Source organism: Acinetobacter sp. YH12117 (assembly GCF_013418865.1).
Lineage (GTDB): Bacteria > Pseudomonadota > Gammaproteobacteria > Pseudomonadales > Moraxellaceae > Acinetobacter > Acinetobacter indicus.
On the sequence record NZ_VPBF01000023.1, the window covers coordinates 1 to 54,333 of the forward strand.

Sequence of the window (54,333 nt, forward strand, 5' to 3'; positions counted from 1 at the left end):
TCTATGGCATTTATCTCATCGTATCACTCGAAAAATTCTTTCACATACAATTTCAGTCGTTTTAAATTCTCAATTAGGTAATCCTCCTTTACAGTTGGAAAAATTAATTAAAAGTTGAGATTCGCGTTTATTAACAAAAAATCAATGGTCTAAGCACTTTATTTCATCCAAACTTTCCCATATACGAAAAACACAAGTAAGGAGGCATGCGATGCGTGCACTAGCAATTTCAGCAGTAGTCGGGGCAATGGTATTAACAGGTTGTCAAACCACTGGTAATAACCTGGGCGGCGTAGAATATGACAAAACCGCATTAGGAACCATTATTGGTGCGGCAGCAGGTTATGGTGTTTCTAAAGGGAATGCCAATACCAGCGCACAAAACAACCGTGCAGCAGCAATTGGTGCGGTACTCGGTGGGGCTGCAGGTATCTACTTGGACAATAAAGAGAAAAAATTACGTCAACAAATGGCTGGTACCGGTGTAGATGTTAACCGTAACCCAGATGGTTCTGTTGGCCTGATCATGCCAGGTAACATTACTTTTGATACCAACAAGTCAAACATCAAGCCAAACTTCTATGCAACTCTAGATAAAGTGGCGCAAGTTCTGACTGAAGATAACAAGAGCGGTATCTTGGTGACAGGTTATACTGACAGCACTGGTAATGACTCTATCAACATCCCGTTATCTCAGGCGCGTGCGCAATCTGTAGCGAGCTACCTGGCATCTCGTGGTGTATCAACTGCACGTATTAATGCCCAAGGTCACGGTTCATCAAACCCGATCGCGTCTAACGCAACTGCAGAAGGCCGTGAACAAAACCGTCGTGTTGAGATCAGCATTTACGCGATCCAGTAATTCGGTCCAGAATTCAAAAAACCACCTTCGGGTGGTTTTTTTTATGACCAGAAAAGCAGCATTTTAGATTAGGCAACTGTGGTGGAGATGACTATAATCGAGCTCGAACCGAAATAGAGGAAACACTATGTCACTGGCAAGTCAACTCAATGACAAGCAACTTGAAGCCATGAAATATACTCAAGGACCCTTGTTAGTGCTTGCAGGTGCAGGTTCAGGTAAAACCTCGGTGATTACCCGGAAAATTGCCTATCTGGTGCAGCAATGCCGTATTCCGGCGCACCGGATTACCGCCATGACCTTTACCAACAAGGCTGCGCGTGAAATGAAAGAGCGGGTTGGTAAGTTGCTGTCGCGTGAAGAAGCCAAAGGTCTTTCGGTCTCGACCTTCCATACGTTCGGTTTAAATTTACTGCGTTTAGAGCTGAAACATACCCCGCTTAAAGCCAACTTTTCGATTCTGGATGCCGACGACTGCAAACGCATTCTGATGGATCTGATGCATCGCGACAATTTATCGGGTGCAGAAAGCAAAGAGCTGATTGCGCGGGCCATGAAAATGATTTCGGACTGGAAAAATGACCTGATTCCACCGGAGCAGGCACATACCACCTGTGAAACGCCAGAAGATATCCAGATGGCGCATTTATATCAGCTGTATGAGCGTAATTTACGTGCCTATAACGCAGTCGATTTTGATGACCTGATTGTGATGCCAACCCGGTTATTGCAGGAAAATGCTGAAGTCCGCGATAAATGGCAAAACCGGGTGCGTTATTTGCTCGTCGATGAGTATCAGGACACCAACACCGCGCAGTATATTCTGGTCAAACTTCTGGTCGGGGTAATGGGACAGTTCACCGCCGTAGGGGATGATGACCAGTCCATTTACGCCTGGCGCGGCGCCAAACCGGAAAATATGGCGCTCTTAAAAGAAGATTTCCCAAATTTAAAAGTGATCAAGCTGGAGCAGAACTACCGCTCCACCAGCCGGATTCTAAAAGCGGCCAATACTGTAATTGGCAATAACCCGCATATTTTTGACAAAAAACTCTGGTCGGACAAAGGCCATGGTGAAGTCATCCGGGTGATTACCTGCCGCAATGATGATGATGAAGCAGAGCGCGTGGTCAAAGACCTGATCACGCATAAACTGATGAACGGTAAAAACTGGAAAGATTATGCGATTTTGTATCGCGGTAACTTCCAGGCGCGTATTCTGGAAACCCAGCTGCGCCAGATGCAGATTCCGTACAAGCTGTCAGGAGGTCAGTCTTTCTTCGCCCGGGCAGAAATTAAAGATGTGATGAGCTATTTACGGCTGATTATTAACCCGGAAGATGACAGTGCTTTCCTGCGCATTATCAACACGCCAAAACGTGCCATCGGCCCGGTGACCTTGGAAAAACTGGGCTTATTTGCACAGGAAAACCATCTGTCCTTGCTGGCGGCAGCAGGTGATCAGCGTTTGACCATGGCCATTCCGAAAAAAGCCACGACTCAGCTGGCCGAGTTTGCCGACTTTATCCAGAACTTTACCCGTGAATTGCTGGAAGATGATGAACCGGTGCCAATCATCCGCCAGATGATGAACGAAGCTGGTTATATCGACTACGTCAAAGAAAGCGCCGCCACGCCTGCGCAGGAAAAAACCAAGCTGGACAATATTGAAGTGCTGTACAGCAGTATTCAAAGCCTGATTAACCGCGCTGAAGATGTGGACGAAAAAAATATTGAAAGCGTGATCCGTAAAATGGTGCTGCTGGATATGCTGGAGCAGCAACAGGAGGAAGAAGACACTGACAAGGTCAACTTATTAACCTTGCATGCCTCCAAAGGTCTGGAATTTCCGTATGTCTATTTAATTGGACTGGAAGAGGAAATTCTGCCGCATAAAAACTCGATTGTGGCTGAGACGGTCGAAGAAGAACGCCGTTTGATGTACGTGGGCATTACCCGTGCGCGTCAAGGCCTCACCATTACCCTGGCCGAGCAGCGTAAGGCTGGCGGGCAGATGAAACAGATGACCCCAAGCCGCTTCCTAGATGAAATGCCACAAGATGAGCTGGAATGGCTGGGTCGCAAGAAAAAGCTGGCTGGCGATATCGATCCGAAACTGCAGGCCCAGCATTATCTGGAAAATTTACGTGCGTTAATTAAACGCTAAACCATTCATTGATATAAACAGGAATTACTGATGAAAGTTCAGGTAAAAGTGCTTGATGCACGTTTGGGCCAAGAATGGCCAATGCCAACCTATGCCACCTCTGGTTCGGCAGGTTTGGATTTGCGTGCCTGCGTGCATGAGACCACTGTCATTGAGCCGGGTCAAACCGTATTGGTGAAAACCGGTCTGGCGATTTATATTGAAGATCCGCATTTTGCCGGTTTAATTCTGCCGCGTTCGGGTCTGGGCCATAAACACGGTATTGTGCTCGGCAACCTGGTTGGCCTGATTGATTCTGACTATCAGGGTGAGCTGATGGTGTCGGTATGGAACCGTGGTCAGACTGCATTTAGCCTGGAACCAGGTGAGCGTCTGGCGCAATATGTGCTGGTGCCGGTGGTACAAGCCCAGTTTGATCTGGTTGAGGAATTTGAAGCCACCGAACGTGGTGCTGGCGGTTTTGGCCATACCGGTAAAGCTTAAAATCTGCTTGAATGATAAAGCCTAAACATTAGGCTTTATCACAACACGCTAGAAAGTAACGCAACAAACACTTAAAATTACATTTTGTAGCGTGAATTCTGTTTTCGGCCGCATAGAATCAGTTCTTATATTAACTTATATTAAAAAGCCTAAAACAATCATTCTCCCTATTCATATATAAAGTAGTTCTGCCATGGATATTCAACAGTCCAGTTTCCCTTTTCAGGTTTTCCGTGCTTACGACATTCGTGGCAAGGTGACTTTGCTGACGCCTGAACTGGTGCAAGCGGTGGCGTTGGGTTTGGCCGTACAAATTAAAAACACGGGCAGCACACGCGTGGTGATTGGTTATGATGCTCGACTCAGCAGTCCGGCCTATGCCGATCTGATCATGCAGGTGCTCCAGCAGCAGGGCTTAAGCCCGACCTTAATGGGCTGTTGTTCCAGTCCGATGCTGTATTACATTGCCCGCCAGTTTGATGGCAATGGCATTATGGTTACGGCCAGTCACAATACCAAATCTGACAATGGTATTAAATGGATTCTGGGCGGTGAACCCCCGACGCCAGACAAGATCCAGCAGGTGGCGGCCCATGCCAGCAACTATTTTCTGGCACATCGACAGCAGCCTGTGGCTGAACAGCCGCATCAGATTTATCCGGAATTTTGCCTGCAGTATCAGCAGGCGCTACTCGATGATATTCAATTACAGCGCCGTTTTAAGGTGGTACTCGATGGTCTGCATGGTTCAGCGGGTCGCTGCGCTGCGCTGGTCTTGCAAAAACTGGGCTGCGAGCTGATCACAATCCGCTGTGAGGCCAATGGGCATTTCCCCGATCATGCCCCAGATCCCTCTCAGGAAAAACATTTAAGCAAGCTGAAACAGGCGGTACAGCAGCATCAGGCAGATTTAGGCATTGCACTGGATGGCGATGGCGACCGTCTGGTTCTGGTCGATGAACAGGCCAAAGTGATTGGTGCAGACCGTTTGCTGGCATTGTTTGCCGAAATGTGTTTACAGCAACATCCACAGCATGAAGTGGTGTTTGATGTGAAGTGTTCGACCATGGTGCGTAACACGGTACGCGCGCTGGGTGGCCATCCGGTAATGATTCGTACCGGCAGCACCTTCCTGCGTCAGTATCTGGCGCAATCAAAGGGACACGCAGTGTTTGGTGGTGAATATGCCGGGCATTATGTCTTTAATGACGGGCGCGGCTTTGGCTATGATGATGGCCTGTATGCTGCGCTGCGGGTAATGGAATATTTAAGCCAGCGCCCGGAGCGAAGCCTGTCTGAACTGCTGGCCAAATATCCTGAACGCTGCTGTACTGAAGATACTTATATCAGCACCCACAACATTGCTTCAGCGCATGTTTTACATGAGCTTGAAACCTTAAGTCAGCCATTGGCCGCACAATTAAGTAAAATTGATGGCGTTCGACTTGATTTTGAAGATGGTTTTGGCATTATTCGAGCATCGAATACGGGCGAATATTTTACAGTACGTTTTGATGCCGATAATCCGGCACGATTAGCGGATATTCGTCATACCTTTGTTTCCATGCTGAGCAACCGTTATCCGCAGATTGCTCAAGACATTTTAGATGCTCAATAAGGAGAGGCGCATGCCACAGCAACAGACTGGCATCGACAAAGCACAGATTCTGACAGAAGCTTTGCCGTATATTCAACGTTTTATGGGTAAAACGCTGGTCGTGAAATATGGTGGCAATGCCATGACCGATCCTGAGCTGGAAAGTTCATTTGCACGTGACATTGTGCTGCTTAAAACGGTCGGTTTAAACCCGATTGTGGTGCATGGCGGTGGTCCACAGGTCGATTCCTTCCTGAAACAGCTGGGCCGCGAATCTGACCGTATTGATGGCATGCGCGTGACTGATCCGGCGACCATGGAAGTGGTAGAAATGGTGCTTGGCGGTAGCGTGAATAAATCTATCGTCAATTTAATTAACCAGCATGGCGGCCGTGCCATTGGTTTGACCGGTAAAGATGGCAACCTGATTCGGGCCAAAAAACTGCTGATGGAAAAAACCGCAGAAGATGGTTCAGTACAGAAAATTGACTTAGGCTTGGTCGGCGAAGTGGTCGGCGTGAAAACCGACGTACTGGAAATGTTTACCCAAAGCGATTTTATTCCGGTGATTGCGCCGTTAGGCGTCGACGAAGACGGTAATACCTATAATATTAATGCCGATCTGGTCGCTGGTAAGGTGGCTGAAGCTTTGGGCGCAGAAAAACTGATTCTGTTGACCAACATTACGGGTGTACTGGATGCCAACAAGAATCTGCTGACCGGTTTAACCACTCAGGAAGTCGATCAGTTAATTGAAACCGGCGTAATTTATGGCGGTATGATTCCGAAAGTAGGCTGTGCGCTGGATGCCGTCAAAAATGGCGTGGTCAGTGCGCATATTGTCGATGGCCGTGTGCCACATGCCTCTTTGCTGGAAGTCTTTACTGACCATGGAGTGGGCACTTTAATTACCAACCGTGCCGCCAAACACTAAGAGTTAAAACAACTCAAGGTCTCTAAGGAGGCCTTTTTTTATGGCTGATTTTTGGTCATTGAATTGTCATCTGCATCGCCTAGTGTATAGGCAGAACATTAGGAGTGCTGATCGATGTTAGCCAAACTCAATCAATATCGACAAAATTTGAGTTTTCCTTTAAGCAAAAAAAATCATACCAAATATGATTTTAAAACCACAACAAAAACAGAATACAGCTTTGAATGGGTTGAAAATTTAAAACAGTTAAAAGAAGTACAGCAATTTCGTGCCGAGCAGTTTGCCAACCAGTTCGGTTTGCAGTTTGAGCATGGACTGGATCAGGATGTTTACGATTTTGGCTGCGAACATGCCGTATTAAGGGATAAGGCCAGTGGGGAAATTGTGGCCTATACCCGATTAAAACTGTTTCAGGGGTATGAACTGGCGCAAAGTTATAGTGCCAGCGAATTTGCCATTGAAGAGCAATTAAAGCATCTCAACAATATTGTGGAAATTGGCCGTACCTGCGTGCATCCACGGCATCGGGCCGGTAAAGCTCTATCCATTTTATGGCTGAATCTGATGCCGAAAGTACTCTGGAGCATGAAAGCCCGCTATTTGATTGGCTGTGTTAGTGTGCGTTTAGAAGGCAATGAAGCGCGTGCCTATCATACCCATCAGTATATCCAGCAGTTAAGCGAACAGCAGCGCTGTAACATTGCCTCGAAACAGGTGTATATTCCGCAGGCCTCTGAAATGACTTCGCTGAAACAGGGCCGGATTCCCAAGCTGTTTGATATTTACCTGAAAATGCAGGGCAAGCTGTCCACCGAAGCCTATTATGATCAGGAGTTTAACTGTCTGGATTATTTTGTCTTTGTCGAAATGAACCAGGTGCTAAAAAAGATGGTACTCAAGAAAAATACCCGCCACATTGTGGAATAAATAAAACTTTGCAGCGATTGTGATTTGCATGGCCTGACAGAGTCATGCACAATAAATGCAGTTTTAATCAGATGTTGAAGTCCTGTATGTGCCAGTTACTCGGAATGAATTGTGCAACACCTACTGATATTACCTTTTCATTTCGTGGTTTTTCACAACGTGCTGGCATAACTTCCGACCATAGTGATGGCTTTGGCATCGCCTTTTTTGAAGACAAGGCCTGCCGCTTATTTGTCGATAACCAGTCGGCAGTGGAATCGCCCATTGCCGAGCTGGTACGCAACTATCCAATTAAATCACGCAATGTGATTGCGCATATTCGCAAAGCCACGCAAGGCAAAATTACCCTGGAAAATTCCCATCCCTTTATTCGGGAGCTGTGGGGACGCCACTGGATTTTTGCCCATAATGGCGATTTACACCATTTTGATCCAGCCTTAAGCGGTCATTTTACCCCGGTGGGCAATACCGATAGCGAGCGGGCATTCTGTTATTTGCTCGATCAGATGGTACTGAAATTCGGTTTTGTGGAACCGTCTTTAGAGCAGCTCTTTGAACTGCTGACCGAAATTTCCCCGAAAATTGCCGAGCATGGCACCTTTAACTTCTGTCTGTCTAATGGTCAGGCGCTGTTTAGCTATGCCACCACCAAACTGCACTGGCTGGTGCGTGAATACCCGTTTAAACCGGCACAATTAATTGATATTGATGTCGAGGTCGATTTTAGCCAGGTTACCACACCGGAAGATCGGGTGGCGGTGATTACCACTGAACCGTTGACTCAAAATGAAACCTGGCAGGCTTTTAGCCCCGGCGAAATGATTTTATTCCAGCAGGGACAGCCAATCAGAAAACAGCTGACTTATATTGAACGTTTGGAAAAAGAACGTCTGAATCCGGAATTAAAACGGATTACCCGCGCCGATCAATATTAATCTACTGTTGTATATTTTATTTTAAATAGTGCCGTATTTTATTTAAGTCTAAAAATACGGCAGAAAATAATAAAACGGTTAAATAATAACTGACTCTTTTGCTCGGGTTAAAATAATATAAACATTATAAAACAAGGGTTTGTGTGAATTTGTTGGCAGAAACAGGAATCCCAAGTAAATCACTTCATTTTTATTTTAAATTAAATATGGCTACTATGCTCAAAGCTTATAAATCATTTGATTCAGGGGTGGTCGTATGAAAATGAAGTGGATTCCAGAATATAATACTGGCATCGATGTGATTGATGACCAACATAAACGTATTCTTGATTATATTAACGAAATTGTCGAGATTGGTGAAAATACCGATCGTGCCCGTATTAAACAGATTCTCGATAATATTATTGACTATACCCAGTCTCATTTTACCTTTGAAGAATCTTTACAAGAAGAAGCCGGTTATAAATACCGCGTACCACATAAACGCGTACATGACTTATTTATTAAAAAAATCGAGTCGTATCGTGAACGCTTTGAAATGGGGCATTCCATTGAAGGAGAACTGCACGAAGTGTTGTCAAAATGGTTAATTAACCATATTCAGCATGATGATGCAGATTATGTTGGCGCTGTAAAAGAAAATATGATGGGTATTATTCAGGAAAAAGAAAAGAAAAAAGGTAAAAACTGGTTTGCCCGTTTCTTCTCATAAACAGAATAAATTACTGCACAATTAATAAAACCAGAGAACAACAATATTGGACTAAAAACTAGCGCAGCAAACCATTGATGGCAATGGTTTGCTTTTTCTTTTTTAGTTTTTGATTTTCCCGGGTGACAAGGGCAAAATAGCGATAGATTTTTATTAGGAAAGCATCATGCAGGACAATGCTATGTCACGATGGTTATCGCCGCTGATGGCATTTTGTTTATCATTTATTCTGATTGCCACACTGGCACCGGTCACTGGCATTCAGCTGGAACGTCAACTGGACTTCTGGCTGCTGTGGTTAGGTACCATGCTGGTGCTGGCCTTGCCATTGACCTATATGGAAATTGCGCTGGCCAAGCGTTCAAAAACTACAGCCTTGCAGGCTCTATCCAGTTTGACCCGTGATGCCGATGCCTCTGCACAGTGGCGTCTGGTGGGCTGGCTGGCCGCGGTGTTTATTCCATTTTTAGCAGGCGCGATGCTGTTTAATGTCAGCCAAATGCTGACCCAGCTAGCACTGCCAACGATTCTACCGTTGTGGATTTTTATTGGCTTGGCACTGGTTGCCCTGGCATTGTCTTTTATTTCGCGTCTGCTGCTGCTTGGCCTGACTGCGGTCGGTGTGATTGCTGCCTTTATTCTGGCGCAAGTGATGGGTGCTCCGGTTGCTGAATGGCAAATGACCGCGCTTGAGTTTGGCGAGTGGGGCAATGCCACAGTACTGGCGTTGGTGGCTAGTGGCCTAGGTCTGGGTCTGTACTGGCAAACCAGTTTGCCGGCGGTACAACAGCAACAGGTGGCGACCAAAACCGTGTTCCCGATCTGGCTGGCGCAATTACTGGCCGTGATTGCCTTTGCTTTCTTTGCCGCGACTGCTCAGCTACCCGCTTTTGCGCTGGCTTTTGCTGTGGTGATGGCTGCTGCGCTCATCCTGCAACTGGCACGTGAACAGTTGGCACAGCGTCAGATTGCAGTGGCAATTCAATGGATCATTCTGCTGGCAGCCACGTTGATCTGGGCCATTCCAGGTCTGGCCAGTGTGTTAAATCCGCTGCTGATGATCTGGGGCCTGGTGATTTGTCTGATTTATGCGATTTTCGCCGGTTGGATCATGAAAATCAGTCATTTGCGTAAATCCATGAACTTCAGCAGTGAAGCCTTTTATAACCTGTGGCGTATTGCCATCCGTATTGTCTTGCCACTGGCAATTATTGCTGCGCTGCTGGCCGTGATTGGACAAATGTTCTGATGACTGCGCAGTATGTCTGGGTGGCTTTTGCCTCAGCCGAACAGCAGTTTCATCTGGCAGTGCCGTATCAAAATGGCATGACTGCGCTGGATGCGATTCAGCAGAGCGGGATTAGCGAACAGGTCAGTTTGCCTGAACCGCTGCAACTGGGAATTTTTGGTAGCCGTTTAACCGATGCGCAGCAGCCACTGCAACCGGGTGACCGGGTCGAGATTTACCGGCCGCTGACCATTAATCCGAAAGATATCCGCCGCAAACGAGCAGCGAAAAACCCGGTGGGCCGCTATGCCAAAGGCAATCGCTTTAAGCAATTGAGTTCATAAGAAAAACCCCTCACTGAGGGGTTTCTTTTTATCTGAAAGGGGCTATAGTGGGGGCGCGGTTAAAATTGCTTCTTTTGAACCCGGTAAGCCTGGTTGCTGTTCAGGAATGGTTTCTAAACCTTCAATTTTCTGCACAATACCGGTTTGATCGAAGTAGATTTTTAAGTGTTGACCTTGTGCAGCGGGAATCTTGGCTTTTTTAGCATAGGTTCCTGGGATATAATGGTAAATATAGTCCCAACGTAAAGGATTCATTGGATCTGAAATGGTTGGGCTACCCAGCAAAAAGCGGACCTGTTGGTGGCTCATGCCGACCTGAATTTTTGCAGCTTGTGCTTGGGTTAAGGGGGTGCCTTGAGGAATATCTACTTTATAAACGCCCAAGGTCGAACAACCCATGAGCAATGAAGTGACGAATAACGTCAACATGACTTTTTGCATTTTGCTACACTATCCCAATTAATTATTGATGCATTCGATCCAAGCATAGATCATACTGCATCTTAACTTTGTTGCATATTCCAACTTTAATTTTGTTGAGAGACCTTTTTTCATGCCTATTTCAAATCAAGATCTACGCAAAGCTGGCCTTAAAGTTACACTTCCACGAATTAAAATATTGGAATTATTAGAAAATTCAAGACAACATCACTTAAGCGCGGAAGATATTTACAAGACTTTACTCGAACAGGGTGAAGATGTGGGTTTAGCAACTGTGTATCGCGTGTTAACACAGTTTGAAGCCGCGGGGATTATCGAGCGTCATAATTTTGAAAATAATCATTCGGTTTTTGAAATTATGCAGGAAGATCACCACGACCACCTGGTATGCCAGAACTGTAATAAAGTGGTGGAATTTACCAACGACGTGATTGAACACGAACAGCATGAAGTGGCGAAAAAGTTTGGTTTTGAACTGACCGGTCACTCACTGAATTTATATGGCTACTGCGATGCGCCGGAATGCCGCGAAGCGTTCCGTAAAAAATAAGCGCAAAACTGCCCATCAATAAATCAACCCATAAAAACAGGCTGAAGATCAGCCTGTTTTTTTTGCCTAAAATTATTGCCCGTCGAAGGTAATATTCGAAGTGGCATGCATTAAACGCTCGCCGCCTTCTTCCGACAGCTTGATTTGCAGACGCAAATCGTTTGGCGAGTCGGCATGTTTCAGGGCATCTTTGTAGCTGATCTGCTTGGCTTTATACAGGTCATACAGGGCCTGGTCAAAGGTTTGCATACCCAACTCACGTGAACGCTTCATCAGGTCTTTAATTTCGTGCACATCGCCTTTACGGATTAAATCGGACACCAGTGGCGAGTTAATCAGCAGTTCAATCGCGGCACGACGTGAGTTGCCATCAATAGTAGGAATCAGCTGCTGTGCCACAATGGCTTTCAGGTTCAGTGATAAATCCATAAACAGCTGGCCATGACGGTCAGCCTCAAAGAAGTGGATAATCCGGTCAATGGCTTGGTTGGCGTTGTTGGCGTGCAGGGTGGCAAATACCAGGTGACCGGTTTCGGCAAAGGCAATTGCATAATCCATGGTTTCACGTGAACGGATCTCACCAATCAGGATCACATCTGGGGCCTGACGCAAGGTGTTTTTCAGTGCCACTTCAAACGAATCGGTATCAATGCCTACTTCACGCTGGGTAATAATACAGCCGGCGTGTTCGTGCACAAATTCAATCGGGTCTTCAATGGTGATGATATGACCTTTGGAATTCTGGTTACGATAACCAATAATTGACGCCAAAGAGGTCGATTTACCGGTACCGGTTGCCCCGACAAAGATGATGATGCCACGTTTGGTCATGGCCAGATCTTTTAAAATTGGCGGCAGTTTCAGTTCTTCCATGGTCGGAATTTTGGTTTCAATCCGACGCAGCACCATGCCCGGTTCATCACGCTGCTGAAAAGCGCTGACACGGAAACGTGCGCTTTTATCACGGTTGGTGATGGCAAAGTTACATTCACGGGTATCGGCAAATTCCTTGCGCTGCTTGTCGGTCATAATCGAGTTGAGCAGCTGGCCGACAATTTCCCCGGTCAGTTTGGATTTGGCCACTGGCACAATCTGGCCGTTAATTTTCATGGAAGGCTCAACATCGGCCGTAATAAACAGGTCCGATGCTTTTTGCTGAATCATTAAATTCAATAAATCATTAAAGTCCATAGCGCTGTCCTGGCTTCCTGCACACGATTAGAGGAACGATTCTGGCTGTTTCGCCACAGTACGCGCGGTCTGTGGACTGATCACGCCACGGCTGACCAGGGCTTTCAGGCTCTGGTCCAGCGTACTCATACCGTAGTTGGCACCGGTTTGAATGGCTGAGTACATCTGCGCAACCTTGTTTTCACGAATCAGGTTACGGATGGCCGGAATCCCGATCATGATTTCATGCGCCGCCACACGGCCACCGCCATTTTTCTTGAGCAGAGTTTGGGAAATGACCGCCTGTAACGATTCAGACAGCATGGCACGTACCATATCTTTTTCTTCGGCCGGGAAGACGTCAATCACACGGTCAATGGTTTTTGCCGCCGAGGTGGTGTGCAGGGTACCAAAGACCAGGTGACCGGTTTCTGCCGCGGTAAGTGCCAGACGGATGGTTTCCAGGTCACGCATCTCACCGACCAGAATAATATCCGGGTCTTCACGCAGCGCCGAACGTAGCGCTTCGTTAAAGCCGTGGGTATCACGATGCACTTCACGCTGGTTGACCAGACATTTTTTAGACTGATGCACAAATTCAATCGGGTCTTCCACGGTCAAAATGTGGTCATAGCGGTTGTCATTGATATAGTCAATCATCGCCGCCAGGGTGGTGGATTTACCCGAACCCGTCGGCCCCGTGACCAGCACTAGACCACGTGGATAGTCACAGATATCTCTAAAGATTTGACCCATTCCCAAATCTTCAATGGTCAGCACTTTAGAGGGAATGGTACGAAACACCGCGCCTGCACCGCGGTTCTGGTTAAATGCGTTAACACGGAAACGCGCCACGCCCGGGACTTCAAACGAGAAGTCGGTTTCCAGGTTATCTTCATAATCACGGCGCTGTTTGTCGTTCATGATGTCATAGACCAGCTTGTGGACTTCTTTATGTTCCAAGGCGGGCAAATTGATGCGGCGTACTTCACCATCCACACGAATCAGTGGCGGCATGCCTGCCGACAGGTGTAAATCCGATGCCCCATTTTTTGCCGAAAAGGCCAATAGTTCTGTAATATCCATAAGTTCCCCGAGATCATATAAATCTTAATTATTTTGTTAGAATAATACGGCTTTCCCTCAGCTTAACCAACACCTAGCACGAGGGCAAAGTAAAAAAGATGAATGAAAATGAGAACCGCATCAATGAATAGCCTGCAAAAATCGCGTCAACATGTGTTAGAACAAATTCAGCATGCCTGTCAGCAGGCGCAGCGTGACCCGGCAGAGGTCCAGCTGCTGGCGGTTTCCAAAACCCATCCGAGTGCTGTGTTGCAGGAAATGTACCAGACCGGACAGCGAGCCTTTGGCGAAAACTATTTACAGGAAGCGCTGGAAAAAATTGAGGCGCTGCAGGATTTAGAGATTGAGTGGCATTTTATTGGCCATGTGCAGCGCAACAAAACCAAACATCTGGCTGAAAAATTTGCCTGGGTGCATGGGGTAGACCGGCTGATTATTGCTGAGCGCTTGTCCAATCAGCGCAGCGATCAGCAGGCGCCACTGAATATCTGCCTGCAGGTCAATATTGATGGACAGGATAGCAAAGATGGCTGTAGCCCTGGCGAAGTACCGGCGCTGGTCGAGCAGATCAGTCGGTTGCCGAATTTACGTTTACGTGGCCTGATGGTGATTCCGGCACCAAATAACACTGCCGCCTTTCAGGATGCCAAACAACTGTTTGATACGGTCAAGGCGCAACATGCACAGCCTGCAGATTGGGATACGTTAAGTATGGGCATGTCCGGTGATTTAAATGCAGCAATTGCCGCAGGTTCGACCATGGTGCGGATTGGTACGGCATTATTTGGTGCGCGTGATTATTCGCAATAACGCTGCATTACAATATTCAGCTTATTGTTTGACATCACAGTCCGCTTAGGATAAGTGCCGTTCAATCCGGCGTGGTGGCTCCAGTTTTTGCGCCACCAGCCAGGCAAAACCAATCAGCACCGCCATTGTGATAATCAGGCTGAGCAGAGCTACTCCTAAACCGTGCTGCAGCGTAAACGGAAAACAGCCCAGGATAAAAATCAGCAATGGGAAATGGGTGATATACAGGGTATAGGAAAACTGCGCGGAAGCCGGCCAGATCACCTGAATCTGCCGTTCACCACGCGCCAGTTGTAGCAGCCAGCAGGCCGCTGCAATCCCGATACACAGGTTAAACAGCCTGAAATTTTCGCCAGTATAGTACTGCGCCAGATAAATGGAGTGAAACTGGTAGGCATCAAACAGGGCAATCAGCACCGCCAAGAGCAGAAAACCGGATTTAAAATAGTGCAGTTGGGCGGCTGGAATCTGTTTGCTCCATGCCGGACTGGCAAAAGCAAAAGCCAACAACCAGACCAGAAAATAAATCAGGAACTGGATATTGAGCAGGCTTAAGCCAAGCAGCAGGGTTAAAAACAGCAGGATGCTCCCAGGTCTGAATGTCACCAGACAACCGGCCAGAACATAAAACCAGACTTCATAACTCAGGCTCCAGAGGGCAGCATTGGCCGATACGGTCGGCGTTACAAAACCATTGACGAAAAACAATGAACCGAGAAAATCGGCTGCACTAATGTCATAGCTGTGCCGGATCATAAAGCTTTGGCTCGCCTCAATGTTATGGGAGCCGGATGCAAAGAAATAGGGCGCCAGTGCATACAATAACAAGGTCAGCAACATGGCAAATAAAAATGGTCCCAGAATACGCTGGCAGCGTTGCCGGCTATAGGCCAAGCCTGAAAACTGTCGATGGCGATGGATATTGTGACGGATGGAATGTCCAATCAGATAGCCGCTTAGAACAAAGAACATCATCACTGCGGCTTGTCCGAGCAGACGCACACCCGAATACAAGGTCTGATCCAGCGGGCCAATAAAGGCCTGAAAACAGTGGCTGAACAGCACCAGAATGGCACTCCATCCGCGCAGGCTTTCCAGCTGCAGGCTGAGCTGCGGCGAGAGCGGACGATAGTGCCAGAACATGGTCTAGCCTACGATCTGCAGGGTACTGGCCCCAGCACCAATTGGTTTGACCTGAATCTGGACCGGAATCCGTTCGTGAATTTCCTGAATATGGGAAATCAGCACCACTTTACGGCCCTGGCTTTGCAGCCGGTCGAGCGCATTCATGACCATATGTAGCGAGGCCGGATCGAGCGTCCCAAAGCCTTCATCAATAAACAGCGATTCCAGTTTCATGGAGCCGGAGGCCATATTGGCAATGGCCAGTGCCAGCGCCAGTGATACCAGGAAGGTTTCACCCCCCGATAAAGACAGTACCGGCCGGATTTCGCCATTCATGTCATGATCCAGAATCGCGAGGCCCAGACTGTTGGGAATACGTTGTAGCTGATAACGCGGCGCCAGTGGCTGCAGTTGCTGGTTGGCATGTTCCACCAGAATATCCAGATGATGTTCCTGGGCAATTTTCTGGAATTTGGTGCCTTCCTTGCTGCCAATTAAATCGGCAATCCGGCCCCAGCGATATTCTTCAGCCTGAATTTTTTCAATCTGGCTCTGGAATTTGGACAGTTGTGCCTGCGCCTGTTGCTGCATGCGTAACTGGGTTTCCAGCTGGTTAAACTGCTCCTGCAAGCTGTTTTTTTCTTGTTCCAGCTGTTCCAGTTGGGTGGTCACCTCATCATAGCTGGCAGTTGGTTGCTGGGCCTGATGCTGCTGGAATTGCTCCTGCAATACATCCAGCGCACTTTGTGCACTGAGCATGGCTTGCTGCTGTTGCTGGATGGCCTGACGCATGGCCTGCCAGCTGGCCAGATCAATACCCAGACACTGCTCAATCTTCTCGGCAGTGAACTGTGGATGCTGGCTTTGCCACTGCTGAATGTTGTGCTGTAGCTGCTGTACACTTTCCAGAAGCTGCTGCTGGCGTGTATGCAGGTCTTGCTGTTTCAGCTGCGCCTGCTGGAATTGCTGTTCCAGCTGACGGCAGTGCAGGTGTTGCTGTTCTACCTGCTGCTGGAGTTGTTGCTGCTGCTCTCGTAACAGCTGCTGCCAGGCTTTGCCTGTATCCAGCACCTGTCCAGCATGTTGCTGGCTGAGATCACGTACCTGCTGGCGCAACTGGCTGCCTTGAGTTTGTGCATGGGTAAGGTCATTGCTCAGCTGTTGCTGTTGCTGCTGATAGAACTGTAATTGCTGTTCGCCGTCTTTGATCTGGCGCTGTAATTCCTGCTGCTGTTGCAGGCACTGTTCGCGCTGTTGTAGATATTGAGTCCGGCTACTCAGCAGGGCAATAAGAGTCTGACACATCTCGGCCTGGTTCGCCCATTGCGCTTGCTGGGCCGGTTCCAGTGCCTGGGTAACCGGTTCAATCAGTTGTGCCAGCTGCTGGAATTGCTGACAGAGTAACTGCAGGGACTGAATCTGTTGCTGCAAATGTTGCAGCTGCTGGGTCTGGCTTTTCAGCTGTTGCTGGCGAGTTTTTAGCTGCTGTAACTGCTGTTGCTGCTGATTTAGCTTGTGTTGCAGTGTGGTCTGCAAGGCGGTCAGATCGTGTGCTGTATCATCCAGCTGTGTGCTTGGGCTGAGCTTTTGAACCTGCTGCAGTTTCTGTTGCACACTGTCTTGAAGCTGGCTAGAGCGTAGCTGTTTCTGTTCCAGCAGGGTTTGCTGTTTGGAATGTTGCAATTGTAATTGCTGGAGCTGCTGCTGGCACTGCTGTTCCTGCTGCTGGGCCTGTTGTAACTGGGTGTCCTGCACCGACTGCAGTGCAGATTCCAGCAAATCCTGATGACTGACAAATGGATGCTCAGTGCTACCGCAGACCATACACGGCTGTTCTGCTTGCAGCTGCTGACGCAACTCCTGCACACTTTGTGCCTGCAATAAACGCTGCTGGGCAAAAATCTGTTCCAGCTGTTCACGTGCCGTCTGGGCATTCTGGTAGTGCTGCTGTGCTTCAGTTTGCGCCTGTTGCAAGCTGCTTAGCTCGGCCTGAAGCTGGGTCATGTGCTGCTGTAATTGCTGCTGTTCCTGCTGCTCGTTCAGCATGTGTTGTAACAGGAACAGGGCTTGTTCCAGCTGCTGGCTGTGTTGCTGGTGCTGTACCTGCTGCTGTTCCAGTTCTGTTGCTTGCTGTTCCAGTTCAGCCATTGAGCCGGCCTGCTGGAGCGCATCGGCCTGTTGCTGTTTTACATCATCTAGCTGCTGTTGCAACTGGGCCAGTGAACTGTGCGCATGTGCCGGTGCCTGCTGCTGTAGCTGTTGCTGCAGTTTCTGAAATTGCTGCAAGCGTTGCAAAATACTGTGCGGCTCACGGTCAAATACTGCCAGAAAGGCATGCTGGACCGATTGCTGTTCCAGATGTTCTAAATGCGTATGCAACTGCTGTAAGTGCTGTTGCTGGCCGTGCTGCTGGGTGGTTAGTGGCGTAATTTTTTCATGTTGAATCTGTTTCAGCTGGGCATCGGCTTCTTTATAGCGCTGAATCAGATGCTCAATCTGGCCATCCAGCTGTAGTGCCTGTTCTAACACGGGTTGTAACTGTAGCTGTTCTTTCTGCTGTTGTTGCGCGCTGTGCTGCAATTGTTCCAGCTGCTGCTGTGCCTGCTGATGCTGCTGTTCACAGTGTTGAAATTCCGGCTGGAATTGCTCAAGTTGCTGCGCCAGCTGTTGCTGTTGCAACTGTTGCTGGCGCTGCTGCAGATACTGTTCACGGATTTCCTGAAACTGGTCCAGCTGCGCCAGCAGGTCACGCTGCGGCTGCATTTTCTGGTTGGCATCGACCTGCACCAGATAAAATTCTTTTTTGGCCTGAATTTCACTGTGCAGACGATGTTGCTGCTTGTACCAGCTTAAATCATTCAACAGCAGTTTTTCGCTTTGCAGTTTTTCATGCAGACTCAGTTTGCTCTGGGCATGCTGCTGTTGCAGGGCTTGTAGCTGCTCATCACTAAGCAACTCAATATGCCCCATCAGTTGTTGTAACTGTTCTTTTTCGCTGCGAATCTGGCGGATTTTTTCAAAGGCTTTCTGACTGACCAGACTGAAAATATGGGAATTGGTCAGATATTCCAGCAAGTCGGCGCGGTCCTGATCTTTGGCCTTTAAAAACGCACCCACTTCAGACTGGGCCAGCAAGACGGCGCGGGTAAACTGCTCAAAACTCAGCCCAATCAGCTTTTCAACAGTCGGGGTACATTCCGAAATTTTCTGGGTCAGCACGCGCTGATCTTCCACAGCGGTAATCGCGCGTTCGACTTTTAAATTGCCATCGACCTTGTTACGGGCGCGGCGCACTTCCCAGCGTGCCAGATAACGCTTTTGATCCAGCGCAATAAATTCCAGTTCGGCAAAGCCTTGGGTACAGCCGCGGCGCAGAATATTTTTAGAATCTTTAATCGAGATGCCCTGACCGCTGGCATCTTTAAGCGCCCCGGCAGCGCCGTTTAAGCGCGGAATCTGGTCATACAGCGCCAGACACATGGCATCGAGCAGGGTCGATTTACCGGCCCCAGTTTTTCCGGTAATCGCAATCAGGCCGGCATGAGCCAGCGGTGCGCTTTCAAAGTTGATGTCCTGGGTGCCGGCAATAGAAGCCAGATTATTCAGACTTAAACGTAAAATTTTCATGTCTGATCCTTATGGCTGTTCTTGTTCAAGGCTATGCTGCGCTTCAATCAGCAGCTGCATAAAATCTCGCTCGACCGAGGCATCCGGCTGATAGCCCATTTTGCTCCACAACTGTTTGAATAAGCTGTCCGGTGTGGGCGGGGCCAGATCAATTTTGGACTGATCTGCGGCCTGATCTTCCTGTGGGGTGTAGACCCGGCAAATGCGTAACAGGCGATAGCGCTGTTCCGGTAAGGTCTGTTCAATCTGCTGGCGTAAATCGACCGGTGGTGGTACATCGGTGCTGTATTCAATTTCCAGATAATCACGCTGGCAGATGCGTTCCACCGTACCTTGCGGGAGGGCTTTCAGTTGCTGAAACACTTCATCCAGACTGCCGCGAATACGGTGCAGCTGTACACTGCGCGGAATCAGCAGTGAGCCCAGTTGCAGGCGCTGTTCGGGCGCAGCCTGCGGGTCAATCTTGACCTCGAGCACCTGATGCTTGTACTGGATTTCACTAAAAGACAGCGGAATTGGAGAGCCGCTATAGCGGATATGTGGATGCTGGACTTTTTGCGGTTTATGCAGATGCCCCAGCGCGACATAGTCAATCACATCATCAAATAGGGCAGTGGAAAGTGCTTCTTCATGACCAATAATGATCGGCCGTTCTGAATCTGAGGTTTCGCCACCTTGCATATGCGCATGTGACATCAGGATTAGTGCCTGATCTTCCGTTTTACGGCGTTTGGCTTCGGCAATCAACTGCTGATGCAAATAGGCAATCGCATTCTGGGCGTTCTGGGTCTGCTCATTCAGTCCGGTAATTTCTGCGGTGCGCAAAAACGGCAGGGTCAGACACCAGGCAATAACTTTGTTTTCGGCATCATAAATGGGCACCAGTAAACGGTCGAGATCCAGCTGGTTGTCGGTATTGCGCTGAATCACCCCAACCGCCTTGGCCTTAAACTTGGCCAGCAACGGTTCCACCTGTTCAATGCGGTAGCCGGAGTCATGGTTACCGGCAATCATCAGGGTTTGCATGTGCGGTGCAATGGCATGAGCATCGGCCAGAAACTGGTACAGCTGGCGCTGCGCGCTGGAGGCCGGGTTAATCACATCAAAAATATCCCCGGCAATAAACAGGGCATTTGGCTGTTTTTCCTGGATTTGTTCTAATAACCAGTCTAAAAACTGTGCATGTTCATATTCACGATCGTGGTTATGGAAAAATTGCCCCAAATGCCAATCTGACGTATGAAAAAAATGCACTGCCATGTCATCAACCTGTTTTGCTTTAGGCAAGCATACTATAGCTGAGGGCGAAATTTAAAATTCTGTACCGATAGAAAACGCTGACGTTTAATCTTTATTGTCCTGAAGATGAGTGCTGCTCACCAGCAAAGGCCAGACAAATAAAAGCCGACGATTCGAGTGATGATAAATCGTCGGCCAAATAAAAAGTGCGATGAACAAAGCATTTGGCTGCTATACAAAAACTTGATTCACATTCGCTTATTGCTTTAGCAAAGCTTCCCGAAAAATTTGTGGATGCCGTTACAAATTCGCCGGAGATGAAGCTTGTGCCCTATATAACGCCTGTTCGGGCACAACGGTTGACAGGATCATGCAAAAAAAATTAATTTTTTTTATACTAGTTGCTTATGGCTCAGGTAGACAGTTTAATGATTTCTCTAACACGTTATTTTTTCTGGTTTTTATTTTTCTGTCTGATCTTTACCTGTATCTGCGGGGTACTGGCTGCATTGTTACCGGCAGGTGTGGGCGGCATTTTAACCGCAGTGCCTTACTTGGTTGCCATGATCTGGGTGCTGTTTAAATTTTTAAAACAGCAGCAGCGCGCACCGTCTCAGGCCGAGCGTAAAAAGCTGACCTTGGGTTTTAGCCTGATTTTCTGGGGCTATAATCTGGCCTTTTTATTACTCGGCATCTGGATTTTTTCCCGTCAGAGCCCAACCATCTGGCAGGATTTTCTGCTGTATTTACAGCAGCCGCAATTTTTAAGCGTGGTGGTGATTATGTGGTTATTAATTGCCATTCCGCTGTATCTGCTGACGTACTGGTTTTATGGCAAACAGGCGCAGCGGATGGCGGCGAAAATGTTTGGTTCATAGCATCAGGGCTAAATCATCTGACGTATTTTCCCTTCGCCTCATCTCGGGTAGGGGAATTGTTCCAATCTTAACTGGCCAGTGCAGCATGCTGTAAACGGGCGGGACTATAAGCCTCCGGAGATACATCTGGGGTCTGGCCCAATAGCAGTTGACGCAGCAAACGCGCAGAGGCTGGTGCCATACATAAGCCATTGCGGAAATGGCCAAAATTGGCCCACAGATTGTCAAGCGCTGGCATCAAGCCAATATAGGGAATACCGCCGTCTGGTGAGCCCGGGCGTAAACCGGCCCATTGCTTGATAATAGGCAGGTCTTTTAAGGCCGGCACCATGGCATAACTGGCCTCCAGAATATGGGCCGTGGTATCGGCATTCAAACGGGTATCAAAGCCCTGTTCTGCCATACTGGAACCACAGACAATATGGCCGTCCTGACGCGGAATCAGATACATGACTTGATTCATGCACATGGTGGGCAGCCAGTTTTCTGGAGTTTTGAATAGCACCATCTGTCCATGCACCGGACGTACCGGAATCTGTACATCAAGCTGCTCGGCCCAGCGCGCTGACCAGGCCCCGGTGGTCAAGACATAGTCATCGGCCTGATAACGCTGTCCGGCCTGATCGACAATAGCGCATACCTGCTGACCGTGCAGTTCTAGGCGTTCAATCGGGCAGTGTTCAAACAGCTGCACCCGTGGATGCTGCTTTAAATAGCACAGAATTGACTGTAATAAACGCGGATTACGCACATTGGCCAGCTGCGGGAAATAGATGGCCTGCTGGAACTGGGCGGAAATATGTGGATTCAGTTGATGCAGTTTGGTGCTGTGCAGATGCTCTGCCTGCTGCATCGGTTGCTGAAACTGCTCGGCAAAATTCAGGCCAATGTCAAAATCGCTTTCATCAAAAATCAGCATACCGGTTTCATGGATCTGAAAATCAATACCGGTGTCAGGCTGAAGTTTGGCATTCCAGCGCAGATATTCAGTCTTGGCTGATTGCGCCAGCACATTTACCGCAGCCGGATAACGCCACGGATACATTGGAGAGAGAATACCACCACCGGCCCAGGAGGCTGCCTGACCGGATTGCTGCTGATCAAAAATACTGACCGAGCAGCCCTGTTCCAATAGCTCCAGCGCCGACATCAGTCCACTAATGCCGGCGCCAATCATGGCAATGTGCTTCATTGCAGTGGCAATATCCTTATTTCATGTCTTTGAGTTTGAGTGCGGCTTCTTCTGCAAAGTAGGTCCAGATGCCATCGGCACCGGCACGGCGGCAGCTCATCAGCGATTCAATGATCACGCTGTCGGATAACCAGCCATTTTGAATGGCAGCAGCCAGCATCGCGTATTCGCCACTGACCTGATAGACAAAAGTCGGCACAGCGAAGGTATCTTTGACTTCACGGACAATATCCAGATACGGCATACCCGGTTTGACAATCACCATGTCGGCGCCTTCCTGAATATCCAGCGCGATTTCATGCAGCGCTTCTGCACGGTTGCCAATATCCATCTGGTAATTGTATTTATTGCCGCCTTTTAAATTGCTGGCCGAGCCGACGGCATCCCGGAACGGGCCATAAAAGCTGGAAGCATATTTGGCCGAGTAAGCCATGATGTTGGTATAGATATGACCTTGTGCTTCCAGTGCCTGACGGATAGCACCAATACGGCCATCCATCATGTCACTTGGTGCCACCACATCGGCACCGGCTTCGGCATGGCTTAAGCATTGCTTGATTAAGGCTGCTACGGTTTCATCATTCAGCACATAACCGCTGTCATCAATAATGCCGTCCTGACCATGAGTGGTGTACGGATCGAGGGCGCCGTCGGTAATCAGCACCATCTCCGGGAGTTCTTTTTTCAGTAAACGGACCGTGCTTTGTACCAGGCCATCTTCGCGCCAGGCGGCTTCGGCGGTCAGGCTTTTATCTTCTTGTGGGGTGACCGGAAACAGCGCCAGTTTAGACACACCCAGTTCCAGCAGGCGCTCGGCTTTTTTCAGCAGCAGATCGGCCGACAGGCGCTGAATGTTGGGCATGCTTGGAATATCTTGGGTCTGGTTCTGACCGGGTAAAACAAATACTGGATAAATGAGATGATCAACCGTGAGCTGGGTTTCTCGCACCATGGCACGTAGCTGGTCATTTTTACGGATACGACGCATACGAGTGGCAGGAAATGCGGGACGATTGAACGTATAAGTCATAACAATCTCACTGATCAGTATTAAACTAGGCAATATTGTAGACCCATAAACAGGATTGTGGGGCAAAATACATGCGTTTTTTCTCAATTTAAGGTAATTGGCCAATTTATGAGCGATATGGCAAAAAAGTGGACCGGAGGCATTCATTTGGGTTCGAAAGTAGATATTGATGTCGTCTTACAGCAATTGTGTCAGGCCTTTAACAGTTCACCATTTTTCAAGCATAACGGCATGCAGATGCGGGTGGTGGATCAGCAGATTGAAGCCTATATCGAGATGCAGCCGCAGCTGATTGGCAATGTGGCTTTTCAGATTTTACATGGCGGGGTTGCTGCGACAATTCTGGACAGTGTGGGTGGGATTGTGGCGATGGGCGAGCTGTATAAGCGCACCGAGCCGGAGCAGTTGCCTGATACCATCAAGAAAGTGACCCGATTGGCCACGGTGGATATGCGGGTGGATTATCTGGCGCCGGGGCGAGGCAAATATTTTACGGCCCGTGCTGAAACCCTGCGTTTGGGCCGTAAAGGCTGTACCATGCGCATGACTCTGGTCAATGATGAACATAAAGCCATTGCCACCGCAATTGCGTCTTATGCTTATTAATCCAAATGGATTGATTGGCAGATAAAAAAACAGGCTCAATCGGGCCTGTTTTTTTATTTGGATCAGTCGCGGTGAATAGCGTAAAAATCAAGCTTGAGCGATTTCGCAGGGCGTGTGCCGTTTAAAGATCGGAACGGGCACGTTTTAGCGCCTGTTGCCATTTTTGCAAATGTGCCTGACGCTGATCTTCTCCCATGCCGGGTTCAAACGCGCGTTCCAGCTGCCAGTTATCGGCAATATCACTTAAGCTATTAAATACCCCGGATTTAAGCCCGGCCATTGCCGCTGCGCCCCAGGCGGTGGATTCTCGCATTTGCGGCCTTAACACTGGCACATTGAGCAGATTGGCCTGAAACTGCATTAGCATATCATTACAGCTGGCGCCGCCATCGACCCGTAATTCTTTGAGCGGTTGCTGAATATCTGACTGCATCGCGCTGAGAACATCGGCCACCTGAAAGGCAATTGCTTCAAGCGCTGCCCGGGCGATATGGGCTTTGTGAGTGCCACGCGACATACCGCAGAGCAGGGCACGTGCATCACTGTCCCAATGCGGCGCACCTAGACCGGTAAAAGCCGGCACCAGCACCACGCCATCGGTATCGCGGACCTGACTGGCCAGCTGTTCGACCTCGGCACTCTGTTGAATGATGCCCAAACCATCGCGTAGCCATTGCACAATCGCACCAGCCATAAACACACTGCCTTCAAGCGCATAATGGGTCTGGTTCTGGCATTGCCAGGCCAAGGTGCTGAGCAGTTTATTCTGGCTGTATTGCAGTGTCGAACCGGTATTAAACAGCATAAAGCAGCCGGTGCCATAGGTGTTTTTGGCCATGCCCGGCTCAAAGCAGGACTGGCCGAACAGGGCAGCTTGCTGATCGCCCAGAATGCCGCTGATTGGAAGTCGGGCGCCGAGTAAGCCGGCAGCGGTATCGGCCACATAATGGTCGGAACTGATGATTTTTGGTAAGACCGAAGCGGGAATCTGAAAAAGTTGCAGCAGCTCTTCATCCCAGCTTTGGGTCTGTAAATTCATGAGCATGGTGCGTGAGGCATTGCTGACTTCAATTACATGCTCGGCGCCTTGGGTCAGGTTCCAGATTAGCCAGCTATCGACGGTACCAAAGGCAACATGACCTTGCGCTGCCAGTTCGGCCAGACCGGGAATATGCTTAAGCAACCAGACCAGCTTGCCGGCACTAAAATAAGGGTCAATTAATAATCCGGTGGTCTGCTGTATTTTTTGTTGCAGTCCCTGTTGCAGCAGCTGATTACACCAGTCGGCTGCGCGCCGGTCTTGCCAGATGATGGCCGGCGCCAAGGGCTGGCCATTGCGTTTGTCCCAGACGATGGTGGTTTCCCGCTGGTTGGTGAGGCCAATGGCCTGAATATCTTTGGCCAGAATCCGTGCAGATGCTAGCGCCTGTTGCACCACAGCCATCTGGCTGCTCCAGATTTCCTGGGCATCCTGTTCCACCCAGCCGGATTGCGGGGTGTTGATTTGGGTTTCGCGTTGCGCGCTGGCCTGAACCTGCCCATGTTCATTAAAAATAATCGCGCGACTTGAGGTCGTGCCCTGATCCAGGGCGAGTAAATAAGTCATAATTTATACTGTTATCTGACTTGAAATTTAAAATATTAGCGCAATTATGTTATTAAGCGCAGATCTTGCGGTGAATAGTTGTGAAATGATCTCGTAATTTTCAACTTTTATGCTATGATGGCGCTGTAGTCTGGGGGTGTTATTGGCTTCGACGCTGATGATGAAACTCATAGATGCATGCCGAGAGCGCATTTTCTCTCGTAAATCAAATTTGCATTTAAATAGTCGCAAACGACGAAACTTACGCTCTAGCTGCCTAAGGGCCGCTTGTCCGCTTCACTGAATACTTGTGGTCAGTGAACCCGACCGAAGCGAACGCACACAAGTCCGTATAGAGCCAAGCCTCGGGGCTTTATACCAAATTTAGAGGATCGCACTTTGAACCCTGTTCGTCGGGTCTTAAAGTGTTAAAACAATAGACGATATCTAAGCATGTAGTATTCTCGAGCGTAGTGTTGGCGGACGCGGGTTCAACTCCCGCCACCTCCACCAAAATTCTTTCCGAAGTAATCCATCGGAATCTAAAAAAGCCTTTAAACTCAATGTTTAAAGGCTTTTTTTTATGCCTGTTTGTCCGATATTGTCTGATCCTATTTGACCCCATATTTGCTCTTTGCGGGTAAATATTGGGAAAATTTACCCAGAAATTAATACATCAATTATGGGTAATCGACATGCCACTTACAGATACTAAATGCAGAAAAGCACAGCCGAAAGATAAACAGTATCGTCTTTCGGATTTACATGGTTTATCCCTCATCATTACCACCAAAGGTCAAAAATATTGGAATGTACGCGTCACTGTCCATGGTGAACGTAAGTCTGAGTCGCTTGGCCCATATCCAGATTTAAGCTTAAAAAAGGCAAGGGAGCTTGCATATGAGCTTAAGCATCGATACTCACGTTCAGTATTGCATGAAGACTTAAAGCCCTATTTCAAAGAAGTTGCAGAAGATTGGTTTAATAATCAAAAAGAAACCTGGTCATCCAAACACATCAGTAATGTTCGAGCTTCATTGGATGAGCTTTATATTGTTCTTGCTAATAAGCGTATTAATCAGATTCAGGCACCTGAGATTCTGCAGATCATTAAGAAAATTGAGGCAAGAGGCTCGCTTGAAATTGCAAAACGTACTTTGTCTCGTTGTGGCATGGTCATGAAATACGCTATTGCGCATGGATACCGCTATGACAATCCGGCAGGTGATTTAGTTTATGCCCTCAAGAATAAACGGGTCAAAAACCTGGCTTCGCTTTCGGCCTCTGAAATGCCTGAATTTTTAAGAAAGGTAAGAGCTTACCCAAGTGATGCTCAAACGCATCATGCCATTATTCTGATTATGCTGACAGGGGTTCGGGTTAGTGAATTGCTGCAAGCACGTTGGGAAGAATTTGATTTAGAAGGACGTAAGTGGGATATCCCTGAAGAGCGGATGAAGAACCGTCTTCCGCATCGTGTACCGTTGACGGACATGATGATTGCTGAGCTAAAGGCTTTGAGGCTTACCCATAATCAAGAACTGCTATTTCCACATCGTTTAAATAACAAAGAACCTATGCGTAGCGAGTCTATTTTGGCTGTGATCAAACGTTCAGGCTATGCGGGACGAATGACCACACATGGTTTTAGATCGCTATTCAGTACAGTTATAAACGAATCGAATCTGTTTAATCCAGATGCCATTGAACGCCAGCTTGCACATGTGCCCCAGAATAGAATTCGCTCGGCATATAACCGAGCGCAATATTGGGATGAGCGGGTGAGATTGATGGAGTGGTATGGAGAGCAGGTTAAAATATGGATAGAATATTGATATTAATTTATACAAGACTAAATAAACTGAAATCCCCCTTGAAGCATATTGGTTCAAGGGGGATTTTTTATGTCTGATAGAAATATTGGTTGGTGGAAATACTTGTCTAGCATGTTGTAATTGAGTGCAATGATTATTGTAAGTTATAAAATTTGCTGTTGTATCTGTAAAAAATTGCTGCGATAAAAACCTGAGTTTGCTGTAGTAAAAAAAGAGTAAATGATTCATTATAGAATAATAAAACAATAACTTAGGGTATTTCAGCGTGTCTAATACTACTTATTTGAGCAATTCTTCCTTCGTGCGGAGCAGTGATTTATTTAAGATTATGGAACTCCGCTATTCACATTCTATTTTTGATAAGGATGGTTGTTTTAATATCATCTCATCACCAGTTTCAAATTCCTTAGAGTTGATTCGATGGTATCGTAATTGTGAAGATTATTTTTACCAATTGTCCGTCGAAGCTACGCCTCCTTCTGTAAATGATTTTGCGTCCTTTCAAACAGAATCAGATAAGTTAATAGTCAAAGATGAAGTGCTTGGAAATTTTGGAATAACAGAATACTCACAAGATTGTAGGAAGCTATACTCTGATTTGAGGTTACGTGAATATCGAAATTTGGTACTAAAAAAATATGGTGACAATGAACTGACCCATTGGTTAAAGGAAGTGTACCCCGTACGAGAACAGCTAAAATTATTAGCCAAAAATGAAGCGCGATTTGATGTAGATTTAGAATATCAATATCAATTTGAAGACGTACAGCTATTTTTAAAAAATACCCAGAGTGCATACTTTTTAGCATTTGATATTGAAATTGAAGCGGATCAGTTCAAAGGGGATGCGATTGAAAATTGGCGAGAAAATGCTGTTTTGTTAAAACCTCTATTAGAGAATGCGCTGAATGATATTCTGAAACAACAGTCGGATACTTTACGATTTTATGTGAAGTTTGAAGATGATGGGATATATGGCTTTCGATTCCATGTAGTCATTTTTTTGCAATCTTTGACTTTGACTGAATCATCGTGGCTAGCAGAATTTAATGAAAAATTGCAACATAGATTGTCTGATAAAGTGTTGTTAAATGAGTGGTTGAATCCACTTTACACAAAAAAAATAAACGAATGGCGTAATCATAGGGATTTAAATGAATTATGTTATTCCAAAGAAGATTTGGATAAGATTGAGCAAAGTATCCATTCCACTTTTCAAGACTATCAGCACGATATTATTTTTAAAATTATCAATTGGAATGAGCAATTAAGAAAGCTTCAACCTGAATTAAAGTTTGGAATAGATGATTCTTTTAGTAATGAAGACAGGCAAAAATTAGAGTATTGGGGGATTAAATACTTATTTATTTCTAGTAAGTATCTATATTTCCAGAAACATCATGAGGATTTACATCCATCTATAGTAAGCTTTGTTTATCGATCATCAACCTACCCTAAAAAAATTCAGACTAAATTAGCAACACCTGAAAAACAGGAAAAATATAGTCGCTGTAGGGGTGAACAGAAGACAGAAAATTCAAATCAGTCAGGAAGAAAAAAATCTCAAGTGAATGAAGGGCCTGTAACATATCAAAGAAGGACTGAGGTTAACCAAACTTCTTTCTACAGTGAAAAATTTGATATTACCAATAATTTACCTTTGGCTGACATTGTTGAATCAAAACCTAGACCAAAATTTCAAAGTAAACCTATTTTCAAAATAGAAAAGCTTCATGTTGGTGCACCTAAAGATGAAGATCTAATAAATCCATCAAAAATCCCCATTTTGAAAGACTTTATTGATTACGTCTTGGATGAGAAAAATGGCATATGGAAAACTGAAATTAAAAATAAGCAACGTGTCACTTGGGCTGAAATATTATTTAAAAATGAGATTCTTGATGCAGAACTTCTAAGTTTTCTGGTCAGGTTTGAACATTTTATCGATAATTTACTAAGTGCTTCAAATCCCTATTTTGCAGTAGTACCAAAACGAGAATGTAATCCTGAAGAAATGTCTGTTGTTGGGGGGCAGTATCTTTCTTTACTTTATGACTTTCATACACAAGATATTGAAAATAAGTTAAATGAGCTGAGTATTCAATCAGGTTATTGGATTTTGGTTACTAAGATGTTTGAATCTCGTCCTAATGAAGAATATCAGTCCGATCTTTCACAATTGAAGATGCATCACCAGCAAGTTCAAAAGCTTAATGACTTGATGAAAAAGGCGCGAGTATTGGTCGCAGAGTATCAAAAGAAAATGAAGCAACCTTTAACATATCTAAAGTATGCAAATGCAAAGTTGTGGCAAAAGGCTTTTGATCAAGAACGCATTCTTATGCGTTGGCAATTTAATCTGCCAAGTGACTCCAATGTAAAAAAAGGATTAATGTCACTTTTTAATAAATTTAAAACGAGGTTATCAGGTAAAGAACGTCACTTTAAGGATGTTCAACATATTCTATTGGAATGTAAGAAGCATCAAAGTGTTTCTTTGGATGTTGTATTGATTTTTGATAGTGCTGAATTAGCGGAAAATCAAAATAAGCTCAGTGAGCATGTTGTAGAATTATGGACAAAAACTGTAGAAGCTGAAATGAAAAAGCGAGGAAACCAAATGAATTTTGGTCAGCTTGAAGATTTAGCACATAGTATTAGCTTGATTCCAAAACATGAACAATTGGCAGTGAAATATCTATTTATCAAAAATAGTAAGATGGCTAATGACAAATTAGTCATTTCTGATCTTATTCCATTTTTTATTTCGCAGGCTATTTTTTTACAGGATGTCTCGTCCAATCAAAGATACAAACTCAGCATGAGTCAATATTTAACAAACTTGTTTGTTAAAAAAGAGTCTGTGAGTAAGAAAGCTTTAAGATCCACAGTTAAAAAAATGCCATTGAAACTGGAAGAACATACAACAAAACTAAGCTTAACAATTGACGAATCAGTGACTTAACTTTAGCTTAACTCAACCACCCCCATATAGCCCGTAATATGGGGGTATTTAAGAAACACCGCCCTTGCCACTAGGAACTATTGAGGTGTCTTTCTAGTATGTCTTATTCGGTAGTTTATAATATAAACAAATAAAGCTTAGGATTATCAATAACTCACAGAAAGAATAAAACACATTTATCTGATGATACCGTGATTTCAATAAACTATACGATTTCAATTGCATCAACTAATGATAGTGAACACATATTCATCTATACGTAATCGGAGCAATCATAGATTTATTCAAGCCTTCAACCCAAACTCATAAAAGTAAGTGAATTCAATACCTGACTGAATATTGGTACAACAAGATAAGATAGCTTTCAAAATAAAAAAATACATAAGTGACTGATGAGATGAACCAACTAAAGGAAATACACACTATGACATCTCAACGACAAAATCAACCACTTTCAGAAAGCCAAATTCTATTGGATATTGAAAAATTCACACAAGAAATTATTAGTTGTGGACTTTATTCTGAACAATTGACGTACTTCAAATACCTTTTGGAGCAATTTGATCTTATCTATGATATAGATTTGTTTTACTGCGATTACCTACAAGCATTCATCAAGCTGAAATTAATACTAGATGGGATACGCTATAGTCCTTTTCAACCTATAGGATCAGATGATCAAACAGCTGATAACTATGACTTTGTACTTTCACTGACACCTGAACAATTACAGGAACTACTGCAACAGGCTCAGCTTTGTAAGAGCAGTATCTATACAGATATTCAGCAGTTTCATTTACAGGAAGTTGATAATGCAAAAAGTCTTGCGGAATATCTCACGAAGCTTTTTAAGCATTATTCACGGATACTAGTGGTACGGGTGGATTTGAAATATACAAAAGAAGCTCAGACAGACATCAATATTAAACAGTTTTATCAGCATTTTGAGAAGATGCGAAATCGCATATCAAATCAAGATACCTGTTTTGAAAATCTACATGGTTACGCTTGGGCAATGGAGCAAGGAACAGAAAATGGTGGTTATCACGTACATTTGCTATTGATCTATAGTGCGGATAAACATCGTAAAGGTTCATATCTGGCACAGCAAGTTGGTGAGAAGTGGATTGAACTGACTAACCAACAAGGGACTTATTACAATCTGCATAATAGAGCATATATCAACCAATTGATAATGCAGGGTAATGAGATAGGCATTGGCACACTGTCACGGGAGGTGGAAGGCGATTTGGAGAAATTACTCACAGTTGGCTTGTATCTCACAAAGGAAACCAAAGAAAGCCAAAGGTTGAGGGTAAAGACTACTAAGGGTATGCAAACTTTTGGGCATGGAAAATTTGAAATAGACAGCAGACGAGGGATCAAAAAAGGCTGAACACAGCACTTTTGATTTATACATTATTACTCAAAAAAGCCATCTTGAATAAACCGCAAAAGTGGTTTTAAACGCATCATGCGACTACCGCGAGATGAAAGCTATGCTACTAGCATCATAAGATCTAAGTTTCCTAAGACTGATTGAAACATATTTCAGTTATATAACATCAATATGAATCAATCAGGAATTGGATTTATCAAGTGATAAGTCCGTTCTAATTACATCGATCAAATAGAAGACTGCTCGATTTCATTCCTGATAAAGGGAGTGAGATTGAGCAGTCTTTTTTGTTTATAAGGACTAAAACTATGGCACATCAAATTGAACAAATGGCTTATGTCGGTGATACCCCTTGGCATGGCTTGGGTAATCAACTGACCCCTAATCAACCGATTGAAATCTGGGCACAACAGGCAGGGATGGACTGGCGCATTGAATCCTCTAATGTCAGCTACATGGCACAGAATGAACGTGGACAGAGCATCATCCTGCCTTATGAAGAACAACGGGTACTCTACCGTTCTGATACCCATGCCCCCTTATCAGTCGTTAGCCAGCGTTATCAGGAAGTACAACCTAGAGAGATTCTGGAGTTCTACCGGGATCTGACTGAGCAATCGGGCTTTGAGCTTGAAACTGCGGGTGTACTCAAGGGGGGTAAGAAATTCTGGGCATTGGCACGTACAGGGCAATCTACTGCACTCAAAGGTAAGGATGTCAGCAATGGCTACATCCTGTTGGCAACCGCTTGTGATGGCACCTTGGCAACCACGGCACAGTTCACTTCGATTCGTGTGGTGTGTAACAACACTTTGGCAATTGCCTTACGTGGGCAGAGTAGCAGTGCTGGTGTAGTCAAAGTTCCACATAGCACCAAGTTCGATGCCGAGAAAGTCAAACAGCAATTGGGTATTTCCGTGCGTGCCTGGGATGAGCACATGTATGAAATGAAACAGCTCAGTCAGCGTAAAGTCACTCAGGGTGAAGCCGCTGCCTTCTTTGATGCTGTGTTCAATAACACAACCATGAGCGTACAAGACCAGGAGGATAACATTATCCAGTTCTACCGGAATGTGGCAGCACAAGCCAGTAACTCCACAAGTAATAAAACTGAGCCAAATGGACGGGCCATGAGTAAAGTCATGGAGATGTTTAACGGACAGGGACGAGGGGCAGAACTTTCCTCTGCCAAAGATACCGCCTATGGTTTGCTGTGTTCGATCACTGAATTTGCAGACCATGAGCGTCGAGCCATGAGTACCGATCACCGACTTGATTCCGCATGGTTTGGTGCAGGCGCAGCACTCAAACAGCGTGGACTGGAACAGGCCTTGAGATTGGTTGCTTAATACAGTTTTATTTACTGGCTTAAGTTTTATTTAAGATCGAGAACTTAATCTACTATCAAGGTTAAATTCTCCATGAACCTCAAAACTACCCTTTGGCCACATCTCCCCGGATGTGGCTTTTTTTATGCCGCAAATTTGTAGATTCAATGATCAGGAGATAAATCATGAACAACGTCGCTCAATTATCAAATCTATCTCACCCATCCCTGTTGCCATTACAACCATTGGCACAGCAGCCAGCAGCATCAAATAAAAACAACCGTAGTATGGCAGCCAAACGATTAGCCAACACCAAAGATCTCAATCATCAACAGTGGTTAGAAGTACGTAAACAGGGTATTGGCAGTAGTGATGCAGCCACTGCATGCGGACTCAATCCGCATATGTCGATGCTGGAACTGTGGATGATCAAGACGGGTCGGGTACAGCAAAACATTCAAGATGAAAGCTCAGGCCATGCACCGCTATATTGGGGCAAGCAGCTTGAACCTTTAGTCGCCGAATACTACAGCATGCAGACCAACAATAAGGTGCGTCGGGTCAATGCTGTGTTGCAGCACCCTGATCCGGATAAAGCCTTTATGCTGGCCAATCTGGACTATGCTGTGGTCGGTAGCGATGAGGTACAGATCCTTGAATGTAAAACCGCAGGAGAGTATGGCAGTAAACTATGGCGGGACGGTGTTCCACTCTATGTTCTGTGTCAGGTACAGCATCAACTGGCCGTAACCGGTAAACAGGCTGCGCATATCTGCGTCTTGCTGTGTGGACATGAAACCCGGATTTTTAAAGTCACCCGCAACGAAGCGTTGATCCAACAGATCATCCATGCGGAACGCTACTTCTGGGAATGTGTACAGCGTGATATGCCACCGGCAGCAGATGCCAGTGAGTCGGCAGCACAAGCCTTACAGCAACTCTATCCTGAGCATCAGCCTTTAACGGTAGAAGATCTCAGTCAGCTGGAATTTGCCAATCAGTTATTCGATCAATTGATTGAGGAGAAGAACCAGATTGAGCAACACCAAACTCAGTTTGATGAACTAAAGCATCAAATACAGGCCTTAATGAAAGATGCAGAACGCGCTACGTTTGCAAACGGTTCAGTGACCTGGAAGAAAAGTAAGGACTCTGTCAGCTTGGACAGTAAGGCCTTGCTGAAACTACACCCAGAAATGCTGGAACAATTTCCCCTCACCCGTGCAGGTACACGACGTTTCCAGATCTATAGCAATCGTTAATCAACAACAACCAAACTTAACCTAAGCCTATACCGATCCCATGCCCCAGCGCATGGGATTTTTTATTTCTTTATTCAATATTTCTAGGAGATTCAACATGATTAAAGGTCTAGCAATTACCCCGCCTGTACTTGGTCGTATCAGTATTGGCAAGGTGGTCGAAAAGAATGGTAAACGCCTACCAGAAAAAGATGACCAGTTCACCATCACCAGTCAGATTCAGAGTAAGGACGGCTGGATCAAGCATCCACTGGATGAGCAGCTACGGGCCAAAGCTCCCAATCAAAAGCTGCGCTCCATTCCAGTCAGAATGATCTTCAATGACCCTGATCTGAATCTGAGAGCAGAGTACAGCATGTTTGACCGACAGATGGGACGACCGATTTGTGTAGGTAACGGACAGACCTGCCAGCGGTTGACCAGTCAAGGCGTCGAACAGCATCCGTGTCCATCGCCAGATCTCTGTTCGTTGGCACAAGGTGGACACTGCAAGCCTTATGGGCGTTTGCATGTCAATTTGGATGAATCGGATGAACTGGGCACTTTCATCTTTAGAACCACTGGCTTTAACAGCATCCGAACCTTGGCTGCACGTTTAGCTTACTACCATGCGGCATCGGGAGGGTTGTTGTCATGTCTGCCCCTACAGCTGACTTTAAGGGGAAAGAGTACTACGCAAAGCTATCGCCAACCCGTGTATTACGTGGATCTGACGTTAAGGGAAGGGATTCAGTTACATGAAGCCATTCGTACAGCGACACAGATTGATGAACAAAGTAAACAGGCAGGTTTTTATCAGGAGGCTTTGGATCATATCGCACGACAGGGTTTTGCGAATGCGAAGTTTGAGGTCAATAGTGAGGAAGGAGTAGATGTGCTGGAAGAGTTTTATGCCAGCACAGAAACTAAGCCTGAATCTGGTCAGACGGATGTGATGGATTACATACAGGAGATTCAGCAGGGGCTGCAACAAAGTGTCAGTGCGGTAAATTAGATTGGCTTGGATCAATTTGGAATAAATTTCTACAGAACGTCCTGATCATTTGAGCAGAAGACAGCTCGCTTAAATGATCTTAGGAGAACTCGTCATGAATACATTTGTCGGTCAAACTTTTCAAATGAATCAACTCATTAATATCAAACAAGTCATAGAGTTTACTGGCGTTTGTCGATCAACTATTTATGAGATGATGGATGAAAATTCACCTTATTACGATGAAACTTTCCCCAAGAAAGTGAAAATCACAAAAAACCGTATTGGTTGGTCAGCTTGGGAAATCAATCAGTGGATTGAAGCCAAGTTGGAAAGCCGGTAATGGATGGGAGCTTCGGCTCCCTTAATTTTTTTGTTATTCAGGAGTGATTATGCAGGCTTCAAAAATAGCGATCAGTCCATCTAACCGGCAGTTGAATCCATCAATATTGGCCTGAATCCATACTTCCTTATTGTTAATTTTACTCCACTGTACCCCATAGCCGCAGTGAGCAAGTAGGTGTTCAAAGAAGATACGCTGGGTGCGTCCATTGCCTTCACGAAATGGGTGAATCACGTTGAGTTCACAATAAAAATCGGCAATTTTTTGGATAAGCACTGGTTTTGCTAAACCTTGAAAATAGTGCTGATGCTCAAGTTGCTTGAAGAGCTTATTGGCTTCAATCTCAATACGCGAGAAGGTACAAAAGCGGGTATCACCTTTGGCAATAGCCACTTGTCTTAGTTCACCTGCCCAGGCATACAGGTCTGAAAAGAGCTGAAAGTGAATGGATTGCAGGTATTTGAGATCGTAAGGTGGCTCCGCATACTCAATGCGTGTGCTGGCATACTCAGTCAACTCTAGTTCTGCCTGTTGCAGAATTTCAGCATCCTGAATGTTCAGTTTGTTTTTGAGGACGTCCGAGTCGGGGTAACAGTAAATGCTGTCACCCATTTCACCATATTTATCCATAAGGAAGCCTGATCACGATTCCGAGGTCTGTGAGAATTTCTTATATTTCTGTAGAATCTGAGCTTTACTTAATGCCGGTGCAGTTGAGGACGGGTTAATGCCTTCCAGCTTTAAACTGGCCTGATAGTTTTGCAAGCGCGTTGCTTGGATATATTTTTTTTTCTGTTCGAGGGTAAGGAGCATAGTTCAAGTTCCTTTAAACAAGGGAGTATAAATTGAGTTTAGCAGATCGAGTCTATAAAAGGCACATGGAGTCGTGTCGGCATCCTAGCTGCTGGAATGAAGAAGTCGCAGGGCTATCGCTTATACAACTAAAGTCACGTGGCCTATAGCGACAAGGCTTGTCGCCTAGTTAAATCAATTGAGTGATTAATCACTATTTTTTCCAAAAGTTCAACAAAATTTCAGTAAGATAAAGGTAAGCAAGTTTTCAGTTGATGCTACTGCGTCAAATAAGAACCAGGATTTTTCAGAACACTATGACCAACAATAACTTTTCACAAATCGCTTCTTTCATCTGGTCGGTTGCCGACCTGCTGCGTGGTGACTTCAAACAATCGCAATATGGCCGCATCATTTTGCCATTCACGCTATTACGTCGTTTGGAGTGTGTGCTAGAAAGCAGTAAAGCATCTGTGTTGGCGAAACATGAAGAAGTCGCCAAGATGAACCTACCCGAAGAAGCACAAGAAAAGTTTTTGTTGAGTGCCACCCAAGGTTTGGCTTTCTTTAATAGCTCGCCCATGGATTTGAGTAAAATGGGGCAGAGCGATATCAAGGCCAACTTGAGCACTTATGTGCAAAGCTTTTCCAAAGATGCCCGCGAGATTTTTGAATACTTTAATTTTATCGAATTTGTCGGTTTATTGGATGATGCAAACCTGCTGTATAAAGTGGTACAGAAATTTGCAACAACCGATCTTAGCCCTAAAAGCATTTCCAATCATGACATGGGCTTGGTGTTTGAAGAACTGATCCGTCGTTTTGCCGAAGGCTCGAATGAAACCGCAGGGGAACACTTTACCCCGCGTGACATCGTGCGTTTGACTACAGCATTGGTCTTTATGGAAGATGATGATGTACTGACCAAAGATGGCATTATCCGTACCATTTACGATCCTACAGCGGGGACGGGTGGCTTCCTCTCTTCCGGTATGGAATATTTGCATGAGCTGAACCCGAATGCGGTGATGCGTGCGTTTGGTCAGGAACTCAATCCAGAATCCTACGCTATCTGTAAAGCCGACATGCTCATTAAAGGTCAGGATGTAAGCCGAATCAAACTTGGTAATACCTTGTCGAATGATCAACTCGCATTAGATAAATTTGACTATATGTTATCTAACCCACCTTTTGGTGTGGACTGGAAAAAGATCGAACAAGACATTAAAGATGAACATGAACAAAAAGGCTTTGATGGCCGTTTCGGTGCAGGCTTGCCACGGGTATCGGATGGTTCACTATTATTCCTGATGCACCTGATCAGCAAGATGCGTGATGCCAGTAGTACCGAGAGCGGTAGCCGCATCGGGATTATCCTGAATGGTTCACCTTTATTTACCGGTAGTGCAGGCAGTGGCGAAAGTGAGATCCGTCGCTACATTTTAGAAGCTGACTTGCTGGAAGCCATTATTGCCTTACCGAACGATATGTTCTACAACACCGGGATTGCTACCTATATCTGGGTACTCAGCAATAAAAAAGCCGCTGAACGTAAAGGTAAGGTACAGCTGATCAATGCCTCAAACCTCAGTACCAAAATGCGTAAGTCGCTGGGTTCAAAACGTAACTATCTGACTGAAGCTGAAATTGCCACCATTACCCAGAACTATGGTGCATTTGTCGCAGTAGATACTTTGGCAAATGATGGCGAAACCGAACAGCAAAAACCATTCGCCAGCAAAATCTTTGACAGTCATGAATTTGGCTATCGTCGCGTGACCATTGAACGTCCATTACGTTTATCGGCACAGATTACGGATAACGCGATTGCTGCATTACGCTTTGCCCCGAAACCGTTTAATGCCGTGATGCAAAGTATCGATGCGCAATTGGGCACAGCCTTTGGTACAGCGTGGACAGCAGAAACTTATGGTCAGTTGCAGGACGTTGCGCTTGAAGTTCGTGCCCTGATTAAAGCCGAGTTCCCTGAGCTAAAAGAAAAAGACATTAAAGAGGTGCTGGACAGCAAAATCTGGCTGTTCCAGAAAGCCCTGATGGAAAAAGCCCAAGCTTTACAGGAGGTGATTGGCACTGAGCAGTTTGATGACTTTAACCAGTTTGATGACGTGTTGAAAAAAGCCCTCAAGCAGACCGACATCAAGCTGGATGCCAAAGAGAAGAAACAACTGTTAGATGCCATCACCTGGAAGAATCCTGAAGCTGAACCGGTGATTAGCAAGGTCGTTAAACAGGCAGAAAACCCACTGTATGGCCAGTTTGCTTATAAAGGCAAAGTGGTGGAGTTTGTACAGGATGGAGATTTGCGTGATGCGGAGAACATTGCACTGAATCCAAAAGTCAGCACCACAGAACTGATTGAAAATTACTTTAAACGTGAAGTGCAACCGCATGTTCCTGATGCGTGGATCAATGCCGACAAGCGTGACGAAAAAGATGGTGAGATTGGTATTGTTGGTTATGAAATTCCGTTTAACCGTCATTTCTACGTGTACCAGCCACCACGTGATTTAAGCGAGATTGATGCGGATTTAGATGCGGTGAGCCGTGAAATTATGGCACTTCTGCAAGAGGTGCATTCATAATGGCAAAGTATCAGACCTATGCGGAGTATAAGGATTCAGGGGTTGAGTGGTTGGGGGAGATTCCTAGTCATTGGGATTTAAGAAAATTTAAGCATCATTTTAGATCAGCTATGGGGGAAACCATTTTAGGTGCAGATTTAATAGAAGATGGAAAGCTCCCTGTTTATTCAGCGACAGAAGGAGATCATTTTTTTGGATATGTTAATTCAAGTTCTGTAGTTTTAGAAAAAGGAGATTTTGTTATTCCTGCAAGGGGGAATTCTATTGGATTTCCTAAGTTGGTTGTAACTACCTCTACATGCTCACAAACTACAATTTATGCAAAAATGCATAAAAAGATACATTCCAAATTTACTTTTTATTATTTACTGGGTTGTAAACCTTATTTATTTCAGTTTGTACAAACAGCAATTCCTCAAATTACTGTGGAGGAAGTGAAGAATAATCATTTAGTGCATCCTTCACTAGAAGAACAAACCCAAATCGCCAAATTCCTTGACCACGAAACCGCCAAAATCGATCACCTGATTGAAAAGCAACAACAACTGATTGAACTGCTTAAAGAAAAACGCCAGGCGGTGATTAGCCATGCCGTGACCAAAGGACTCGATCCCAATGTCCCGATGAAAGATTCCGGTGTGGAATGGTTAGGGGAAGTGCCGGAGCATTGGATTGTTAAAAGTTATCGGCTAGCCTCACGTATATATCGTGGAAAATTTGGTCATCGTCCAAGAAATGATCCAGCCTTTTACGATGGGGATTATCCATTTATTCAGACTGGTGATGTTGCTCGTGCAGGAAAATACATTACTTCTTATTCGCAAACGTTAAATGAAAAGGGTAAAGAAGTTAGTCAGTTATTTCCAAAAGGTACCTTGATGATGGCTATCGCTGCAAATATTGGAGATATTGCAATCTTGGGGTTTGAAGCATATGCACCAGATAGTGTAGTGGGCTTTAAACCAAACAATGATATTGATCTTGAGTTTTTACGTTATAGCTTTATAGCGGCTTTGCCAGCATTAGAGCAAACCTCTACTCAAAGTACACAAGCTAATTTAAATGTTGAGCGTATTGGAGCTGTAAAAGGTACTTTCCCTTCACTTCAAGAACAACGTGAAATAGTTGGTTATCTAGATAACTTATTAGAACAATACCGAAATTTAGTCAAAATTGCAGAAAATGCAATTTCCTTAATGCAAGAACGCCGAACAGCTCTCATTTCAGCCGCAGTGACTGGAAAAATTGATGTTCGCCACTGGCAAGCCCCAACAGTTGCTGAGGCAGACACGGAGTTAAGCGCATGAGTGAGCATTCATTAACGAGCTTAGCTTTGCCACAACTGACCCAAGATATTGTTTCACTTGTTCATACCGCCAAACAGCGCGCAGCCGTAGCCGTCAATGCCGAACTGACCTTGCTGTATTGGTCGGTGGGACAACGTATCCGACAGGAAATATTAAAAGGGGAGCGGGCAGAATATGGGCAACACATCATTGGCAATTTATCCAAAGCCCTGACAGCGCAATTAGGCCGAGGCTGGGGAAAGTCACAGCTCAACTACTATGTTAAATTTGCAGAAGTTTTTGATGATATCAACATTGTCCATGCAGTGCGTGGACAATTAAGCTGGACGCATCTTAAAACCCTGATGTATATAGATGACCACATCAAACGAGAGTTTTATCTCAGCATGGCCGTGCAGGAACGCTGGTCTACACGAACGCTGGATGAACGCATCGGTTCAATGCTGTTTGAACGCACCGCCATTTCCAAAAAACCGGACGAAACCATTCTGCATGAATTGCAACAGCTCAAGGAACAAGGGGTTGTACATCAGCAGCTCTTGCTCAAAGATCCTTATATTCTGGACTTTCTCGATCTGAATGACCGCTATCTGGAAAAGGATTTAGAAGATGCCATTTTGCGCGATATTGAGCAGTTTCTTTTAGAGCTTGGTTCAGGCTTTACCTTTATTGCCCGCCAGAAGCGTATTCAGATTGATGAAGATGATTTCTACATTGACCTGTTGTTTTATAACCGCAAACTCAAACGACTGGTCGCGATTGACCTGAAAACTGAAAAATTCCGGCATTCGCATAAAAGCCAGATGGAACTGTATTTACGCTGGCTGGCTAAATACGAACAGGAAGAAGGTGAAAACCCACCGCTGGGCATTATTTTCTGTACTTCTAAAAAACATGAGCAAATTGAATTGCTGGACTTGGAAAGCTCGGATATTCATGTGGCTGAATACATGACGGTTTTGCCACCCAAAGAAATCCTGGAACAACGCTTACAACTTGCTATGGAACGTGCTAAACAACGCTTGCTTGCCGATGGAGAATCATAAACATGGATGCCACCCGCGAAAGCATTTTCCAGAACGATATTATTCAACAGATGCTGGCTCAAGGCTGGCAACTTGGTACGCCACAAGGCTACAACCGTGAAACCGCCTTGTATGAGCAGGACGTACTGGATTTTGTGCAACATACCCAAGCACAAGACTGGCAGAAGTTTCAGCGCATCTTTCCACAGGATACCGAACGGCATTTTCTAGAAGCCGTGGTTGCCCAGCTGAAGAAAGCCGACATCAATGCCACCGATGAACAATCCCGTACCTATGGCACTTTAGGTGTGTTGCGTCATGGCGTGAAAACCCGTAGCGCACGCTTTTTCCTCTGTCAGTTTAAACCGGAACATGCGCTCAATCCCGATACCTTAGCCAACTACAAGAAAAACATCTGCCGCATTGTACCGGAACTGGTGTATAGCCCGTATGCCACGGCTGCCGAGTTACAGAACATGGGCAAACAGGCCAAGAAATGGCGTATTGATCTAGTCCTGTTTATCAACGGCTTTCCGGTGGCGACACTGGAACTCAAGTCCGAGTTTAAGCAGGCGGTGCAGAATGCCATGTTGCAGTACAAACGCACCCGCTTGCCGAAAGATCCAGAAACCAACAAGCCTGAACCCTTGCTGATGTTTAAGCGTGGCGCATTGGTGCATTTTGCTGTCAGTCAGTATGAAGTCTATATGGCGACCCAGCTGGCCGGAGAAGACACCTTTTTCCTGCCCTTCAATAAGGGCACGCAGGATGGTGGTGCAGGCAATGACGTGCCGGAAGACCAGAATCAGTATGCTACGGCCTATCTGTGGAATGAGGTCCTCACCCCAGACAACCTGCTGAATATCATTGGACGCTTTGTCCATCTGCAAATTGAAGAAAAAGAAGACTGGGAAGGACGCAAGTACAAAAAAGAACTGCTGATCTTCCCACGTTACCACCAATGGAATGTGGTCACCAAACTGATCAATGCCGCCTTAGAGGAGGGCACTGGGCAGAAATATTTGATTCAGCACAGTGCAGGTTCAGGTAAGTCCAACTCGATTGCCTGGACAGCACATCAGCTGTCGACCCTGTACGATCAACACAATCAGAAACTGTTTGATTCGGTGATTGTAGTCACTGACCGTACCATTCTGGATGCCCAGCTACAGGATACCATCTACCAGTTTGAACATGCCGATGGCGTGGTCGGACGCATCAATAATAAAGAAGGCGATGGCTCCAAATCAGAAAAACTGGCCAAGGCACTGGAAACGTCACAGCCGATCATTATTGTGACGATTCAGACCTTCCCGTTTGTGTTGCGTGCCATTGAAAACAGCACCAACCTAAAACAGCGACGCTATGCGGTGATTGCCGATGAAGCGCATTCTTCACAAAGCGGCTCTACGGCACGACAACTGAAAGAAGTGTTGATGCTGGAAGAGCGTGAAGAGGATGCTGAACTGTCTTCGGAAGATATTCTGGATGCGGTGGTGGCTGCACGTAAGGGCAGTAATAACCTCAGCTACTATGCCTTTACCGCGACACCGAAAGACAAAACCCTGCAACTGTTTGGCCGTGTCCCCAATCCTGAGCTACCGCCATCCAAACAGAACAAGCCGGAAGCCTTCCATGTCTACTCCATGCGCCAAGCCATTGAAGAAGGCTTTATTCTGGATGTGCTGAAAAACTATACCAACTATAAAGTGGTGTATAAGCTAAAACAGAAAATTGAACAAGCCGACAAACAGGTCGATGCCAAAAAAGCCAAGATTAGACTGAATCAGTGGGTGCGCCTGCATGACCACAACATTTCTCAGAAAGTGAAAGTCATTGTCGAGCATTTCAAAAATAACGTGATGGGCTTATTGGGTGGACAGGCCAAAGCCATGGTAGTGACCAGCTCGCGTAAGGAAGCAGTACGTTACAAGCTGGCCTTTGATAAATACGTGTCTGAGCAAGGCTACAAGTCCATTCAGGCCATGGTCGCCTTCTCCGGTGAGGTTGAGTTTAATGACAAGGATACCGACAGCAGTGGCTTAGTCGGGCAGACCTTTAACGAACGCAACATGAACCCGGGGCTAAAAGGACGGGAAATGCGCAAGGCCTTTGACAGTGATGATTATCAGGTGATGCTGGTGGCCAACAAGTTCCAGACTGGCTTTGACCAACCGAAACTGTGTGCCATGTACGTGGACAAGAAACTTGGCGGTGTGGAATGCGTACAGACCTTATCACGCCTGAACCGCACCTATCCAGGTAAGGCGGAATCTGGCACCTTTGTATTGGATTTCTTTAACGATCCTGAAGACATTCTTGGGGCCTTCCAGCCTTACTATCAAACCGCAGAACTGGCTGATGTATCGAATCCGGATCAGATCTTTGACTTGTTTGAAAAGCTCAAAGCCACCAAGATCTTCCTGTGGACGGAAGTCGAGCAGTTTGTCGAAGCCTTCTTTACCAAGAACAAATCCAATGCCGCGATCAGTAACATCTGCAAACCGGCAGTTGAACGCTGGCAGAAACGTTATAACCAAGCGATTGAGGCCTATAACACCACCCGCGATATGCTGGAGCGTTGCAAGAAAACTAATGATGCGGTGCTGATTGCCAATGCCGACAATGCCTTTAAAGAGGCCAAGCTGGAAAAAGACAAGCTGGAGATCTTTAAAAAGGACTTGGGCAGCTTTACCCGTTTCTACGAGTTTATGTCACAGATCGTGGACTACGATGACAAAGAACTGGAAAAACTCAGCCTGTATGCGCGTAACCTGCGTCCATTGCTGCGTGAAACCGCGACCCAGGATGATGAAGTGGATCTGAGTAATGTCAGCATGAGCCATTACCGCCTGTCCAAGATCCGTCAGCAGGACATCAAGCTGAAAGAAGATGCTGAAGATTTTAAGCTGGAACCGGGCAATGACCTCGGTGCAGCCAAGCCACGTGACAAGAAGGAAGAGTTCCTGTCACAGATCATCGAGCGCCTGAATGAGGTGTTTATCACCGATAACTTGACTGATAAAGACATGCTGAACTATGCCTATACGGTACGGGACAAGCTGGCGGAGAATGAGATTGTGATGAAGCAGATTGCCAACAATACCCGTGAACAGGCCATGCTGGGTGATTTCCCAAAAGCTATGGATGATGCCATTCTGGGCAGCAGTGCAGCACATCAGGAACAGATGATGCAGTTACTGTCTGATCCGGCGAAGGCCAGCATATTTGCACGGGTGATTTTTGATATGTTGAGCAGTCGATAGTTTTTAAGCATTTTAGATTTTTTAGGCTTTGTTGCATAAATATGTAAGCATCTGATTTAAATAAATTTAATTTTGGATCAAAAAATAATCAAAACTTTTAAAATCATATAGTTATGAAATCATGCAACAAAGCCGTTCAGACTTGATCAAGCTAAGCTAAAAATCTTGGAAAAGTTGTCTTTAAACACCAATTAGTTTTTCTAAAATATCCTTTCTTTATCCTAGACATAGTAAAGAAGAGATATTCATATTAAGTTATTTGATATAATTTTCTAATTGTAATTTATAAAAATACTATGGGGTATGCAGTGAGTTTTTTGACAATAGCAGAATTTTTACAAAGTTATTATGTCATACCGGTTGCAATGGTGATTTTTGTCTCCTTTGTAATGTATTTTTTTGTCAAACAATATTGGTTTCCTGCCAAGAGATTAGCGCAGAATTTTGATGAAATTATTCAAAAATTGAAAGAAGATCAGCAGTCACATACAGCTAAACATGTGCTTGACGAAATTTTTTCAGAAGATGGCGAACTGAAACATGCTTGGGAGAATTATAAGAACTCTCTGCATGATATTCGTGAAGAAGTCGATGGTGAGTCAAAAATTATTGCCTCCCGATCCACTGTTTCAAGCGATGCTTTTTTTTCTCAAATCGCGATTATTGATACACCACTGAAAGTTGATTTCTATAAACACATTCCGGGCATTATTACCGGTGTTGGTATTATTGCTACCTTTGTTGGATTGCTATTTGGTTTGCTAGCTTTTGATCCAGCTGGTGATCCATCCAAAGTCCAAAACAGTCTTGCCTTACTTTTAGGGGGTGTTGGTGAGGCATTTATGGCATCTGGGCTTGCGATCTGTATTGCAATGTTTATTACTTGGAAAGAAAAGTATTGGCTAAGAGAATGCTATGCAAAGCTCGAGAAACTGACTAGCGTCATTGATTTGAAATTTGAACCTGATGAAACAGGTGAAGAGTATCTCGCACAACTTTTAAAATCTAGTCAAGCGAATGAAACCAATGCACGTCAATTAAAAGACAGTTTGGTCAATGATTTAAAAGTCATGATGACAAACTTAGTCGAGGAAAATAAAAAGAATCAACTCGCATTTGCGAGTCAACTCACCGAGAGTTATGCCAAAACAAGTCAGGATATGGCGACGCAAATTGGTCAATCCATTACAGATACTTTGCAAGCACCATTGGATAAGATTGCATCAAGTGTACAACAGGTCAGTGGAGATCAGGGTAGTCGGGTACAAGAGTTAATTACCGATGTTTTAACAGGGTTTATGTCCAAACTGGAATCTACTTTTGGTGCACAGATGCAGGGCATGGGCGAGATGATGACTCAATCTGTATCTGCGATGAAAGAAATGCAATTAGGGTTTAGTCAGCTTATTACAGATATGAAACTCAATAGTGAAAGTGCATCGGAAAATTTGCAAATGCAGATCACCAAAATGATTGAAGATATTCAGGCGAAGCAAAATGCGATGTCTGAGCAAATGAATCAAATGGTGGAACATTTATCGCAAGGTGCTGAAAAAATTGGTGAGCAGGGACAATATGCAATTGAGCAGTTAAATGGCAAGGTATCTGAGTTACTTGGTGATATGGGGGGCACCATGTCGAATGTAATGGCAGATATTGCAAGACAACGTATGGAACAAGACCAATTGGCTGCCAATAACCAACAAAAATTGCATGAGCAATCCTCAGCGTTGATTGATCACTTAGGCACAGAAATTAAAGAATTGATTGTGCATAGCCAACAGGCTGTAAATGCATATAAAGATAATATGGATAAACTGACACAAGTGACCACAGAAAGTATTTCAGGAATGAATACTGGTGCTGAAAAAATGCGTCTTGCTGCAGATCAATTTAATACGGCAGGTTCATCGTTAACCACGGTTACAGATAAAACATCACAGTTGATTTCAGAGGTCACAACAACATCCACCCATTTGACAAGCGCAAGTAGCAATCTGATTTCCTTGCTCGGTGATTATAAAAACTCACAAGACAGTGTGAATAAGGCAATCGCGACACTTGAAGGGCTTATTCAACAAGCACAGACAGAAGTTGGTATGAGTAGCAAAATGCTTGAAGATATGAATCACATGACTTCTGCATTAAATCAAGTGAAGAAAGAAATGCAGGATTATCTTGATCAAATTGGCGACGTGATGGAGAAAAGTTTTCAAAGCTTTGGTAACTCCGTCGAAACAAGCCTTAATCACACCTTGGGCGTATATGACAATGCTCTTGATCAAGCCGTTAAACGTTTATCAACAGGTATAGAAGGTTTAAGTGGTTTCGTTGAAGATCTTGAAGAACTTGTTACTCAGAAGAAACATTAATATTGGAGTACTTAAGTCATGTTTGGTAATCGGTACTCTAATACCTCACGATCTAAAGATGAAGGTGAAAAGCCATTTTGGATTTCTTTTGCCGATCTGATGACGGCTTTAATGACCTTGTTTCTTGTGGTTATGGCTGTGTCTTTAATGATTGTGACCAAGAAAATTAATGAAGCGACGCAAGCAGAAGATCAGCGTAATGCGGATATTTTAAATATTTGTCAAAATATTCAGAACAGTGCACGTTTAAAAGATGCTGGCATTGAAGTGGACTGTAAAAACAACCGTATCAATTTTGGGGAAGCAGGACGTTTTGCACATAATGACTATCGTTTAAATGAGGTGGGGCGCAACCGCCTCAATACCATCGTGCCCATTATCCTTGAGGAAGCGAATAATCCTTTAGGTGAGAAATGGTTCAAACAAATTGTGATCGAGGGTTTTACTGATACGGATGGTTCTTATTTATACAATCTTAATTTAAGTTTAAGACGTTCAGAATGGGTGATGTGTAGCTTACTTGATCCAAAGTTTAGTTCAGGTTTGTCTTTAACTGAACAGGAAAAACAGCAAGTGAAACAGCTTTTTTTAGCAGGTGGTGTTTCATTTAACTCAGCAAAGGACAGTAAAGAAGCCTCGCGGCGTGTGGAATTAAGAATGCAGTTTTATGGCTTAAAAGAAAAGGAAAACGCTGAACCACAACCACATTTCGTCTCATCTCCTGTTGAAACTTGTCAGTTGGCGAGGTAATGCGATGACAATAGAACGTTTGCAACGTCGGTTAGAACAAAGTTTAAGCCTGCTTTTTCCAAAAGAAACCACATATAGTAAGTTTGTTCAACCTGTACGTTTAACGAAAACCTTACAGGTATTGGAACGAAAATTTGATGATCTTGAAAATTCAATTCCATTAGATGTCAAAATATTCAAAACGATTTCGAAACTTGAGCATTCAGGATTTGAACAATTTACTCGAAGAGATTGGAAAAATTTAGCTTGGGCATTAAGTAAGGTTTTGCCGGATACCCAAGAAAAACTTATTTTTAATGATATTGGTAAACGTATTGTTCAGCATTTTAATCAAGCGGAACAGAGCATCATTAACTTGGTTTATTTTCCATTATTGTATAGTTATTTTGCTTTAGCGAAAGAAGATATTGCAGCGAAGCCAGCGGTTTGGTTGACATTGCGAGATATATTGAATCGTCATAAGTCGAATGTTTATAAAAGTACGCAACGTCCAAAACAATGGATGACAACTTTAATTGATCATGCTGACATTTTATCTGATACGCCAACCCAAGCATTTGTGAAACAATTCTTGCAAGACGACGATGCGAGTGGGATTCAAAAGGAGCTTGAAAGTCTAAGAATTGCACCGAATAGTTGGTTTTGGGATGATTTAATCAAGTCTTCTATTCAGTCCATTCGACAGATGAATGAAAAAGACTATTTCAAATCTATTGCACGTTTTATTACGCTGTCAGAGCAGAATAGCTTATATAGTCGCGATATTTTAGCGGCGTTGTTAGAGCGTTATGCAAAAACATCTGAACGTGACAAGGTGCATGAAACACTCAAGCAGATGGCATTAGATCAATGGGGGAATCCACAATATGATTCTTCTGCAGGTTGGAATAATGTCAATTCTGATACGAAACGTATGGTGGTTCAATGGTTTGTAAAAGCTGATTTGGAAGCGTTCTTTAAATTATTTAGTCGAACTGCAGATGTGAATAGGTTTAATTATTGGATTAAATTTATAGATAAGATTAACTTCTCTCAAATTTTTTTAGGTCCTAGTGCATTAAATTCTCAGCAAGCGCAACATAAAAAGTTTCGTGAAATGAACCGTGGTCGATTGAAAGAGTTAATTGGCTCAACGCAGACAAATAATGCCTTTTTATTAAAAATTGATAATGTATATGTAGTGGATTTTGCAGATACAGGTAATGCTTGTTATGCCTATAACAAATTGCCATACAATGATAAAAAAGAAAGAATTTTTATTGGAGATCTTAAAAATAAAGATACTGTACTCTTTAGAAATGGATGGGGTGAACCGACAGCATTGAGTCATAGTGGGGATTGGGAAAGTAGGTTTGACGAGAAATTAGCGGAAATTGGTCTTTTTTCACGAAAGCCTTCAAACAATAACGACTCTTCAAGATATAAGCGTTCATATTAGGATCTAGCATGAGATTGGCATTTTGGAAAAGAAAGAAGTCAGCTGAGGTTATTGAAGCACATGTGCCACAAGCACCAACACAGTGCTTAACCTACAATGACTTAGGTATTACGTATCCGTCTTTACAAAATGCTATGACGGACGCAGATTTCTATTGGCAAAGTCTTGAAGAAGAAGCTTTAGCATATTTGACGGATGAGGGCTATGTCTTACCTTGGGAAGAACTATACCAGATCTTGAATGATGAAGATCATGCAAGTGTGATTCATTTATTACATTTACCTAGACAAGCCAATGTACGTCCGATCATTAAAAGTGAAGGTGGTTTAAGTGATTCAACTTTTAAAATCATTTTAGATGGTTGGCTGAATGAACAAAATATTAGACTCAAAAATCAGCCTGAGCGTATTGGCGCCATTTTAAGAATAGATGGTCAAGAATATTTGTTGAATGAACAAAATTTTAAAGTCGTAGAGCAGCTAAAAGAATTTTCAAGAATACAAAATAAAGATAAAGCATTAAATCAAAGATATTTGGCTAAGATTAGAAATCTAGCCAAAAAAGCCAATGCCAATTTAGATAATTTTTTAAGAAAAACCATTGTATTGGCACCGGAAAAGCTACAATTAAATTTAAGAAAAAATCTGATTAGCCAAGAAGCGGTGGTCGAAGTACAGCCGGTATTCGATGAAGCGCCAAATGACTGGTTAACAACGTTTGATCAATATCAGCAGGTTCAGGATCAGTACAGTATTAGTTTGCCAGATGGGGAAATTGCCCATGTTGTGATTGAGCCTGAGGTGAAACATGTGCTGCAAGAAATTAAAAAAATGCCAAATCGGCGTGTGGCAGGTGAGCAAGCTCAGGCATTTTTACATAATCCATTTGCACAGTTGGGCGAAGATGCTCTAGATGTGGTGACACCTGAAAGTTTTGAAGCAGCCAAACAACAAGCTGAAATTTACAGCTACACCTTAAGTATTCACAAAAATTACAATGAATTAAATCTCTATACCTCGGCAACGCTCAACTTGCTCGAAAATTCTGAAAGAGAGACAAACCCAATTGTCTTAGCGCTGAGTAATCTAGAACAAAGCGCATATTTCATTCAGGCATATGAACGAAATACGCCATTTTTTGTATGGGCGGGTTATGAAATTGAACGTACAAGTGTTTTAGACCAAGAGATAAAAACACTCAAGCAAGACTTAGAGACCATCCAAAAATATCAGGATGCAGCACAAGCACAGCAAGTTTTGGATTTATCGAACTATAGTGATCGAGTTATAGGCATTGGTGAAGCACCAAAGCTTCATTCAGAATTTATTCAGAGAAACAGTGGAGAATCAGGTTGGTTACCACAGCATTTAATTGATCTATATGATCAGACTGATACTGATGCTCAACTAGAGGACATGGTTACTGCACTTGAAAAATGTATTCAAGCTGCAGAACAGGATGGTTTAACAGAAGTGGCGTTGCCACATGCGGATCAAAAGTTGTCAATTGAGCAAAGCAAACAACTTTTAGAAGAATTACGTCAAAAACATCATGCACTGAATAACAAAGAAGTGAGGCAAGAAGAAAATTCTGCTCAGAAAAAAAAGAGAGATACGCTCTTAATTGCTAATAACATTGATGAGGCTGAGTATAGTAAACAACGTGCAGCACAACTTGCATTTGATCGAAACAATTTTCCTGCACCAAGATTGCCAACAAGTTTTAGGCAAAGCGAATTTAGTTTAAAACAGCATCAACGTTATGGTGTTGCGTGGCTACAGCATCTCCATCAATATGCGCCTGAACAGGTCAGTGGATGTCTATTGGCGGATGATATGGGTTTAGGTAAAACCTTACAGCTATTATGTTTTATTGGCGAATATTTGGAAAATGCCAAAAATAAAAAGCCTGTGCTCGTGGTTGCGCCGGTTTCATTACTTGAAAACTGGGAAGCGGAAGCCAATCGCTTTTTTAGTCGCCAATTTCCTAAAATTTTAAGCTTATATGGCGATCATCTTAAAACAAGAAAAATTCCTAAACACTTGATATCCGCACAGCTGCGTGAAAATCATGGCATTACGCATCTGTTAGAAGAAGACTGGCGTGGTGATGCAGAGATTGTGTTAACCACTTATGAAACCTTACGTGATTTAGAATTCTCTTTGGCACGGGAAGACTGGGGGATCATGGTGTGTGACGAAGCACAAAAAATTAAAGTGCCAACCTCAATGGTGACTAAAGCGGCTAAAGCGCAAAAAGCGGATTTTAAAATTGCTTGTACCGGTACACCCGTGGAAAACTCTTTGACCGATTTATGGTGTCTATTCGATTTTATTCAGGAAAATTTACTTGGTCCGTTAAATGAGTTTGGGAAAAAATATCGTAGACCGATAGAAGATGCTGAAGTCAGTGATGAGAAAGTCTTAAATGAGCTGAGAGCATTGATTGATCCTCAAGTCCTAAGACGAATGAAAAATGATGTGGCTGATTTACCACCTAAAATTGAAGTAGATAGTTGTAAAACAATTCATATTTCTAACTTACAAAGAAAATTATATGCCGATGTGGCCCAACATTTTCGTAAGTTGTCTGCTGAGGGAAATCGTGGCGCCATGCTCAGTAGCTTACACAAATTGAGAATGATTTGTGCACATCCTTTAGCAGAAGATCCAATGGCAACACTAAAAGATTCACCCAAAGTAGATTGGTTGTTCAATACCTTGCAAATGATTCAGCAAAGAAATGAAAAGGCCATTATTTTTACGGAGTTTAGAGAAATTCAAGTCTTTCTGAAACGTATTTTAATGGAACGTTTTGGTTTAAATGTAACGACTGTGAATGGGGATACCAATACAAGCAGTAAAAGTGGGTTAACTAGACAAAATTTAATTGATAAGTTTCAAGAAAAGCCAGGATTTAATGTAATTCTTCTTTCCACTACAGCAGTAGGGTTCGGGGTAAATATCCAAGCGGCAAATCATGTTATTCATTATACGCGTAGCTGGAATCCTGCTAAAGAAGATCAAGCAACTGACCGCGCTTATCGTATCGGTCAGCAGAAAGAAGTTTATGTGTATTATCCAACGATCTCTGCACCTGATTGGGAGGAATTAGAAACTTTTGAAGTGAAATTGGATAGACTTTTAGGGAGTAAACGCGTACTTGCAACAGATATGCTTCAACCGAAAACGGATGTGAGTAAAGAGTTAATGCAATTAATAGACTAGTGTGATTGTTTAAAATATCAGAGTTGCTAATAACCTAATATTTTCCCTATCATCATTCTGAAAAAATAATAGGGAATTTTTAGATTCCTAAAATTAATTGATATGGTTTAAACCCCTCTAGCACAGCTTCAGCAACCAACTGAATGAAAGGCTCAGTTTTTCCATAAGCCATCCATTGATCTAATGCTTCATAGTAGGCTAGGCGATTTTCGACTGTAATAACGCAGGGAGGGTATCCAGCTTTGAGTAACTCAAGGTTCATCAAAAGACGTGATGTACGTCCATTACCATCAATAAATGGATGAATACCAACAAAATCTGCATGTACTTTAGTTGCACGCTCTATGGGATGAAGCTTATGTGATTCCGACTTGTACCAATCGACTAGCTGAGCCATCTTGTCTTTGAGTAATGTATAGTCGGGTGGGGTAGTTGTAGCACCCGAAATTAATACATTTTGTTGGCGATAGCGACCTGCATTCTCATCATCAATATTTTTTAGAATGAGCTGATGGATATTTCGAATTTGCCATTCAGAAAAAGGCTCTTCTTTGCGAATAATGTCTTCAACATAGTAGATGGCATTTCTATGATTGATTGCCTCGAAATGTTCTCGTAATGCTTTTCCACCAACAGTTATGCCTTCTAAAACAACTTTGGTTTCTAGCAATGTAAGTGTATTGCCTTCGATTGCATTTGAGTGATATGTCCAACGAACAATAAGATCTTCTTGTAGATTTTTTACAATTGAATGAGAGAGGGGGCGATGTTGATCTAATTTTTTCTTTAAATCATCGATAGTTTCAAACATTACCTTATCCCTGAATTAGTCTTAGTTGATAATACATGAAAAAGAAATATCAAAAAATGTAACGATATATCATTACATTTTGTATTGATTGTAGAAGTGGTAATATTGGTACACCATTTCAAATCCTAAGACAGGATTTGAACAAGATATTAAAGTGATTCAATGCACTAAATCTAAATTGGGTCAAAATTGGGTCAATGAATTTTTTTATTCAATAAAAAAGCTTTAAAATGAATGGGTTAGGATTTGAGTTCAATTGACGCCACCTCCACCAGAATTTATTTTATAAATCAGCCACTTATGTAAGTGGCTTTTTTATTTGCCACATTTTTGCCACATTTTTATTTCAACAAGTAGAAATATCAGTGGCCTTATGCTGTGTGTGCCACGCTTAATTTTGCAATTTCTTGCTTGTTCTTATCCCCATGCAGCGGCTACTGGTATACATTTGCCAAAGAAAATTCACGTCAATATTTTAAACAGGGAGATATCTTTCCTGATTTTAAAAGTGATTGGGGGATTGTATTCTGGCAGTTTGATGGTGAAGAATAATAGAATGTACGACCGCTCTTTTAAGAGGAGATTTTTATTTCTTATTAATTTGATTTAAAAAAAACAATAAATTAGACCGTCATGAAAAATGTAAAGGACTAGATAAACCAAAGTGTACACGGACAGTGACTGCATACGATATTAAGTTAGAGTTTGTTTTACCTAATGAGGTGTTGGAGCGATAAGATAATGTTCATATCGGTGAATGATCAATAAATAGATTGGCAAAAATGATTGAGCTTGGACATAAAAGATACAAGTTTGTTTAGAGATAAAAAGCATAATAGAAGATTACAATCGACATATAAGCCCTATAAATTGAATCCGCGTACCATGCTTTTATAAAGCAGAATAAAAATTGCAACTCTATTTTAGAGTGATGGAGCCTGTAAATAATTTTGTGTAATTGCTTTTCATCAATTTAAAGGTGGGCGAATTCAAACATGAGGTGCGACAGTTTCAAAAGCCTTATGATAATCAACAAGCTGAGCAAACTTCTCTAATGGTGTAAGCCAATCTAACGCTTTTCTAGGACGAGTATTCAGTGACATGGCAAC

At 44.3% G+C, this 54,333-nt stretch carries 41 protein-coding genes, 1 other RNA gene and 3 pseudogenes; 32 read left to right on the forward strand and 13 right to left on the reverse strand.

Annotation, left to right across the window (positions count from 1 at the left end):
- The 11 genes and pseudogenes from FTU55_RS09240 to FTU55_RS09290 form a co-directional block, all read left to right on the forward strand.
- A pseudogene (locus FTU55_RS09240) lies at positions 1–118 on the forward strand (IS982 family transposase); the annotation flags it as partial.
- 93 nt (positions 119–211) lie between these two features.
- Positions 212–862, forward strand: coding sequence for an OmpA family protein (locus tag FTU55_RS09245; protein ID WP_005179792.1), 651 nt, complete (start codon positions 212–214; stop codon positions 860–862).
- 127 nt (positions 863–989) lie between these two features.
- Entirely contained in the window at positions 990–3,029 is a 2,040-nt protein-coding gene (locus FTU55_RS09250) for a UvrD-helicase domain-containing protein (RefSeq protein WP_005179787.1), read from the forward strand.
- Positions 3,030–3,059: 30 nt separating this feature from the next.
- Positions 3,060–3,512, forward strand: coding sequence for a dUTP diphosphatase (gene dut, locus FTU55_RS09255; protein WP_005179786.1), 453 nt, complete (start codon positions 3,060–3,062; stop codon positions 3,510–3,512).
- Between the two features lie 193 nt (positions 3,513–3,705).
- On the forward strand, positions 3,706–5,130 hold the full coding sequence (locus FTU55_RS09260) for a phosphomannomutase/phosphoglucomutase (RefSeq protein WP_180006901.1): 1,425 nt from the start codon (positions 3,706–3,708) through the stop codon (positions 5,128–5,130).
- A 10-nt stretch (positions 5,131–5,140) separates the two neighbouring features.
- Positions 5,141–6,043 carry an acetylglutamate kinase gene (argB, locus tag FTU55_RS09265; RefSeq protein ID WP_016659457.1) on the forward strand — a complete coding sequence of 301 codons (903 nt, stop codon included), beginning with the start codon at positions 5,141–5,143 and terminating at the stop codon, positions 6,041–6,043.
- Between the two features lie 114 nt (positions 6,044–6,157).
- Complete coding sequence (locus FTU55_RS09270) at positions 6,158–6,970, forward strand: GNAT family N-acetyltransferase (protein WP_180046868.1); 813 nt, start codon at positions 6,158–6,160, stop codon at positions 6,968–6,970.
- Positions 6,971–7,056: 86 nt separating this feature from the next.
- Positions 7,057–7,905 carry a class II glutamine amidotransferase gene (locus FTU55_RS09275; RefSeq protein WP_075168090.1) on the forward strand — a complete coding sequence of 283 codons (849 nt, stop codon included), beginning with the start codon at positions 7,057–7,059 and terminating at the stop codon, positions 7,903–7,905.
- Between the two features lie 256 nt (positions 7,906–8,161).
- On the forward strand, positions 8,162–8,617 hold the full coding sequence (locus FTU55_RS09280) for a bacteriohemerythrin (RefSeq protein WP_005179777.1): 456 nt from the start codon (positions 8,162–8,164) through the stop codon (positions 8,615–8,617).
- A gap of 166 nt (positions 8,618–8,783) precedes the next feature.
- On the forward strand, positions 8,784–9,866 hold the full coding sequence (locus FTU55_RS09285) for a hypothetical protein (RefSeq protein WP_127800517.1): 1,083 nt from the start codon (positions 8,784–8,786) through the stop codon (positions 9,864–9,866).
- Complete coding sequence (locus tag FTU55_RS09290; protein ID WP_005179774.1) at positions 9,866–10,189, forward strand: RnfH family protein; 324 nt, start codon at positions 9,866–9,868, stop codon at positions 10,187–10,189. Before FTU55_RS09285 ends, FTU55_RS09290 begins: the two co-directional genes overlap by 1 nt.
- 42 nt (positions 10,190–10,231) lie before the next feature.
- On the opposite strand, the gene FTU55_RS09295 is transcribed toward FTU55_RS09290, so the two are convergent.
- Positions 10,232–10,630, reverse strand: coding sequence for an outer membrane protein assembly factor BamE (locus FTU55_RS09295; RefSeq protein ID WP_005179773.1), 399 nt, complete (start codon positions 10,628–10,630; stop codon positions 10,232–10,234).
- Between the two features lie 112 nt (positions 10,631–10,742).
- Between FTU55_RS09295 and fur the strand changes: the two genes are divergently transcribed.
- Positions 10,743–11,180, forward strand: a complete 438-nt coding sequence (gene fur, locus FTU55_RS09300; RefSeq protein ID WP_005179771.1) for a ferric iron uptake transcriptional regulator — start codon at positions 10,743–10,745, stop codon at positions 11,178–11,180.
- Between the two features lie 72 nt (positions 11,181–11,252).
- Here the strand turns inward: fur and FTU55_RS09305 are convergent, their stop codons facing one another.
- Both FTU55_RS09305 and FTU55_RS09310 read right to left on the reverse strand, forming a co-directional pair.
- Positions 11,253–12,371: a PilT/PilU family type 4a pilus ATPase gene (locus FTU55_RS09305; protein WP_005179770.1), complete on the reverse strand. Its 1,119-nt coding sequence runs from the start codon at positions 12,369–12,371 to the stop codon at positions 11,253–11,255.
- A gap of 27 nt (positions 12,372–12,398) precedes the next feature.
- A complete protein-coding gene (locus FTU55_RS09310; protein WP_005179768.1) occupies positions 12,399–13,436 on the reverse strand; it encodes a type IV pilus twitching motility protein PilT in 1,038 nt (345 codons plus the stop codon).
- A 123-nt stretch (positions 13,437–13,559) separates the two neighbouring features.
- Here FTU55_RS09310 and FTU55_RS09315 point away from each other — a divergent pair, with 123 nt between their 5' ends.
- Positions 13,560–14,246 carry a YggS family pyridoxal phosphate-dependent enzyme gene (locus FTU55_RS09315; protein WP_163145486.1) on the forward strand — a complete coding sequence of 229 codons (687 nt, stop codon included), beginning with the start codon at positions 13,560–13,562 and terminating at the stop codon, positions 14,244–14,246.
- A gap of 45 nt (positions 14,247–14,291) precedes the next feature.
- Here the strand turns inward: FTU55_RS09315 and FTU55_RS09320 are convergent, their stop codons facing one another.
- The 3 genes from FTU55_RS09320 to FTU55_RS09330 are packed head-to-tail and all read right to left on the reverse strand — an operon-like array spanning position 14,292 to position 20,258.
- A complete protein-coding gene (locus FTU55_RS09320) occupies positions 14,292–15,389 on the reverse strand; it encodes an acyltransferase (RefSeq protein WP_104489467.1) in 1,098 nt (365 codons plus the stop codon).
- A 3-nt stretch (positions 15,390–15,392) separates the two neighbouring features.
- A complete protein-coding gene (locus FTU55_RS09325) occupies positions 15,393–18,998 on the reverse strand; it encodes an AAA family ATPase (protein WP_180046870.1) in 3,606 nt (1,201 codons plus the stop codon).
- A 9-nt stretch (positions 18,999–19,007) separates the two neighbouring features.
- Positions 19,008–20,258 carry an exonuclease SbcCD subunit D C-terminal domain-containing protein gene (locus FTU55_RS09330; RefSeq protein WP_168397495.1) on the reverse strand — a complete coding sequence of 417 codons (1,251 nt, stop codon included), beginning with the start codon at positions 20,256–20,258 and terminating at the stop codon, positions 19,008–19,010.
- Between the two features lie 407 nt (positions 20,259–20,665).
- Between FTU55_RS09330 and FTU55_RS09335 the strand changes: the two genes are divergently transcribed.
- The gene (locus FTU55_RS09335; RefSeq protein ID WP_180036591.1) at positions 20,666–21,115 is read left to right on the forward strand and encodes an ABZJ_00895 family protein; all 450 of its coding nucleotides are present in this window, start codon (positions 20,666–20,668) and stop codon (positions 21,113–21,115) included.
- A 67-nt stretch (positions 21,116–21,182) separates the two neighbouring features.
- Here the strand turns inward: FTU55_RS09335 and thiO are convergent, their stop codons facing one another.
- Entirely contained in the window at positions 21,183–22,307 is a 1,125-nt protein-coding gene (gene thiO, locus FTU55_RS09340) for a glycine oxidase ThiO (protein ID WP_180046872.1), read from the reverse strand.
- A gap of 16 nt (positions 22,308–22,323) precedes the next feature.
- Complete coding sequence (hemB, locus tag FTU55_RS09345; protein WP_005179750.1) at positions 22,324–23,337, reverse strand: porphobilinogen synthase; 1,014 nt, start codon at positions 23,335–23,337, stop codon at positions 22,324–22,326.
- Positions 23,338–23,445: 108 nt separating this feature from the next.
- Between hemB and FTU55_RS09350 the strand changes: the two genes are divergently transcribed.
- On the forward strand, positions 23,446–23,943 hold the full coding sequence (locus FTU55_RS09350; RefSeq protein ID WP_034597877.1) for a thioesterase family protein: 498 nt from the start codon (positions 23,446–23,448) through the stop codon (positions 23,941–23,943).
- A gap of 121 nt (positions 23,944–24,064) precedes the next feature.
- Here FTU55_RS09350 and glpK read toward each other — a convergent pair whose 3' ends face one another.
- The gene (glpK, locus tag FTU55_RS09355) at positions 24,065–25,549 is read right to left on the reverse strand and encodes a glycerol kinase GlpK (RefSeq protein ID WP_180046874.1); all 1,485 of its coding nucleotides are present in this window, start codon (positions 25,547–25,549) and stop codon (positions 24,065–24,067) included.
- A gap of 132 nt (positions 25,550–25,681) precedes the next feature.
- Here glpK and ssrA point away from each other — a divergent pair.
- The 8 genes from ssrA (at position 25,682) to FTU55_RS09395 (ending at position 35,633) form a co-directional block, all read left to right on the forward strand.
- Positions 25,682–26,041: a transfer-messenger RNA gene (ssrA, locus tag FTU55_RS09360) on the forward strand.
- Between the two features lie 182 nt (positions 26,042–26,223).
- Entirely contained in the window at positions 26,224–27,363 is a 1,140-nt protein-coding gene (locus tag FTU55_RS09365) for a tyrosine-type recombinase/integrase (protein ID WP_180046876.1), read from the forward strand.
- 265 nt (positions 27,364–27,628) lie between these two features.
- A complete protein-coding gene (locus FTU55_RS09370; RefSeq protein WP_180046878.1) occupies positions 27,629–30,328 on the forward strand; it encodes a hypothetical protein in 2,700 nt (899 codons plus the stop codon).
- Positions 30,329–30,752: 424 nt separating this feature from the next.
- The gene (locus FTU55_RS09375; protein ID WP_096902610.1) at positions 30,753–31,724 is read left to right on the forward strand and encodes an inovirus-type Gp2 protein; all 972 of its coding nucleotides are present in this window, start codon (positions 30,753–30,755) and stop codon (positions 31,722–31,724) included.
- 311 nt (positions 31,725–32,035) lie between these two features.
- A complete protein-coding gene (locus tag FTU55_RS09380) occupies positions 32,036–33,076 on the forward strand; it encodes a DUF932 domain-containing protein (RefSeq protein ID WP_096902609.1) in 1,041 nt (346 codons plus the stop codon).
- Between the two features lie 164 nt (positions 33,077–33,240).
- Positions 33,241–34,317, forward strand: coding sequence for a YqaJ viral recombinase family protein (locus FTU55_RS09385; protein WP_096902608.1), 1,077 nt, complete (start codon positions 33,241–33,243; stop codon positions 34,315–34,317).
- Positions 34,318–34,414: 97 nt separating this feature from the next.
- Entirely contained in the window at positions 34,415–35,311 is an 897-nt protein-coding gene (locus FTU55_RS09390) for a hydrolase or metal-binding protein (RefSeq protein WP_180046880.1), read from the forward strand.
- Between the two features lie 94 nt (positions 35,312–35,405).
- The gene (locus FTU55_RS09395; RefSeq protein ID WP_075168047.1) at positions 35,406–35,633 is read left to right on the forward strand and encodes an AlpA family transcriptional regulator; all 228 of its coding nucleotides are present in this window, start codon (positions 35,406–35,408) and stop codon (positions 35,631–35,633) included.
- Between the two features lie 33 nt (positions 35,634–35,666).
- Here the strand turns inward: FTU55_RS09395 and FTU55_RS09400 are convergent, their stop codons facing one another.
- The gene (locus FTU55_RS09400; protein WP_180046881.1) at positions 35,667–36,263 is read right to left on the reverse strand and encodes a putative adenosine monophosphate-protein transferase Fic; all 597 of its coding nucleotides are present in this window, start codon (positions 36,261–36,263) and stop codon (positions 35,667–35,669) included.
- A 12-nt stretch (positions 36,264–36,275) separates the two neighbouring features.
- A complete protein-coding gene (locus FTU55_RS09405; protein WP_075168045.1) occupies positions 36,276–36,446 on the reverse strand; it encodes a YhfG family protein in 171 nt (56 codons plus the stop codon).
- A 296-nt stretch (positions 36,447–36,742) separates the two neighbouring features.
- On the opposite strand from FTU55_RS09405, the gene FTU55_RS09410 reads away from it, so the two are divergent.
- From FTU55_RS09410 to FTU55_RS09445, 8 genes are all read left to right on the forward strand, one after another.
- Complete coding sequence (locus FTU55_RS09410; protein WP_180046883.1) at positions 36,743–39,028, forward strand: class I SAM-dependent DNA methyltransferase; 2,286 nt, start codon at positions 36,743–36,745, stop codon at positions 39,026–39,028.
- Entirely contained in the window at positions 39,028–40,335 is a 1,308-nt protein-coding gene (locus FTU55_RS09415) for a restriction endonuclease subunit S (protein ID WP_180046885.1), read from the forward strand. The genes FTU55_RS09410 and FTU55_RS09415 overlap by 1 nt, the downstream gene beginning before the upstream one ends.
- Positions 40,332–41,381, forward strand: a complete 1,050-nt coding sequence (locus FTU55_RS09420) for a YhcG family protein (protein WP_180046887.1) — start codon at positions 40,332–40,334, stop codon at positions 41,379–41,381. The genes FTU55_RS09415 and FTU55_RS09420 overlap by 4 nt, the downstream gene beginning before the upstream one ends.
- Entirely contained in the window at positions 41,378–44,626 is a 3,249-nt protein-coding gene (locus FTU55_RS09425; RefSeq protein ID WP_180046897.1) for a DEAD/DEAH box helicase family protein, read from the forward strand. The genes FTU55_RS09420 and FTU55_RS09425 overlap by 4 nt, the downstream gene beginning before the upstream one ends.
- A 308-nt stretch (positions 44,627–44,934) precedes the next feature.
- Positions 44,935–46,998, forward strand: coding sequence for an anti-phage ZorAB system protein ZorA (zorA, locus tag FTU55_RS09430; protein WP_373685473.1), 2,064 nt, complete (start codon positions 44,935–44,937; stop codon positions 46,996–46,998).
- 18 nt (positions 46,999–47,016) lie between these two features.
- A complete protein-coding gene (zorB1, locus tag FTU55_RS09435; RefSeq protein WP_000467885.1) occupies positions 47,017–47,748 on the forward strand; it encodes a type I Zorya anti-phage system protein ZorB1 in 732 nt (243 codons plus the stop codon).
- A gap of 4 nt (positions 47,749–47,752) precedes the next feature.
- Positions 47,753–49,186 (forward strand): EH signature domain-containing protein, encoded by a 1,434-nt coding sequence (locus FTU55_RS09440; protein ID WP_180046891.1) that lies wholly within the window; start codon positions 47,753–47,755, stop codon positions 49,184–49,186.
- Between the two features lie 8 nt (positions 49,187–49,194).
- Entirely contained in the window at positions 49,195–52,413 is a 3,219-nt protein-coding gene (locus FTU55_RS09445) for a DEAD/DEAH box helicase (RefSeq protein WP_180046893.1), read from the forward strand.
- Positions 52,414–52,492: 79 nt separating this feature from the next.
- On the opposite strand, the gene FTU55_RS09450 is transcribed toward FTU55_RS09445, so the two are convergent.
- Positions 52,493–53,224 (reverse strand): Fic family protein, encoded by a 732-nt coding sequence (locus tag FTU55_RS09450; protein WP_180046895.1) that lies wholly within the window; start codon positions 53,222–53,224, stop codon positions 52,493–52,495.
- Positions 53,225–53,856: 632 nt separating this feature from the next.
- Here FTU55_RS09450 and FTU55_RS15155 point away from each other — a divergent pair.
- Positions 53,857–53,961 (forward strand): annotated as a pseudogene (locus FTU55_RS15155) (hypothetical protein); the annotation flags it as partial.
- 252 nt (positions 53,962–54,213) lie between these two features.
- Here the strand turns inward: FTU55_RS15155 and FTU55_RS09455 are convergent.
- Positions 54,214–54,333: pseudogene (locus FTU55_RS09455) on the reverse strand (IS30 family transposase); the annotation flags it as partial.

Bases quoted from the DNA above. Each gene is read 5' to 3' on its own strand.
- FTU55_RS09245 (WP_005179792.1), top strand. From the start codon at position 212: ATGCGTGCACTAGCAATTTCAGCAGTAGTCGGGGCAATGGTATTAACA.
- FTU55_RS09250 (WP_005179787.1), top strand. From the start codon at position 990: ATGTCACTGGCAAGTCAACTCAATGACAAGCAACTTGAAGCCATGAAA.
- dut (WP_005179786.1), top strand. From the start codon at position 3,060: ATGAAAGTTCAGGTAAAAGTGCTTGATGCACGTTTGGGCCAAGAATGG.
- FTU55_RS09260 (WP_180006901.1), top strand. From the start codon at position 3,706: ATGGATATTCAACAGTCCAGTTTCCCTTTTCAGGTTTTCCGTGCTTAC.
- argB (WP_016659457.1), top strand. From the start codon at position 5,141: ATGCCACAGCAACAGACTGGCATCGACAAAGCACAGATTCTGACAGAA.
- FTU55_RS09270 (WP_180046868.1), top strand. From the start codon at position 6,158: ATGTTAGCCAAACTCAATCAATATCGACAAAATTTGAGTTTTCCTTTA.
- FTU55_RS09275 (WP_075168090.1), top strand. From the start codon at position 7,057: ATGTGCCAGTTACTCGGAATGAATTGTGCAACACCTACTGATATTACC.
- FTU55_RS09280 (WP_005179777.1), top strand. From the start codon at position 8,162: ATGAAAATGAAGTGGATTCCAGAATATAATACTGGCATCGATGTGATT.
- FTU55_RS09285 (WP_127800517.1), top strand. From the start codon at position 8,784: ATGCAGGACAATGCTATGTCACGATGGTTATCGCCGCTGATGGCATTT.
- FTU55_RS09290 (WP_005179774.1), top strand. From the start codon at position 9,866: ATGACTGCGCAGTATGTCTGGGTGGCTTTTGCCTCAGCCGAACAGCAG.
- FTU55_RS09295 (WP_005179773.1), bottom strand. From the start codon at position 10,630: ATGCAAAAAGTCATGTTGACGTTATTCGTCACTTCATTGCTCATGGGT.
- fur (WP_005179771.1), top strand. From the start codon at position 10,743: ATGCCTATTTCAAATCAAGATCTACGCAAAGCTGGCCTTAAAGTTACA.
- FTU55_RS09305 (WP_005179770.1), bottom strand. From the start codon at position 12,371: ATGGACTTTAATGATTTATTGAATTTAATGATTCAGCAAAAAGCATCG.
- FTU55_RS09310 (WP_005179768.1), bottom strand. From the start codon at position 13,436: ATGGATATTACAGAACTATTGGCCTTTTCGGCAAAAAATGGGGCATCG.
- FTU55_RS09315 (WP_163145486.1), top strand. From the start codon at position 13,560: ATGAATAGCCTGCAAAAATCGCGTCAACATGTGTTAGAACAAATTCAG.
- FTU55_RS09320 (WP_104489467.1), bottom strand. From the start codon at position 15,389: ATGTTCTGGCACTATCGTCCGCTCTCGCCGCAGCTCAGCCTGCAGCTG.
- FTU55_RS09325 (WP_180046870.1), bottom strand. From the start codon at position 18,998: ATGAAAATTTTACGTTTAAGTCTGAATAATCTGGCTTCTATTGCCGGC.
- FTU55_RS09330 (WP_168397495.1), bottom strand. From the start codon at position 20,258: ATGGCAGTGCATTTTTTTCATACGTCAGATTGGCATTTGGGGCAATTT.
- FTU55_RS09335 (WP_180036591.1), top strand. From the start codon at position 20,666: ATGATTTCTCTAACACGTTATTTTTTCTGGTTTTTATTTTTCTGTCTG.
- thiO (WP_180046872.1), bottom strand. From the start codon at position 22,307: ATGAAGCACATTGCCATGATTGGCGCCGGCATTAGTGGACTGATGTCG.
- hemB (WP_005179750.1), bottom strand. From the start codon at position 23,337: ATGACTTATACGTTCAATCGTCCCGCATTTCCTGCCACTCGTATGCGT.
- FTU55_RS09350 (WP_034597877.1), top strand. From the start codon at position 23,446: ATGAGCGATATGGCAAAAAAGTGGACCGGAGGCATTCATTTGGGTTCG.
- glpK (WP_180046874.1), bottom strand. From the start codon at position 25,549: ATGACTTATTTACTCGCCCTGGATCAGGGCACGACCTCAAGTCGCGCG.
- FTU55_RS09365 (WP_180046876.1), top strand. From the start codon at position 26,224: ATGCCACTTACAGATACTAAATGCAGAAAAGCACAGCCGAAAGATAAA.
- FTU55_RS09375 (WP_096902610.1), top strand. From the start codon at position 30,753: ATGACATCTCAACGACAAAATCAACCACTTTCAGAAAGCCAAATTCTA.
- FTU55_RS09380 (WP_096902609.1), top strand. From the start codon at position 32,036: ATGGCACATCAAATTGAACAAATGGCTTATGTCGGTGATACCCCTTGG.
- FTU55_RS09385 (WP_096902608.1), top strand. From the start codon at position 33,241: ATGAACAACGTCGCTCAATTATCAAATCTATCTCACCCATCCCTGTTG.
- FTU55_RS09390 (WP_180046880.1), top strand. From the start codon at position 34,415: ATGATTAAAGGTCTAGCAATTACCCCGCCTGTACTTGGTCGTATCAGT.
- FTU55_RS09395 (WP_075168047.1), top strand. From the start codon at position 35,406: ATGAATACATTTGTCGGTCAAACTTTTCAAATGAATCAACTCATTAAT.
- FTU55_RS09400 (WP_180046881.1), bottom strand. From the start codon at position 36,263: ATGGATAAATATGGTGAAATGGGTGACAGCATTTACTGTTACCCCGAC.
- FTU55_RS09405 (WP_075168045.1), bottom strand. From the start codon at position 36,446: ATGCTCCTTACCCTCGAACAGAAAAAAAAATATATCCAAGCAACGCGC.
- FTU55_RS09410 (WP_180046883.1), top strand. From the start codon at position 36,743: ATGACCAACAATAACTTTTCACAAATCGCTTCTTTCATCTGGTCGGTT.
- FTU55_RS09415 (WP_180046885.1), top strand. From the start codon at position 39,028: ATGGCAAAGTATCAGACCTATGCGGAGTATAAGGATTCAGGGGTTGAG.
- FTU55_RS09420 (WP_180046887.1), top strand. From the start codon at position 40,332: ATGAGTGAGCATTCATTAACGAGCTTAGCTTTGCCACAACTGACCCAA.
- zorB1 (WP_000467885.1), top strand. From the start codon at position 47,017: ATGTTTGGTAATCGGTACTCTAATACCTCACGATCTAAAGATGAAGGT.
- FTU55_RS09440 (WP_180046891.1), top strand. From the start codon at position 47,753: ATGACAATAGAACGTTTGCAACGTCGGTTAGAACAAAGTTTAAGCCTG.
- FTU55_RS09445 (WP_180046893.1), top strand. From the start codon at position 49,195: ATGAGATTGGCATTTTGGAAAAGAAAGAAGTCAGCTGAGGTTATTGAA.
- FTU55_RS09450 (WP_180046895.1), bottom strand. From the start codon at position 53,224: ATGTTTGAAACTATCGATGATTTAAAGAAAAAATTAGATCAACATCGC.